The sequence below is a fragment of the Streptomyces bicolor genome (assembly GCF_000719285.1).
In the GTDB taxonomy this organism is placed as follows: domain Bacteria; phylum Actinomycetota; class Actinomycetes; order Streptomycetales; family Streptomycetaceae; genus Streptomyces; species Streptomyces bicolor.
In genome coordinates this window covers 284,297-341,967 of the sequence record NZ_JOFS01000008.1, presented here as the reverse complement: position 1 = coordinate 341,967, position 57,671 = coordinate 284,297, and the positions used below count along the sequence as shown (strand labels likewise).

Annotated in this window: 48 protein-coding genes and 1 pseudogene (2 of these 49 running past the window's edge); 22 read left to right on the top strand and 27 right to left on the bottom strand. The window is 70.5% G+C overall.

The window, feature by feature from the left end:
• Positions 1-3,857: the 3' portion of an FxSxx-COOH system tetratricopeptide repeat protein gene (gene fxsT / locus IF78_RS0112925; protein ID WP_031480782.1), read on the top strand. The gene continues 178 nt to the left of window position 1, outside the view; only the last 3,857 of its 4,035 coding nucleotides appear in the window; the start codon falls outside the window, past its left edge; its stop codon occupies positions 3,855-3,857.
• 122 nt (positions 3,858-3,979) lie between these two features.
• Here fxsT and IF78_RS0112920 read toward each other — a convergent pair whose 3' ends face one another.
• From IF78_RS0112920 to IF78_RS0112880, 9 genes are all read right to left on the bottom strand, one after another.
• Positions 3,980-4,828: a hypothetical protein gene (locus IF78_RS0112920; protein ID WP_031480784.1), complete on the bottom strand. Its 849-nt coding sequence runs from the start codon at positions 4,826-4,828 to the stop codon at positions 3,980-3,982.
• Positions 4,828-6,513: a PHP domain-containing protein gene (locus tag IF78_RS0112915; protein WP_031480786.1), complete on the bottom strand. Its 1,686-nt coding sequence runs from the start codon at positions 6,511-6,513 to the stop codon at positions 4,828-4,830. The genes IF78_RS0112920 and IF78_RS0112915 overlap by 1 nt, the downstream gene beginning before the upstream one ends.
• A 20-nt stretch (positions 6,514-6,533) precedes the next feature.
• Complete coding sequence (locus IF78_RS0112910) at positions 6,534-8,369, bottom strand: LamG-like jellyroll fold domain-containing protein (RefSeq protein WP_031480788.1); 1,836 nt, start codon at positions 8,367-8,369, stop codon at positions 6,534-6,536.
• 63 nt (positions 8,370-8,432) lie between these two features.
• Positions 8,433-11,405, bottom strand: coding sequence for a glycoside hydrolase family 2 TIM barrel-domain containing protein (locus tag IF78_RS0112905; RefSeq protein ID WP_031480790.1), 2,973 nt, complete (start codon positions 11,403-11,405; stop codon positions 8,433-8,435).
• The gene (locus tag IF78_RS0112900; RefSeq protein WP_267882954.1) at positions 11,402-12,298 is read right to left on the bottom strand and encodes an alkaline phosphatase family protein; all 897 of its coding nucleotides are present in this window, start codon (positions 12,296-12,298) and stop codon (positions 11,402-11,404) included. The genes IF78_RS0112905 and IF78_RS0112900 overlap by 4 nt, the downstream gene beginning before the upstream one ends.
• Before the next feature lie 259 nt (positions 12,299-12,557).
• Complete coding sequence (locus IF78_RS0112895) at positions 12,558-13,430, bottom strand: carbohydrate ABC transporter permease (protein WP_031480794.1); 873 nt, start codon at positions 13,428-13,430, stop codon at positions 12,558-12,560.
• Complete coding sequence (locus IF78_RS0112890) at positions 13,427-14,311, bottom strand: carbohydrate ABC transporter permease (RefSeq protein ID WP_031480795.1); 885 nt, start codon at positions 14,309-14,311, stop codon at positions 13,427-13,429. Before IF78_RS0112890 ends, IF78_RS0112895 begins: the two co-directional genes overlap by 4 nt.
• Positions 14,312-14,435: 124 nt before the next feature.
• On the bottom strand, positions 14,436-15,716 hold the full coding sequence (locus IF78_RS0112885) for an ABC transporter substrate-binding protein (protein ID WP_031480797.1): 1,281 nt from the start codon (positions 15,714-15,716) through the stop codon (positions 14,436-14,438).
• 47 nt (positions 15,717-15,763) lie between these two features.
• Positions 15,764-16,816, bottom strand: coding sequence for a carbohydrate kinase family protein (locus IF78_RS0112880; RefSeq protein WP_031480799.1), 1,053 nt, complete (start codon positions 16,814-16,816; stop codon positions 15,764-15,766).
• Between the two features lie 150 nt (positions 16,817-16,966).
• Between IF78_RS0112880 and IF78_RS0112875 the strand changes: the two genes are divergently transcribed.
• From IF78_RS0112875 to IF78_RS0112855, 5 genes and pseudogenes are all read left to right on the top strand, one after another.
• Positions 16,967-17,731: a DeoR/GlpR family DNA-binding transcription regulator gene (locus IF78_RS0112875; protein WP_031480801.1), complete on the top strand. Its 765-nt coding sequence runs from the start codon at positions 16,967-16,969 to the stop codon at positions 17,729-17,731.
• On the top strand, positions 17,728-19,068 hold the full coding sequence (locus IF78_RS0112870; RefSeq protein ID WP_031480803.1) for a 6-phospho-beta-glucosidase: 1,341 nt from the start codon (positions 17,728-17,730) through the stop codon (positions 19,066-19,068). Before IF78_RS0112875 ends, IF78_RS0112870 begins: the two co-directional genes overlap by 4 nt.
• A 52-nt stretch (positions 19,069-19,120) precedes the next feature.
• Positions 19,121-22,177, top strand: a complete 3,057-nt coding sequence (locus IF78_RS0112865; protein ID WP_031480805.1) for an alpha-mannosidase — start codon at positions 19,121-19,123, stop codon at positions 22,175-22,177.
• 3 nt (positions 22,178-22,180) lie between these two features.
• Positions 22,181-23,431 carry an alpha-L-fucosidase gene (locus IF78_RS0112860; protein ID WP_031480806.1) on the top strand — a complete coding sequence of 417 codons (1,251 nt, stop codon included), beginning with the start codon at positions 22,181-22,183 and terminating at the stop codon, positions 23,429-23,431.
• Between the two features lie 250 nt (positions 23,432-23,681).
• Positions 23,682-24,299: pseudogene (locus IF78_RS0112855) on the top strand (RNA-guided endonuclease InsQ/TnpB family protein); the annotation flags it as partial.
• Positions 24,300-24,398: 99 nt separating this feature from the next.
• On the opposite strand, the gene IF78_RS0112850 reads toward IF78_RS0112855, so the two are convergent.
• Positions 24,399-25,532, bottom strand: a complete 1,134-nt coding sequence (locus IF78_RS0112850) for an ATP-grasp domain-containing protein (RefSeq protein WP_031480809.1) — start codon at positions 25,530-25,532, stop codon at positions 24,399-24,401.
• Positions 25,533-25,790: 258 nt separating this feature from the next.
• Between IF78_RS0112850 and IF78_RS0112845 the strand changes: the two genes are divergently transcribed.
• Positions 25,791-26,651 (top strand): metallophosphoesterase family protein, encoded by an 861-nt coding sequence (locus IF78_RS0112845; protein ID WP_031480811.1) that lies wholly within the window; start codon positions 25,791-25,793, stop codon positions 26,649-26,651.
• Entirely contained in the window at positions 26,648-27,328 is a 681-nt protein-coding gene (locus tag IF78_RS0112840; protein WP_031480813.1) for a 4'-phosphopantetheinyl transferase family protein, read from the top strand. Before IF78_RS0112845 ends, IF78_RS0112840 begins: the two co-directional genes overlap by 4 nt.
• A 20-nt stretch (positions 27,329-27,348) precedes the next feature.
• On the opposite strand, the gene IF78_RS0112835 is transcribed toward IF78_RS0112840, so the two are convergent.
• On the bottom strand, positions 27,349-27,579 hold the full coding sequence (locus IF78_RS0112835; RefSeq protein ID WP_031480815.1) for a hypothetical protein: 231 nt from the start codon (positions 27,577-27,579) through the stop codon (positions 27,349-27,351).
• A 231-nt stretch (positions 27,580-27,810) separates the two neighbouring features.
• Here IF78_RS0112835 and IF78_RS0112830 point away from each other — a divergent pair, with 231 nt between their 5' ends.
• Positions 27,811-28,854 carry an alpha/beta fold hydrolase gene (locus IF78_RS0112830; protein WP_031480817.1) on the top strand — a complete coding sequence of 348 codons (1,044 nt, stop codon included), beginning with the start codon at positions 27,811-27,813 and terminating at the stop codon, positions 28,852-28,854.
• 62 nt (positions 28,855-28,916) lie between these two features.
• On the opposite strand, the gene IF78_RS0112825 is transcribed toward IF78_RS0112830, so the two are convergent.
• Together IF78_RS0112825 and IF78_RS0112820 are read right to left on the bottom strand one after the other, a co-directional pair.
• Entirely contained in the window at positions 28,917-29,441 is a 525-nt protein-coding gene (locus tag IF78_RS0112825; RefSeq protein WP_031480819.1) for a hypothetical protein, read from the bottom strand.
• A 38-nt stretch (positions 29,442-29,479) separates the two neighbouring features.
• Positions 29,480-30,130: a helix-turn-helix domain-containing protein gene (locus IF78_RS0112820; protein ID WP_031480821.1), complete on the bottom strand. Its 651-nt coding sequence runs from the start codon at positions 30,128-30,130 to the stop codon at positions 29,480-29,482.
• A 223-nt stretch (positions 30,131-30,353) separates the two neighbouring features.
• Between IF78_RS0112820 and IF78_RS0112815 the strand changes: the two genes are divergently transcribed.
• The 7 genes from IF78_RS0112815 (at position 30,354) to IF78_RS0112785 (ending at position 36,732) form a co-directional block, all read left to right on the top strand.
• Entirely contained in the window at positions 30,354-31,016 is a 663-nt protein-coding gene (locus IF78_RS0112815) for an MmyB family transcriptional regulator (protein WP_031480823.1), read from the top strand.
• A gap of 118 nt (positions 31,017-31,134) precedes the next feature.
• Positions 31,135-32,286, top strand: coding sequence for an NAD(P)/FAD-dependent oxidoreductase (locus IF78_RS0112810; protein ID WP_031480824.1), 1,152 nt, complete (start codon positions 31,135-31,137; stop codon positions 32,284-32,286).
• Complete coding sequence (locus IF78_RS0112805) at positions 32,283-32,585, top strand: (2Fe-2S)-binding protein (protein ID WP_031480826.1); 303 nt, start codon at positions 32,283-32,285, stop codon at positions 32,583-32,585. Before IF78_RS0112810 ends, IF78_RS0112805 begins: the two co-directional genes overlap by 4 nt.
• Complete coding sequence (locus tag IF78_RS0112800; RefSeq protein ID WP_031480828.1) at positions 32,578-33,975, top strand: FAD/NAD(P)-dependent oxidoreductase; 1,398 nt, start codon at positions 32,578-32,580, stop codon at positions 33,973-33,975. Before IF78_RS0112805 ends, IF78_RS0112800 begins: the two co-directional genes overlap by 8 nt.
• A gap of 42 nt (positions 33,976-34,017) precedes the next feature.
• Entirely contained in the window at positions 34,018-34,914 is an 897-nt protein-coding gene (locus tag IF78_RS0112795; protein WP_031480830.1) for a dihydrodipicolinate synthase family protein, read from the top strand.
• Positions 34,915-34,948: 34 nt separating this feature from the next.
• Positions 34,949-35,950, top strand: coding sequence for a proline racemase family protein (locus IF78_RS0112790; protein WP_031480832.1), 1,002 nt, complete (start codon positions 34,949-34,951; stop codon positions 35,948-35,950).
• A gap of 77 nt (positions 35,951-36,027) precedes the next feature.
• Positions 36,028-36,732, top strand: a complete 705-nt coding sequence (locus IF78_RS0112785) for a GntR family transcriptional regulator (RefSeq protein WP_031480834.1) — start codon at positions 36,028-36,030, stop codon at positions 36,730-36,732.
• A gap of 6 nt (positions 36,733-36,738) precedes the next feature.
• Here IF78_RS0112785 and IF78_RS0112780 read toward each other — a convergent pair whose 3' ends face one another.
• Genes IF78_RS0112780 through IF78_RS0112765 form a run of 4 tightly spaced genes read right to left on the bottom strand, consistent with a single transcriptional unit; the run spans position 36,739 to position 40,103 of the window.
• Positions 36,739-37,551, bottom strand: coding sequence for an ABC transporter ATP-binding protein (locus IF78_RS0112780; protein WP_199921393.1), 813 nt, complete (start codon positions 37,549-37,551; stop codon positions 36,739-36,741).
• A gap of 20 nt (positions 37,552-37,571) precedes the next feature.
• Positions 37,572-38,351, bottom strand: coding sequence for an ABC transporter permease (locus IF78_RS0112775; RefSeq protein WP_031480838.1), 780 nt, complete (start codon positions 38,349-38,351; stop codon positions 37,572-37,574).
• A complete protein-coding gene (locus IF78_RS0112770; RefSeq protein WP_031480840.1) occupies positions 38,348-39,121 on the bottom strand; it encodes an ABC transporter permease in 774 nt (257 codons plus the stop codon). The genes IF78_RS0112775 and IF78_RS0112770 overlap by 4 nt, the downstream gene beginning before the upstream one ends.
• A gap of 13 nt (positions 39,122-39,134) precedes the next feature.
• Positions 39,135-40,103 carry an ABC transporter substrate-binding protein gene (locus tag IF78_RS0112765; protein ID WP_031480842.1) on the bottom strand — a complete coding sequence of 323 codons (969 nt, stop codon included), beginning with the start codon at positions 40,101-40,103 and terminating at the stop codon, positions 39,135-39,137.
• Positions 40,104-40,261: 158 nt separating this feature from the next.
• Here IF78_RS0112765 and IF78_RS0112760 point away from each other — a divergent pair, with 158 nt between their 5' ends.
• On the top strand, positions 40,262-41,113 hold the full coding sequence (locus IF78_RS0112760; protein ID WP_031480844.1) for an IclR family transcriptional regulator domain-containing protein: 852 nt from the start codon (positions 40,262-40,264) through the stop codon (positions 41,111-41,113).
• On the opposite strand, the gene IF78_RS0112755 is transcribed toward IF78_RS0112760, so the two are convergent.
• Genes IF78_RS0112755 through IF78_RS0112745 form a run of 3 tightly spaced genes read right to left on the bottom strand, consistent with a single transcriptional unit; the run spans position 41,028 to position 43,206 of the window.
• Entirely contained in the window at positions 41,028-41,969 is a 942-nt protein-coding gene (locus tag IF78_RS0112755; protein ID WP_031480846.1) for a PDR/VanB family oxidoreductase, read from the bottom strand. The two genes, IF78_RS0112760 and IF78_RS0112755, sit on opposite strands and share 86 nt — an antisense overlap.
• Complete coding sequence (locus IF78_RS48865; RefSeq protein ID WP_167348312.1) at positions 41,966-42,139, bottom strand: hypothetical protein; 174 nt, start codon at positions 42,137-42,139, stop codon at positions 41,966-41,968. The genes IF78_RS0112755 and IF78_RS48865 overlap by 4 nt, the downstream gene beginning before the upstream one ends.
• Positions 42,136-43,206, bottom strand: a complete 1,071-nt coding sequence (locus IF78_RS0112745) for an aromatic ring-hydroxylating oxygenase subunit alpha (protein ID WP_031480848.1) — start codon at positions 43,204-43,206, stop codon at positions 42,136-42,138. The genes IF78_RS48865 and IF78_RS0112745 overlap by 4 nt, the downstream gene beginning before the upstream one ends.
• A 1,446-nt stretch (positions 43,207-44,652) precedes the next feature.
• Here IF78_RS0112745 and galU point away from each other — a divergent pair.
• Positions 44,653-45,615, top strand: a complete 963-nt coding sequence (gene galU, locus IF78_RS0112740; protein WP_031498265.1) for a UTP--glucose-1-phosphate uridylyltransferase GalU — start codon at positions 44,653-44,655, stop codon at positions 45,613-45,615.
• A gap of 68 nt (positions 45,616-45,683) precedes the next feature.
• Here galU and IF78_RS0112735 read toward each other — a convergent pair whose 3' ends face one another.
• The 3 genes from IF78_RS0112735 to IF78_RS0112725 all read right to left on the bottom strand — a co-directional run bounded on the left by IF78_RS0112735 (position 45,684) and on the right by IF78_RS0112725 (position 48,543).
• A complete protein-coding gene (locus tag IF78_RS0112735) occupies positions 45,684-47,294 on the bottom strand; it encodes an MDR family MFS transporter (protein ID WP_051827756.1) in 1,611 nt (536 codons plus the stop codon).
• 60 nt (positions 47,295-47,354) lie between these two features.
• Positions 47,355-47,969, bottom strand: coding sequence for an acyl-CoA-like ligand-binding transcription factor (locus tag IF78_RS0112730; RefSeq protein ID WP_031480854.1), 615 nt, complete (start codon positions 47,967-47,969; stop codon positions 47,355-47,357).
• A 148-nt stretch (positions 47,970-48,117) separates the two neighbouring features.
• Positions 48,118-48,543, bottom strand: a complete 426-nt coding sequence (locus tag IF78_RS0112725; protein WP_031480856.1) for an IS5 family transposase — start codon at positions 48,541-48,543, stop codon at positions 48,118-48,120.
• Between the two features lie 289 nt (positions 48,544-48,832).
• Here IF78_RS0112725 and IF78_RS49655 point away from each other — a divergent pair, with 289 nt between their 5' ends.
• On the top strand, positions 48,833-49,285 hold the full coding sequence (locus IF78_RS49655; RefSeq protein WP_425314613.1) for an ATP-binding protein: 453 nt from the start codon (positions 48,833-48,835) through the stop codon (positions 49,283-49,285).
• Positions 49,286-49,462: 177 nt separating this feature from the next.
• Here IF78_RS49655 and IF78_RS0112720 read toward each other — a convergent pair whose 3' ends face one another.
• From IF78_RS0112720 to IF78_RS0112705, 4 genes are all read right to left on the bottom strand, one after another.
• Complete coding sequence (locus IF78_RS0112720; RefSeq protein ID WP_031480858.1) at positions 49,463-50,248, bottom strand: IclR family transcriptional regulator; 786 nt, start codon at positions 50,246-50,248, stop codon at positions 49,463-49,465.
• A gap of 80 nt (positions 50,249-50,328) precedes the next feature.
• Positions 50,329-51,171: a fumarylacetoacetate hydrolase family protein gene (locus IF78_RS0112715; protein ID WP_031480860.1), complete on the bottom strand. Its 843-nt coding sequence runs from the start codon at positions 51,169-51,171 to the stop codon at positions 50,329-50,331.
• The gene (locus IF78_RS0112710; protein ID WP_031480862.1) at positions 51,168-52,844 is read right to left on the bottom strand and encodes a bifunctional 3-(3-hydroxy-phenyl)propionate/3-hydroxycinnamic acid hydroxylase; all 1,677 of its coding nucleotides are present in this window, start codon (positions 52,842-52,844) and stop codon (positions 51,168-51,170) included. The genes IF78_RS0112715 and IF78_RS0112710 overlap by 4 nt, the downstream gene beginning before the upstream one ends.
• A gap of 5 nt (positions 52,845-52,849) precedes the next feature.
• Entirely contained in the window at positions 52,850-53,344 is a 495-nt protein-coding gene (locus IF78_RS0112705) for a VOC family protein (protein ID WP_031480864.1), read from the bottom strand.
• A gap of 220 nt (positions 53,345-53,564) precedes the next feature.
• On the opposite strand from IF78_RS0112705, the gene IF78_RS0112700 reads away from it, so the two are divergent.
• The 3 genes in view from IF78_RS0112700 to IF78_RS0112690 are tightly spaced (at most 53 nt apart) and all read left to right on the top strand, a layout consistent with a single transcriptional unit that may run on beyond the window.
• Positions 53,565-55,208: an MFS transporter gene (locus tag IF78_RS0112700; protein WP_031498260.1), complete on the top strand. Its 1,644-nt coding sequence runs from the start codon at positions 53,565-53,567 to the stop codon at positions 55,206-55,208.
• Between the two features lie 53 nt (positions 55,209-55,261).
• Positions 55,262-56,731, top strand: coding sequence for a benzaldehyde dehydrogenase (locus IF78_RS0112695; RefSeq protein ID WP_031480868.1), 1,470 nt, complete (start codon positions 55,262-55,264; stop codon positions 56,729-56,731).
• Positions 56,732-56,765: 34 nt separating this feature from the next.
• Positions 56,766-57,671 carry the 5' portion of a carotenoid oxygenase family protein gene (locus IF78_RS0112690; RefSeq protein WP_234439799.1) on the top strand. Its footprint extends 630 nt past the window's final position, so 906 of the gene's 1,536 nt are visible here — the first part of the coding sequence; it begins with the start codon at positions 56,766-56,768; its stop codon lies beyond the right edge, outside the window.

Here is a 57,671-nt window from a genome sequence, read left to right as displayed (position 1 = left end):
ACCCCGCCACGGTGGGCGCCACCACCGGCGTCATCGATCTCCTGACCGACTACGCCTGGGCGGCCGGCGGCGCTGACAGCGAGCAGCGCCCGCCGGACTGGCATCGCGACTACGCCCGCATCCAGCGCCGCGCGGTCTCCCTGGAGTGGCCGTTCCCGGAGCCGGGCACACTCGACCTGGTGACCGCGGGCCGGCAGAACCGTGACTACTCGGCGTTCGTCAGCACCTTCGACTGGGACAACTTCTACGAACACCTCGGCGGTGGTGTGTTCTTCGACGCCCTGCGCGAGGACATGCGGCAGAACTACGACTATGTCCTGATCGACAGCCGCACCGGACTGTCCGACATCGCCGACATCTGCACCGCTCACCTGCCCGACATCCTGGTGGACTGCTTCACCTTCAGCAACCAGAGCATCGATGGCGCCTCCGCGGTTGCCCACGACATTCACGAGCGCTTCCGCAGCCGCAGCATCCGCGTCCTGCCCGTCCCCATGCGCATCGACGAGGGCGAGAAGGAGAAGGCCGACGCCGGACGTTCCCTGGCCCGGGCGAGGTTCGCCGGTTTCCCCGCCGGCCTGACCGACGACGAACTGACCTCCTACTGGGGCTCGGTGGAGGTTCCGTACCGTCCCTACTACGCCTACGAGGAGACGCTGGCCACCTTCGGCGACGAGGCCGGGGTCGCCGGATCACTGCTGGCGGCCTTCGAACGGCTCACCGGAGTCCTCACCGACCGGGCCGTCACCGCTCTGCCGCGTGTGGACGAGGAGGTGCGCCTGGGCGTCAAGAGGTCGTTCAACCGCAGCCGTTCGCCGCTCCCGGCCGTCCTGCACCTCAGCTATGTCTCCGAGGACCGGATGTGGGCCGACTGGATCGCCTTGCTGCTCACCCGGGCCGGCTTCCGGGTGCTGCCGAAGTACGTCGGCGGCGAGAACGACGGTGTGGAGAAGCCGGCCGACCGCACGATCGTCGTGCTCTCCCCGGCCTACCAGCGCTCCGCACGGGCCCGCCAGGTGTGGGAGGCCGCGACCGGCGGCAACCGCTCCGGGCGGCGCCAGGTCGTCGCCGTGCGGGTGGGCGACATCCGGCCCGTGCCGTCGTTCAGCGAGTCGGCGCAGGTGGACCTGGTGCGGCTGGACGAGACACAGGCCACCACAGCGATGCTGCGCGCCCTGGGCGAGCCCGCCCTGCCCGCGGAATCGCTGGACGACGGCCGGCCCATGCAGGCACGCTTCCCGGGCACCGCGCCCAGGTTCTGGAACGTCTCGCCCCGCAACGCCTCCTTCACCGGCCGCAGCGCCCTGCTGGAGCGGCTGCGCGACCGGCTCGGCGGCAGTGCCTCGGGCGGCTTGCCTGGGATGCACGCCCTGTACGGGCTGGGAGGTGTCGGCAAGACCCAGATCGCCCTGGAGTACGTGCATCGCTTCGCCGCCGACTACGACCTGGTGTGGTGGATCGCCTCGGAACAGAACGAACTCGTCGTCTCCGCCCTGGCGGACCTGGCCCCGAGGCTGGGGCTGCGCGTCGGCGACGACGCGGGGCAGGCCGCTCAGGAGGTGTGCGACCATCTGCGCCGGTCGAGTGCGACACTGCGCTGGCTGCTGGTCTTCGACAACGCCGACGAGCCGCAGGAGGTCAGCCGGCACTTTCCGGGCGGCAGCGGCCACATCCTGGTGACCTCGCGCAACCAGAACTGGCGGCAGTACGGCGAGGCCCTCGAGATCGACCTGTTCCCGCGGGAGGAGAGCATCGAGCATCTGCTGCGCCGGGTCGCGGATCTCACCACCGAGGACGCAGACCGGGTCGCCACCGCCGTCGGTGACCTGCCGCTGGCCCTCGACCAAGCCGGGGCATGGCTGGCCGAGACCGGCACGTCCGTCGACACCTATCTCGCCGAACTGGAGCAACAGGCCGAACGTGTACTGTCGTTCAGCCGGCCTGTGACCTACCCGCAGCCCGTGGCCGCCACCTGGAACGTCTCCATCGAACGTCTCAAGGAACGCTCCCCGGCCGCCGTACGCCTGCTTCAGCTGTGCGCCTTCTTCGGGGCCGAGCCGATCTCCATGAAGCTGCTCTACGGCGACGAGATGATCCGAGTCCTGGCCAGGGAGGACCCCGCGCTGCAGGAAAAGATGGTCCTCGGCCGGGTGATCCGGGAGACAGGCAGGTTCGCCCTGGCCAAGGTCGACCGGGCCACCGAGTCGATCCAGGTGCACCGGCTGGTGCAGGTGTTGATCCGCTCCCAGCTCACGCCACAGGAGCAGGAAGAGGCCCGGCACATCGTCCACCGCGTCCTGGCGGGCGCCCGCCCATCGGGCGAGGAACCGGTCGACGCCCCGGAGAACCGGCCCCTCTTCGCGGCGATCTGGCCCCATCTGGAGGCCTCCGAAGCCGGCACCTGCGACGAGCCGGAAACCCGGCAGCTGCTCATCGACCGAGTCCGCTACCTGTGGCAGCGCGGCGACCTCGCCGCCGCCCTCGCCCTCGGAGAGGAGCTGCGCCGGCTCTGGGAAGTGCAACTGGCCGAGCGGCACCTCCGGATCGCCGCGCTGGAGGAGAAGGCCGCCGCGGACAGAGAGGGCGCAGGAGGCACCGACGAGGAGCGGGCGGCCACGATCGAGGTCCACCGACGCCATGCCACCGAGCTGCAGATCCAGCTCCTGTATCTGCGCTTCCACATCGCCAACGTGCTGCGTTCGTCGGGCAAGTACACCGACGCGGAGACTCTGGGCTCGCAGACCCTTGCCCGCCAACGCGCGCTGCTGCCCCCGGGCCACCCGCACACTCTCATGACGGCAAGCGGCCTCGCGACCGACCTCGGCAGCGTCGGACGCTTCGCAGACGCCCTCGACATGGCCACCGAGGCCCACCGCGGCTTCCTGGAGACCTTCGGCGAGGACCACCCGCGCACCCTGAGTGCCAACAGCAACCGTGCCGTCTGTCTGCGGCTGCTGGGCTGCTACGGCGAGGCCCGCGACATCGACCAGGAGATCTACGACCGGCGGCGCAACGACCTGGGCAGGGAGCATCCGCACACCCTGGCCAGCGCCGCCAACCTGGGCCGCGACCTGCGGGAGTCAGGTGAGTACCAGACGTCGGTCTCACTGCTGGGCGACCACCTCAGGACCTACGGGGAACTGTTCGGCGAGGTCCATCCCGAGACCCTGCGCATGGCCAAGAGCCTCGCCGTGTCGCTGCGCAGGGCCGGCCTGCTGGAGGAGGCTCGCGCACTGACTCACCGGACCCGCGAGCACTACCGGCAGCGTGAGATCCCCGCGTCCGTTCCGGACGTGCTGGACTGCAGCCTGAGCCATGCGGCCGACCTGTACGCGACCGGTGCCCGGGAGGAGGCACTCGACCTGGCGCAGCACGTGGTGCGGCAGTACCGCGCCGCACCCGGCGAGCGCCACCCGGCGACGCTGGCCGCCGTCAACAACCTCGGCATCTTCCTGCGCGGGACCGGTGAGATCACCAAGGCGGGCAAGGTACTGGAGCAGAACTTCGCCATCCTGCGCGAGGTCCTCGGCGAACACCATCCGTACACCCTCGCCTCCGCCGTCAACCTGGCCAACGTGCTGGCGGAGCAGGGCGGGCTGCACGAAGCCGAAGAACTGGAACGGATGGCCATGGCCGGCTTCCGGTCCGCCCTCGGCCCGAAGCACCCGGACACCGTCGTCTCCTGCGCCAACCTCGCCGTGACCCTGCGTGAGCTGGGCCGGATCCCCGAGGCCGATCAGCTCCGGGAGAGCGCCGAGGCCGATCTGAGGTGGTTGCTCGGCGAGGACCATCCGCACATCGTCAGCGTGCGCGACGGCAAGCGCATCGACCGGGACCTGGAGCCGCTGCCCGTGTGATCGCCTCGCCCCCCAAGCGACGAGGGTCGAGCGGGTCGTCTGGTCGCCGACGCCCGCGCGTGCGAAGACGACGATGACGCCGCCCGAGTTCACACCGACCGCGGCCCCCTACCTCGCGCCGATCAGCCCGTGACCTGCCGGTACGAATACACGGCCGTCGCCACCGCGCACACCCCCGGCGGGATCATCTCCGCCCGCAGCGTGCCGCTGCTCACGTCGTAGTCGACGCCCTCCGTCTCGAAGGTGCCCGTGCACACGCTGCGCTGCGGCAGCCCGAACAGGGTCTTCACCGCGCCGGTGATCGGCTGACCGTCCAGCTTGCGCGGGAGGTCCACCTGGAGCAGCGGGCGGAGTTGGGGGGAGAGCGTTCCCGTGGCGTCGTTCGAGGCGCACAGCAGCCGTGTGTCCGTCACGAAGTCGCAGCCCTGGATGTCGCGCACTGGCTTGTCCAGGCTGATCTGCCAGGCCTCCTTCAGTTCCCCGCCCGTCGGCGGGGTGGCCGGGTTGAGCAGGGGAGCGGGGAAGACCTGGAGTCTCCTCTGCTCGCCCCATTCGCCCGACACCAGCCACTGCCCGTCGGGCGAGACGGTGGCGAAGGAGTTGTTCAGCTTCTCCCCCGGGTTGAGTTGGTGGACGTACTCGTAGCGCTTCCCGGCCGGCGTAGTCACCGCGAACATCTTGGACGTGGCCGTGTCCGGGCCCTGGTAGGCGTCGAAGACGTGGCCGCGTGCGATGTCCGGGTCGCCGACGTGGTTCCAGCCCTTGATGCGCAGGTCCAGGGGGATGGAGGCGAGCCCGCGGTACAGCAGGGAGCCGTCCGCGCGGCTCGCCAGGCCCTGCCCGCTGCCCAGCGTGTCCGTAAAGGTCCTGCCGGCTTCGGCCCAGTGCGGGTCACCGGCCGCGGACGCGGTGCCCGCGCCGAGCGTGAGGGCTCCCAATAAGCAACCGAGGGTGAGGAAATGACGTCTCATCAGGCTCCTGCCACGTCGACGAATACGGGGTTCGAATAGAACCACGTATCCGCCCACGGGTCACCGTTTCCGGGCTCGTGCGGGATCGGCCCGTGCGGGTCGACCGACGCGCCGAGGTAGCCCGCCCCGTGCCGGTTTCCGTCGCTGCCGCGCAGCCGGACGTAGAAGGACTCGTCTGAGGCAGTGAGCGGGATGCGCAGGGTGTACGTCCCCTTGCGGCCGCTGACGTCCAACGCGCGCACGACCTTGGTGTCCGGCGCCTTCCAGGAGTCCCGGTCGGCCACCGCACCGCGCACCGCGCCCCGGATGACGTCCACGTGCGCCAACTCCGGCACGATCCCCTGCGGGTTGGCCCGCGAGGCGGTCGTGACCGTCACGTACAGCGTGAGCTTCTCGCCCTTGCGCACGCGCAGCCGGCCGCCCAGCGTGACGCCCCGGCCGAAGTCGCAGTCCCGCTTGAGACGTACGTCGAGGCCGTCGAGCAGATGCCCGTGGTCCAGCCAGACACGGCCCGCGCGCAGGCCCGCCATCACCGAGCGGTAGCCGTAGCGGGTGACACCGACGTGGGTGCGGCTGAACTGGCCCGGCCAGAAGTCGCTGCCCGGCTGCGGGGCGTCGGTGTTCACCGGGTCGGGGAGCTTGCCCGTGTTGTCGAAGTTCTGGCCCGCCGGCCAGTCGCCGTTCTTCCAGGTGTCGAAGACGATCCGGTGCGCGTCGGAGTTCGTGGTGATCGAGAACAGCTTGCCCTCGGCCAGCATCGAGTCCCACAGACCGCCGACCGTCGCCGTCGCCCAGTCGAAGCCGCCGTACGTCAGATACGCGTCCGCCGGGTAGCCGGCCCAGGACTGCGCCGACGGCTTGTTCTCGTACTCGCCGCGGATCGAGGTGGCACCGCGCCAGCCGGGGATGGCGGCGCCCTGGGCGCCCGGTGCGCCCTCCATGCCGATCATGATCTCGGGGGCCGCGTCCCGCCAGGCCCGCATCTCGTGCGGGGAGTCGATACCGAGCCGCATCGGGTGGTTGGCGAGCACGAGCACGTCGTCGACGTAGCCGGTGCTGCGCTGCTCGGCGAGCCACTGGATGGCCTTGACGGCGTGTGCCTCGTTGCGGGCGGTGTTCGCGGCCCCGGCGGCTCCCTCGGTGAAGCCGAGCAGCTTGCCGTCGTAGGCGCTCTCGAACTTGGTGAGCAGGTCGACCTCGTTGGCACCCGGAGTCGTGAAGACCGTGCAGTGCTCGGCGGCCGGGATGTACCACTCCAGGCCCTGGAAGATCAGCTGGCGGGGGTTCTCGGCGCGGGCCTTGCGGATCTCTTCGTGCTCCAGCGCGGCGCCGTACTTGGCGTGCCCGAAGTTGGAGTGCTCGGTGAACACCATCCAGTCGAGGCCGAACTTGGCCCCCGCGGCGGCAAGTTGGGAGAACGTGTACTTGGCGTCGTGGCTGTAGACGGTGTGGATGTGGTGGTCGCCGACGAGGTAGGCGAGGCGCGGGTCCTCGCCGCCCAGTCGCCGGTCGGCGGGGGCCGATGCCGGGGCCGCCGCTGCCGGCGCGGCCGCGGAGCCGAGCGCGAAGGCGGCGCCGAACAGGCCGGCGCGGTGCAGGAGGCCGCGGCGGGAGACGCCCTGGGCGTCGAGGGCGGCGGCGGAGACGGACGGGTCGGCCCAGTCGGGCAGCTGCTGCTCGGTCACGGTGATCCTCGACAAAGGGGTCAGTGGTTCATGAAGGAGGTGACGGGCAGCGCCCGTTCGACGATACGGACGTCGCCGAGGCGGCCGTAGAGGATCTGGTCGATCTTGTCGCCGTACTCGTAGCCGCCGAGCAGCCAGGGCAGGCCGACGGAGGTGATGCCGATCGACGACGCCTTGGGGTTGCGGACGACCGGGCAGCCCTCGACGTACATCGTCGTGTGCTCGCCGTCGTTGACGACCGCCAGGTGCCACCAGGTCTCCAGCGGCGTCTCCTGGCCCCAGTTGGTGGCGATGCCCTGCTGGTTCAGCGGCCGCATCGCCCACTGCGGCTCCCGGTCGTTGGACAGGGACAGCGTGGCGAGCGGCTCGTCCGGGTCGTCGGCGGTCTTCCCGGCGGCTCCGCCCGTGCCCGTACGGCTGACCAGGCTCGACCAGGCGTTGTGCGAGGGGTCCCAGTCGGCGGGCAGGCGGTAGAACGCCTCGATGGTGTAACCGGACCTGAACGTCGCCGAGTTGAGCGGTGCGCCGTCGACCGTGCGCAGGTAGGCGCCCCTCAGCGGGGACTTGAAGCCCTGGAACTCCAGGCTGCCGTGGCCGGGCTGGTCGCGGTGGTGGTCGGCGGACCAGCCCAGCTTGCCGCCGCCCACTGTGACGAGTTTGAGGTCGTTGCCGCGCCCGGAGAGGTCCCGGACGGTGCCGGAAGCGCTGTCGACGGGTTCCTCGAAGCGCCAGTACGCCACCGTGCCCGGGATCAGCATGCGTGACGCGGGCCGGGCCGGGCGTGCGGGCACCGGGTCGAAGCCGGAGAAGCGGTCGGCGAAGTCGAGGTCGACGGTGAACCGGTCGGCGTCACCGCTGAGTTCGATCTCCTGCCGCTCCAGCTCGTTGAGGCCCTTCGCGGCCCGGCCCAGGATCCACGGGGAGACCGTCTCCACGTCGATGACGTTGCGGTCGAGGTCGAAACGGTAGAGCCGGATCATCGCGGCACCGCCGAAGTAGCGGTTCTGGTAGTTCGTCAGATGCAGGTGCACGTCATTCCCGACCGCGTTCTTGCGGGTTGCCCGAGCGGCGGGCCAGTAGTGCCCGTTGAGGGTGAGGAAGATCTGGTCGTGGTCCTCGATCAGCCTGTCCCAGAGCTGCTGCCCGTACGCCGACAGGGAGTCGTCCTCGACGACCAGCTCGTGGGTGGTGAGGATGACAGGCGTCTTCGGGTGCCGGGCGAGGACGTCCTTGGCCCAGGCGTACCCCTTCTCCGACAGCCGCCAGTCCAGCGCGAGGACCATCCACTCGCGCCCGGCGGCCCTGAAGAGGTGGAAGGTGTTGTAGCCGTCGGGGGAGGCACCCCCGAACGTCCTCCGGCCCGCGAACCGCTGCGGCCCGAACGCGTCCAGATACGGTGTCGCGCCGCGCTGGTCGGTGGTGGACGACTTCACGTCGTGGTTGCCGGCGAGCACGCTGTAGCCCACGCCCCGCCGGTCCAGGAGCCGGAACGCCTCGCTGATCGCGGCGACTTCGGGCTGTGTGCCGTTCTGGGTGAGGTCGCCGAGGTGGGACAGGAAGACGAGGTTCTCCTTGCGGCCGTGCTCCAGCAGATAGCGCAGGGAGGCTTCGACCGGTGCCTTGTCGATACTCGGTCCGTCGAACAGGTACTGCGTGTCCGGCATCACGGCCAGCGTGAAGCGGCGGCTGTCGGCGTCCGGCCGCCAGTCACTGGCGGGTGCGGCCTCGGCGACCGCCGGGACGGCGACCGAGGCCGTCGCGGCGGCACCGAGCAGCGCGGTGGCGCGGAGGAAACTGCGTCGTCCGGCGCCGGCCTGCGCGGCCTCGCCCTGGGCATGGTCATGCGAAGTGCACACGTGTGCTCCGTGAAGGGTGACGGGGGAGGGGAGGCGTGGGGGGAGAGAGGGGGCGTGGGGAGTTCAGAGAACGCGCAGGGTCCAGCTCCAGCGGTGGATGCCCGGTGCGACGCGATAGGAGGGGAAGGTGTCGGGGCCGCACGACGCCGTGCCGAGGCCCCGGTGCGCCGCGTCGATGTGCACCACACAGCCGGTGCGCGGCACCAGTTCGTCATGGTGGGCGGCGGCGGTCAGGTCCTCGGCCCGGTAGCGGGTGACGGAGACCTGGCGCGGCTCGTCCAGCACCACGGAGAGTCCGGTCGCGTCGGGCGCGGACAGCGTGAACCGCCGTACGCCGTGCCGGCCACCGCTCTCCTGCGGGCGCAGATAGGGCGTGAACAACTCGTCGACGGGGACGCAGTGATGGCCCACCGGCGCGCCCGCGCTCCGGTCCGGATAGGACTCCCACGGTCCCTGCCCGAACCACTCCAGCAGGTCCAGCCCCGCCACGGTCTCGAACACGGTGCCGACCCGGGCCACGTCGTGGAACTCCTCGGGCAGCTCGGCCTCTTCGTCGACCCGCATGCCGCCCTCGACCGGCGTGAACACCTGCCGGTGCCGGACGACACCGGTGGTGCCGGCGTACTCCGCGGTCACGGTCACCTTCCCCCAGCCTTCGGCCGGGGGGACCCCCATCTCGCTTCGCTCGGCGCCCCTGCGCACGGAGACGACCTTGCGGACCAGCGAGTCCAGCCCCCAGGACCGCCAGCGCCCCGCGATGCCGCCGAGCTCGTCGTTGTCGGTGGGCGCCCGCCACAGCGACAGCGCCGGGGCGGCCGTCAGCAGCGGGTGGACGAGCAGACCCTCGTCGTCGACCTCCACGGAACCCGCGGCGACCGGCACCGGCCGCGCGTCGGCCGCCCGCAGCAGTACCTGGGGCGTGCAGACCTCCGTGCCGCGCGGCGCCCACGGCAGGTCCTGCGCCGTCGTCACCCGCAGCGTCAGCCACGCCTCGCCGCCGTCCTCCGGCAGCGGGAACGGCAGCGGCACCGCCGCCGTCTCGCCCGGGCACAGCTCGGGCAGCTCGGCCGGCGCGGTCAGCGTGCGACCGTCCTCCAGCGACAGCACCCAGACGGCGGCCAGCCAGTCGAAGCCGCGGAAGTGCTGGTGGTTGGAGAGGACGATCCCCTCGTGCTTGTAGCGCTCGATCCGCACCGGCGCCGCGATCTCGCGGTGCTCGTACATCGCGGGCTTGGGCGTGCGGTCGGGGAACACCACGCCGTCCGCGATGAACGCGCCGTCGTGGATCGCCTCGCCGAAGTCACCGCCGTACGCCCACCGGTACCCGGGCGCGGCGACACCGTTGTCGTAGAGCCCGGCGCCCCCACGCCCGGCCGGTCTTCCGTCGCTCACGCGTTGCAGAATCCCGTGGTCCCAGAACTCCCAGATGAACCCGCCCTGAAGACCTGGGGTGGCCTCGATGGCAGCCCAGTGGTCGGCCAGCGTGCCGTTGCTGTTGCCCATGGCGTGCGAGTACTCGCACTGGATGAGGGGGCGTGTCTGTCTGCCCGACAGGGCGTGGGCGACGCAGTCCTCCAGCGGCGCGTACATCGGGCAGGCGATGTCGGAGGCGTCGTCCGTCGCCGCCCAGTCGAGCTTGGCCGCCCCCTCGTACTGGATCGGCCGGGTCGGATCATGGCGGCGCACCCAGCCGGCTGCCGCATCGTGGTTCGCGCCGTAGTCGGACTCGTTGCCCAGCGACCAGATGATGACCGACGGATGGTTCTTGTCGCGCAGCACCATCCGCGAGACCCGGTCCACGAAGGCGTTCAGATAGCGAGGGTCGTCGGCGATCTCGTGGGCGTGGTCGTGGGACTCGATGTCCGCCTCGTCGACGACGTAGAAACCGAGCTCGTCGGCGAGGTCGTACAGCGCCGGGTCGTTCGGGTAGTGGGCGGTGCGGATCGCGTTGAAGCCGAAGCGCTTGAGCAGCACCAGATCGGCGCGCATGTCGTCGTACGACACCGTCCGCCCGGTCAGTGGGTGGAAGTCGTGCCGGTTGACGCCCCGGATGAACACCCGCTCGCCGTTGACCAGCAGGTCGCGGCCCACGATCTCGACGTCACGGAAGCCGATCCGGTGGCGGGAGGTGTCGGCGACCGTGCCGTCGGCGCGGTGCAGGCGGACGGTCAGGTCGTACAGCTCGGGCGTCTCCGCGTTCCAGGCGCGCACCTCGGGGACGGTGGCCAGCAGCCGGGCCTCGCCGAGGAAGTCGGAGACGCGCTCGTCCTCGACATTCGCACGGTCGAACTCCCGGTCCTGTGCGAGGAGTTGACCATCCAGCTCCCCCGTCAGATACCACCCGGCGGGCAGCGCACCGCCTGTATCCCGCACCAGACAGTCGACCCGCAGTTCACCGCTGTACCGCGCCCGCACGGTGACGTCCGCGAGGTAGAGGGGATCCGTCGCGTACAGCAGCACCGAGCGGGTGATCCCACCGTGCCACCACTGGTCCTGGTCCTCGATGTGCGAGGCGTCGGACCATTTGACGATCGTGAGCCGTACGGTCGCGGCCGAGCCGGGGCGTACCAGACCCGTCAGATCGAACTCGGCCGCCAAGTGGGAGTCCTTGGAGATGCCGACGGGCCGCCCGTCCACGTGCACCAGCAGTACGCTCTCGGCGGCGCCGATCCGGAGCACGATCCGGCGGCCGGCCCAGTCGGCGGGGACCTCCACCTCACGCTCGTACACGCCCGTCGGATTCCTGTGCGCGGGCGACAACGGCGGAAACTCTGGATACGGCATGCGGACGTTCGTGTACTGCGGACGGTCGTCCGTGTCCTGCATGGTCCAGACACCCGGTACGTACGCCGACGACCACGCACCGCCGACCGGCGCGTCCGGAACCGGCAGCAACTGGAAGCGCCAGTCGCCGTCGAGGGGGAGTGCTCCGGAGCGCCGGTCGACGGCGTTCATGGGGAGTCGCCCCCAGGAGGTCACCTCGGGTGCCTCCCAGGGGCGCAGGGCTGTCAGCGGGTCGGGGAGTGCGTCGGTCATGGCCATTCCGAGGTCGGTGCGGTGTGCCGGGGCAGAGCGCGGCCCTGCAGGTCCCAGCCGGGATCGACGGGGATGCCGAGACGGTCCAGGACGGTGGGGGCGATGTCGATGAGTCGGGGCGTGTCGAGCCGGGTGCTGCCGGGCATGCCGGGCTCGGCGAGGATGACGAAGACCTCCCGCTCGGCGCGGGTGTCGCCGCCGTGGCCGCCGGTGTCGAGGTGACCGTGGTCCGTGGTCACCAGCACGGTCCAGCGCTCGTCGGCGCGCCCGGGGGCCGCGCGCCGGGCGTCGATCGCCTCCAGCAGCCGTCCGAGGTGGGTGTCCTGGGCGAGGAGGGCGCGGTCGTAGGCGGGGGAGAGAGGGCCCGTGGCGTGGCCCGCCTCGTCGGTGGCGCCGAAGTACACGAACACGACGTCCGGGTCGCCCCTGGTGAGCCAGCGTAGGGCGGTGCGGGCGACGCGGCGGTCCGCGGTGTCGTAGCCGCGGAACTCGCCGTTGTAGCGCACCCGCCGACCGATGGCGGCGCCCAGGACGCCGCGGCGGACCAGTGGCGGCCAGGACACGGCTGCCGCGGTGCGAAAGCCGGGCCGGGCTCGGACGGCGCGGGTCAGGAAGTCGGGGTAGCGGGCGAAGTCGGCGCCGATGAAGTCGTTGCCGGTCACCCCGTGTCGGTCGGGCCACACCCCGGTCAGCACGCTCGACCAGCCGGGCCCGGAGTCGGTGTAGGCCATGCTGGTCGACGGCCCCCTCTCGGCCTGGCCGTCCGCCTCGCCGTAGGGCAGAAGGCTGGTGCCGTGGGCGCCCGCGGCCATCAGGCCGTGCAGCACGGGCGCGTTGGACGGTGACCGGGTCAGCCTGTCGTAGCGCAGCCCGTCCATGCCGACGACGAGCACCTTGCCCCACGCGGCCCCGTCCCGGCGGGGCCCGCGGGCGGCGGGCCGGGCGAGGCACGAGGCAAGGCGGCGAGCCGACGGCCACCTGGCGAAGGGTCCCGTCCGCTCCGCCGCACGCTCACCCGGTGCCTGACCGCCCCCGGCGTCGACGTCCGTCACCGCGCACCCCTCTCGTCGCCCATGCCTGCCACACAGCCTCTACCGACCCGCCCTGAACCGACCGCTCGAATCCGGCCCGGCCGATCCAGGGCACGACCGGTCAACTCCCCTGCACCGCACCTTCGGTGGCGCCCGCGATGAACCCGCGCGCGAAGATGCTGAAGACGATGACCAGGGGGAGGGCCGCCATCAGCACACCTGCCATGACCATGCTGTAGTCGGTGCTGTGGCCGACGTTGAGCTGGGCGAGCTCCACCTGAAGCGTGACGTGGTCGGGGTTGGTGAGCACGATCAGCGGCCAGACGTAGTCGTTCCAGGCGTTGACGAAGGCGTAGATGGCGAGGAAGGACAACGCGGGCTTGATCATCGGCAGGGCGACGTTCCAGTACTGACGGAAGAACCCGGCACCGTCGATGCGCGCCGCGTCGAGCAGTTCGTCGGGCACACCGTTCTCGATGTACTGGCGCAGCCAGAAGATGCCGAAGGCGTTGGAGAGCGCGGGCCAGACCAGCGCCTTGAGCATGCCGACCCAGCCGATCTCCGACATCAGGATGAACTGCGGCAGGACCGCCAGCTGGAGCGGCAGCATCATGAACACCAGCAGCGTGCCGAAGAGCACCTTGCGTCCGGGGAAGTCGAACTTGGCGAAGGCGAAGGCCGCCAGGGAGTCGACGAACAGCACCAGGACCGTGGTGACGCTCGCGACGACGATCGTGTTGAGCATCGACCCGAAGAAGTCGATGGTGCTGAGGACGTTCCGTATGTTCTCCAGCAGATGCGTGCCGAACGTCAGCTTCGGCGGGCTCTGGTAGATGTCCTTGGTGGTGTTGGTCGCCATCACGATCGTCCACAGGAACGGGAAGACCGAGATCAGGACGGCCAGGCCGAGGAGGATGTGCGCGGTCAGGCCTTTGGGGCGCCGCAGCCGCCGCTTCGCGCCGGCGGCGGGCGATGTGGTGGCGGCTGTCGTCATGACTTCCTCCCTCGTTGCACGATGCGCCAGTTGATGACGACGAGCACGATGATCAGTACGAAGAAGGCCCACACGATGGCCGCGCCGTAGCCGTAGTCGTTGTCGAGGAAGGCCGACTGGTAGAAGTACAGCAGCGTGGTCAGGCCCGCCTGGCCGGGGCCGCCGAGGTTCGCGTTGGCGGCGTTGCTGGCGAAGAGCACCTGGGGTTCGCTGAAGCTCTGCAGGCCGTTGATCGTCGAGATGACGACGGTGAAGAGAATGATCGGCCGCATGATCGGAATGGTGATCTGGAAGAAGGTGCGGACGGGGCCGGCGCCGTCCATCTTGGCCGCCTCGTAGACCGACTGCGGGATGGCCTGGAGGCCGGCCAGATAGATGATCATGTTGTAGCCAGTCCACATCCAGGTCATCAGCGCCGCGATCACCACCTTGATCAGCCAAGGGTTGCTCAGCCACGGGACGGGCTCGATGCCGACCGTGCCCAGGATCGCGTTGACCAGACCGAAGTTGTTGCTGAACACCGCGCCGAAGAAGATCGCCACGGCGACGATCGACGTGACGTTCGGTACGTAGAGCGCGATGCGGTAGAAGCCCTTGAAACGGCGCACCGAGTGCAGCAGCGTCGCCAGCACCAGGGCGCCGAACAGCGTGGGCACGGTCGACAGCACCCAGATCGCCAGGGTGTTGCGGATCGACAGCCAGAAGACCGGGTCGTTCCAGAGGAACTCGTACTGCTGCAGACCCACGAACTGCTTCGTGCCCAGGCCGTCGTAGCGCTGGAAGGACAGATACAGCGAATAGAAGACGGGGACGAAGGAGAAGCCGGCGAAGATCAGGTAGAAGGGCGAGATCGCCAGGTACTGCCGCCAGTACGACAGCACCCCGCGCCGCTTGGGCCGAACGGCGCCCGCGGGCGGTGTGCGCCGCGGGCGGAAACGGGCCGGGCCCGGCCCGCCACGGTGCTCGCGCACCGTGGCGGAACCGGTGACCGGAGGTGATGCCACCTCAGTTCACCCCCTGTCGCCGGGCGATCTGCTTGGCCTGGTCGACCGCGTCGTTCCAGGCGTCGTCGGGCTTCTTGCCCTTGGCCTCGATGCTGCTCAGCTCGGCCATGAAGGGAGCCATGACCGCGGAGTCCGCGGGTGCCTCGTAGCTCACCGGGATGGCCTCGGCGGCCGGGCCGAAGACCTCGATGATCTTCTGTCCGCCGAAGAAGGCGTCGGGACCCGTCATTGCCTCCATCGAGTACGTCGCCGGAGAGGCGGGGAAGATGGTGGCGTCGGTGTAGCTCTTGGCGTTGTTGTCCGGGCTGAGGATCCAGCTGATGATCTTGAACGCCTCTTCGGGGTTCCGGCACTGCGAGGGCAGCGCCAGGTAGGAACCGCCCTGGTTGGCCGGCCCGTTGGGGGTCGCGCAGACCCGCCACTTGCCCTTGGTGCCCGGGGCGGCCGACTCGATGTCCAGCGCGTGCCAGGCGGCGCCGAGTTCGGTGGCCAGGTTCTTGCCGATGGCGGCGTTCCACGTCTGGTCGTTGATCTTGGCGTCGATGCCCAGCGTGTAGGGGCGGATCGCCGTCTCCCACGCGGTGCGGATGTGCTCCTGGTCGCCGATGAAGTGGTTGTCCTCGTCGATGAACCGCTTGGTGCCCTGGCCGACCGCGATGTTGAACACCGAGCTGATGTTGTTGACCAGGAAGATGCCGGGCTGCGACTTCTTCAGCTCGGTGCCGAGCGCGAAGTAGTCCTCCCAGGTCTTGGCCTCGGCTGCGACCTTCGCCGGGTCGGTGGGCAGCCCGGCCTTGTCGAACAGGTCCGCGCGGTAGAAGAGCGCGGTGGGACCGATGTCGATCGGGAACCCGATCTGCTTGCCGTCCTTGGTCTGGGCGAGCTTGGTCTTCCACTCCAGGTACTGGGACGAGATCTTGTTGAAGCCCAGGTCGTTCAGGTCGAGGAAGCGGTCGGCGTTGGGCAGGAAGGAGGCTATGTCCTCGCCCTTGATGCCGGTGATGTCGGGCACGGAGGAGCCGCCCGCTGCCAGGGTGGTGGTGAGCTTCTGCTTGAAGTCGCCGCCGATGGAGGCACTGGTCAGCTTGATCTGGCCGCTGAAGTGCGTCTTGGCCTCGGCGACCACCTTGTCGCTGAGCGCGCCACCCCAGTACCACAGGGTGAGGTCCTTGCCGTTCTTGGTGCCGCCCGATTCCGAGCCGCCGCCGCAGGCGACGGTCAGGCCGGACGCGGCCGCGGTGAACACGGCGGCCTGGAGGAAGCCTCTACGAGAAAGGTCCACGGGTCACTCCTGTAGTTCCTGTTCGACGTGCTGAGGGGATTTGGGGGTCAGTGCCGCTCTTCAGAGGCGCGTGGGCCGACGGGCGTGTGCGGGGCCGGCGGGGTGACGGGGGCATGGCGCACGGGCGGGCCGACATCGGCCGGGATGCGGTCGGCCAGGAAGCCGTACGCCTGCTTGAGGCCGGGGTCGGTCAGCGAGCGCCACCAGCGGTCGACGCCGTACCAGCCGGGGGCGGCGAGGGCCCCGCCGTGGTGCCGGACCGACAGCCCGGCCGCGAGCACCGCGAACCGCAGCCGCTGCTCCAGCGGCCAGCCGCCGAGCGAGGCCGCGACGAAGCTCGCCCCGAACACGTCCCCGGCGCCCGTCGCGTCGAGTACGTCGACGTCCAGGGCCGGGACCTCCGCGTACTCGCCGGTGATCTGGTCGACGGCCACCGCCCCGTCGCCGCCCCGGGTGACCACGGCGACCGGCACCAGCTCACTGAGCGTGCCGAGGGCCGCGACCGCGCTGTCGGTGCCGGTGTAGGCCATCGCCTCGGTCTCGTTGGGGAGGAAGGCGTGGCACAGGCGGAGCTGGTCGAGCAGGTCGGACGACCACTGCTGGGTCGGGTCCCAGCCGACGTCGGCGTAGACCTGGGTGCCGTTCGCGGCGGCCTTGGCGATCCACTCGCGCGGTTCTGCCTCGATGTGCACGAGGGCCGTGCGCGCCTCGGGCGGGTCGCCCATCAGCGCGTCCTGCGAGTACGGGGGTTCCTGGCCGTGGGTGACGAGGGCCCGGTCATGGCCGTAGGCGAGGGAGACGGTGACCGGGGTGGGCCAGCCGTCGGCCGTGCGGGACAGTGAGAGATCGATGTCCTCCTGGTCGCACAGGACGTCCCGGCAGTACTCGCCGTACAGGTCGTCGCCGAACACCGTGGCCAGCGAGGTCCGCAGGCCGAAGCGGGCGGCGGCCACCGCGAGGTTGGCGATGCCGCCCGGGCCGCAGCCCATGCCGCCCGTCCAGATCTCCTCGCCCGGTGTCGGCGGCTTCCCGAGCCCCGTGAGGACGAGGTCGTAGAAGAGCAGCCCGGTCAACAGCACATCGGGCCGGTCGTCGTCCACGGATACGTCCTCTCGCTCGGGATACGGTCGGAGAGCTCGTCAAAACTCTTCATTTCGTGACCGGAATCGTGCGCCGCTCCGAGAGATTGGTCAATACCCGAGCAGAAATGAGCATAGCGATGATTGAAGATGACGAGTAGTGTTCACGCCATGCTGGCGGAACGACGACATCAACTCATCCTGCGGGCCCTGCGCTCCGGCGGCCCCGCGGCTGTGACCGACCTCTCCGAGCAGCTGGGTGTGAGCCCCGCCACGGTCCGGCGTGACCTGCTCAAACTCGAGGAGGACGGGCTGCTGACCCGGGTGCACGGCGGCGCCGTCGTGGAGGAGGGCGACCAGCCTTTCGCCGAGGTCGCCGAGGTGCGCGTGCCCGAGAAGGACGCCATAGCGGTGCACGCGGCCTCGATGATCGAAGATGGTCAGTCGGTGCTGCTCGACATCGGGACCACCGCCTTCCGCCTCGCCCGTCAGCTGCACGGCCGCCGCCTCACCGTGATCACCAGCAACCTGGTGGTCTACGAGGAGCTCGCCGACGACGAGGGCATCGAGCTGGTGCTGCTGGGCGGTATGGTCCGCCGCGAGTACCGGTCCCTGGTCGGCTTCCTCACCGAGGACAACCTGCGCCAGCTGCACGCCGACTGGCTGTTCCTCGGGACCAGCGGGGTGCGGCCGGGCGGGCAGGTCATGGACACCACGGTCGTCGAGGTGCCGGTGAAGCGGGCCATGATCAAGGCCGGCGACAAGGTCGTCCTGCTCGCCGACGCGGCGAAGTTCCCCGGGCACGGGATGGCGAAGGTGTGCGGTCCCGAGGATCTGGACGTGGTGGTGACGAACGCGCCGGTCGACCCGGCGACGCAGGCCTCCCTGCAGGAGGCGGGCGTCGAGGTCGTCGTGGCGGGAAGGGTTCAGACGTGAAGCTGACGATTCTGGGCGGCGGCGGGTTCCGCGTGCCGCTCGTGTACGGGGCGCTCCTGACGGACCGCGCCGAGGGCCGGGTCATCCACGTCGTGCTGCACGACCTGGACTCCGGGCGGCTCTCCGCCGTGTCCCGTGTGCTCGCCGAACAGGCGGCCGGGGTCCCCGACGCGCCCGAGGTGACCGCCACCACCGACCTCGACGAGGCCCTGCGCGGCGCCGACTTCGTCTTCTCGGCGATCCGCGTCGGCGGCCTCGAAGGCCGGGCGAACGACGAGCGGGTCGCCCTCGCCGAGGGCGTCCTCGGCCAGGAGACGGTCGGCGCGGGCGGCATCGCCTACGGCCTGCGGACCGTCCCGGTCGCCGTCGACATCGCCCAGCGGGTGGCCCGCCTCGCGCCGGACGCCTGGGTCATCAACTTCACCAACCCGGCGGGCCTGGTCACCGAGGCCATGTCCCGCCACCTCGGCGACCGCGTCATCGGCATCTGTGACTCGCCGGTCGGCCTCGGCCGCCGTATCGCCCGCGTGCTCGGCGTGAAGAACCCCGGCGAGGCGTGGATCGACTACGTCGGCCTGAACCACCTCGGCTGGGTGCGCGGCCTGCGCGTCGCCGGCCGCGACGAGCTCCCGCGCCTGCTTGCCGACCCCGACCTGCTCGGCTCCTTCGAGGAGGGCAAGCTCTTCGGCGTCGACTGGCTGCGGTCGCTGGGCGCGATCCCGAACGAGTACCTGCACTACTACTACTTCAACCGGGAAGCCGTACACGCCTACCAGCAGGCCGAGAAGACCCGCGGCGCCTTCCTGCGCGACCAGCAGGCCGGCTTCTACGAGCGGGTGCGCGACCCGGACGCCTCCGCCCTGGAGGTCTGGGACCGCACCCGCGCCGAGCGCGAGGCCACCTACATGTCCGAGAACCGGGAGACGGCCGGCGCCGGCGAGCGTGACGCCGACGACCTGTCCGGCGGGTACGAGAAGGTGGCGCTCGCCCTGATGCGGGCCATCGCCCGCGACGAGCGCACGACCCTGATCCTCAACGTCCGCAACCAGGCCACCCTGTCCGTCCTCGACACCGACGCCGTCATCGAGGTCCCCTGCCTGGTCGACGCCAACGGCGCCCACCCGGTCGCGGTCGCCCCGCTGCCCGACCACGCCACCGGGCTGGTCTGCGCGGTCAAGGCGGTCGAGCGGGAGGTGCTCGCCGCCGCCGAGTCCGGCTCCCGTACGACGGCGGTGAAGGCCTTCGCGCTGCACCCGCTCGTCGACTCCGTGAATGTGGCCCGTCGCCTCGTCGACGGCTACACCTCCGTCCACCCCGGTCTCGCGTACCTTAAGTAGGCACCCCGCCGGAAAGCGCTTTCCCGCACCCGCTCTCTCTGGAGAACCCCTCATGCACGACGAACGCCGCCGGATCGAAGAACGCGTAGAGCGCCTCCACAACCAGCGCATCAAGTCCGCGATCTACGCGGCGACCGTCCCCTTCGAGGTCGAGGCCTGGCAGGCGCCGGGCGAGCCCGTCTCCTTCGAGGAGGCCGCGGCCGCCCGGTACGAACCCTTCGCGATGAACACCCCGTGGGGTCCGCCCTGGGGCACGACCTGGTTCCGTATGCGCGGCCGGGTGCCCGCCGAGTGGGCCGGACGCCGCGTCGAGGCGGTCATCGACCTCGGCTTCGTCGGCGACTGGCCCGGCAACCAGGCCGAGGCCCTGGTCCACCTGCCCGACGGCCGCCCCTTGAAGGCGGTCAACCCGCTCAACCAGTACGTGCCGATCGGCAACCCGGTCGCGGGCGGCGAGGAGATCGACTACCTGGTCGAGGCCGCCTCCAACCCCGACATCCTGGCCGACAACTTCTCGAAGACGACCCCGCTCGGCGACATCCTCACGGCGGGCGACAAGCCGCTCTACACCTTCCAGCGTGCCGACATCGCCGTCCTGGACGAGGAGGTCTGGCACCTCGACCTGGACCTCCAGGTGCTGCGCGAGCTCATGGTCCACCTCGCCGAGCACGAGCCGCGCCGCCACGAGATCATGCACGCCCTCGACCGGGCCATGGACGCCCTGGACCTGGACGACATCTCCGGCAGCGCCACCGCCGTCCGCGAGATCCTCGCCCCCGTCCTGGCCCGCCCCGCCCACGCCAGCGCGCACACGATCTCCGGCGTCGGCCACGCCCACATCGACTCGGCGTGGCTGTGGCCCATCCGCGAGACCAAGCGCAAGACGTCCCGCACCTTCTCCAACGTCACCTCGCTCGCCGACGAGTACGACGACTTCATCTTCGCCTGCTCGCAGGCCCAGCAGTACGAGTGGGTGCGCGACAACTACCCGCACGTGTGGGCCCGGATCCAGGAGTCGGTGAAGAAGGGCCAGTGGGCGCCGGTCGGCGGCATGTGGGTCGAGGCCGACGGCAACCTGCCCGGCGGCGAGGCCATCGCCCGCCAGCTCATCCACGGCAAGCGGTTCTTCATCGAGCACTTCGGCGTCGAGACCAAGGGCGTCTGGCTGCCGGACTCCTTCGGCTACACCGCCGCCTACCCGCAGCTCGCCAAGCTCGCCGGCAACGAGTGGTTCCTGACCCAGAAGATCTCGTGGAACCAGACCAACAAGTTCCCCCACCACACCTTCTGGTGGGAGGGCATCGACGGCACCCGGATCTTCACCCACTTCCCGCCGGTCGACACCTACAACGCCCGCTTCAGCGGCGAGGAGATGGACCGCGCGGTCCGCAACTACTCGGAGAAGGGCGGCGGCACGCGCTCCCTCGCACCGTTCGGCTGGGGCGACGGCGGTGGCGGCCCCACCCGGGAGATCATGGAGCGGGCGCGCCGGCTCGCGGACCTGGAGGGCTCGCCCAAGGTCGTCGTCGAGCACCCGGACACCTTCTTCGCCACGGCCCGCGAGGAGTACCCCGACGCTCCCGTGTGGGTCGGCGAGCTCTACCTGGAGCTCCACCGGGCGACGTACACCTCCCAGGCCCGCACCAAGCAGGGCAACCGCCGCAGCGAACACCGGCTCCGCGAGGCGGAGTTGTGGGCGACGACCGCGGCACTGCACGCGCCGGACTACTCCTACCCGTACGAGAAGCTGGAGCGCCTGTGGAAGACGGTCCTGCTGCACCAGTTCCACGACATCCTGCCGGGCTCGTCGATCGCCTGGGTGCACCGCGAGGCGGAGGCCGAGTACGCCCGGGTGGCCGAGGAACTGGAGGCACTGACGGCGGAGGCGGTCGCCGCGCTGGGTGGCGGTGACGCGCGGGTCTTCAACACGAGCCCGTTCGAGCGTGCCGAGGTGGTGCGTACGGCCGAGGGCGCACCGGTGTACGTGACGGTGCCCGCGAGCGGCAGCGCGCCCCTCGCCGCCGCCGAGCCCGCGCACCCGGTCTCGGTCTCCGGCCGGGTCCTCGACAACGGGCTGGTCCGGGTCGAGGTGGCGGAGGATGGCACGCTGGCCTCCGTACGGGACCTCCGGGCCGGCCGTGAAGTCCTGGCGGACAAGGGCAACCTGCTGCGCCTGCACACCGACCTCCCCAACTACTGGGACGCCTGGGACATCGACAAGCACTACAAGAACCGCTTCACCGATCTGCTGGACGCCGAGACCGTCAAGGTCGTCGAGGAGAGCCCGCTCGTCGCGGCGATCCGCGTCGAGCGCGCCTTCGGCAAGGGCTCGAAGATCACCCAGACGATCACGCTCCGCGCCGGCAGCCCGCGCATCGACTTCGAGACCGAGATCGACTGGCACGAGGCCGAGAAGATCCTCAAGGCGGGCTTCCCGGTGGACATCCGCGCCCCGCACTCCTCCGCCGAGATCCAGTTCGGCCACATCCAGCGCCCCACTCACACCAACACCAGCTGGGAGGCGGCCCGCTTCGAGGTCTCCGGCCACCGCTGGGTGCACATCGCCGAGCCCGGCTACGGCGTCGCCGTCATCAACGACTCGACGTACGGCCACGACGTCTCCCGCACGGTCCGCGAGGACGGCGGTACGACGACCAGGGTCAGCCTCAGCCTGGTGCGTGCCCCGCGCATCCCGGACCCCGAGGCCGACCAGGGGAGGCACCGCTTCACCTACTCCCTGCTCCCCGGCGCGAGCATCGCGGACGCCGTCGCCGAGGGCTACGCACTCAACCTCCCGCTGCGGGTGGCGGACGCGGCGGGCCCGCCCGAGCCGGTCGTCTCCGTGGACGGCGACGGTGTGACCGTCGAGGCGGTCAAACTGGCCGACGACCAGTCCGGCGATGTCGTCGTACGCCTTTACGAGTCCCGCGGCGGCCGGGCCACCGGCGTCGTCCGCACCGGCTTCCCGCTGGCGGGCGCCCAGGTGACCGACCTGCTGGAGCGCCCGCTGGAGGAGGACGCGGACCTCACCGGCGACGGCGGGGTGGCCGTGACCCTGCGCCCCTTCCAGGTCCTCACGCTCCGCCTGAAGCGCACCGAGGGGAGCTGACCGGTGGCGATGCAACCCTGGTTCACGGACGCCAAGCTGGGGATCTTCGTCCACTGGGGCATCTACGCCGTCGACGGCGTGCAGGAGTCCTGGTCGTTCTACGACGACATCGTCCCGTACGACCAGTACATGTCCCAGTTCGACCGCTTCACGGCCTCCCGTTACGACCCGCGCGCCTGGGCGAAGCTCTTCGCGCGGGCCGGCGCCCGGTACGCCGTTCTGACCAGCCGCCACCACGACGGTGTGGCCCTCTGGGACACCGCCCACGGCGACCTGAACGTGGGCCGCGACCTGATCGCCGGCTACGCCGACGCCCTGCGCGAGCAGGGCCTCAAGGTCGGCCTGTACTACTCGCACTCCGACTGGAGCCACCCCGACTACGCCTCCACGCGCAAGCCGGGCCGTCCGCCGGAGCTGGAGGACAACCGTTACTCCGAGGTCGCGGCCGAGGACGAGGACCTGGACGCCTGGGAACGCTTCATCGCCTACCGGGACGGCCAGATCCGCGAACTGACGTCCCGCTACAAGCCGGACCTGCTGTGGTTCGACGGCGAGTGGGACCGCAGCGAGGAGCAGTGGCGCATTCCCGAGCTCGCCGCGCTCATCCGCTCCGAGGTGCCGGACGTCGTCTTCAACGCCCGGATGCTCAGCGAGGGCGACTACGCGACGCCCGAGCAAGGCGCCCCGGTGGTCCCGCCGGAGGGGCCCTGGGAGCTGTGCCTGACGCTCAACGACTCCTGGGGTCACCAGCACCACGACGACAACCACAAGTCGGTCGACCAGCTGATCCGCTACTTCACGGAGACGATCGGCGGAGGCGGCAATCTGCTGCTCAGCGTCGGTCCGAGGGAGGACGGGACGATCCCGCGGGAGCACGTCGAGCGCCTGGAGAGGCTCGGCGACTGGATCGCCAAGCACGCGGAGGCGGTGTACGGCACCGAGCGCGGCCTCCCCGCCGGTCACCACTACGGCCCGAGCACCCTCTCCAAGGACCACCGCACCCTGTACCTGATCCTCTTCGACGCCCCGCGCGCCGAGATCAACGTACGCGGACTGCTCGGGTCGGTGCGCCGGGTCACGGTCCTGGGCAGCGGCACCGAACTCGCCCACCGCATCACCGGCGGCCTGCACGAGACGCCGGGCGTCCTCTGGATCGAACCGCCTGCCGCGGCGGACCTCGACCCGCACGCCACGGTGCTCGCCGTCGAACTGGACGGGGAGCTGGAGCTGTACCGGGGCTCGGGCCGCTTCTGACCCGGGACGCACTTCGGGCCGGTCGGCTGCCGCCCCCGTGACAGCTGCCGACCGACCCGTCCCCCGTGCTCCCCCTGTGGTGCCTTTCCCCGTGCTGTGGTGCTGTGGTGCGATCCCCCGTGGTTCCCCTTGCTTCCCCCGTTGCCTTTCACTGTGATGAGCGCGGGGGCGGCCGCCTGATACACCCTCGGGCGAAAGAAATTCTCAGCCCGTGAACCCGGCCGTGATCGACGTGAACTGCCAGTTGCTCGGGCGGCTGCACCTCGCGGGCGGCATCATGCTGACCGTGGTGTGGTCGCGGAATCTGCCCGCCGAGCCGTCCAGCGTGCGTGTCTACCAGGACAGCGTCGGACATTGGTATGCGAGTTTCGTTGTTCTCGCCGAGGTCCAGCCGCTCGCTGAGACCGGACGCGCGATCGGTATCGACTGGGGCGTGAAGGAGACCGCCACCACTACCAGCGACACCCACGACCTTCCCCATGCCCAGCACGGGAGGAAGGCCATGGCGAAGCTGTCTCGATACGACCGGATGATGGCCCGCAGGAAGCCGAAGAAGGGGCAGGCCGCCTCGAAGGGGTACCGCGAGGCCAAACTCCTGCGCGTTGCCCTGATCGAGATGGGCCGCAAGCACGGGCGAGACGTTCGCCTGGTACACCCCAAGCACACCACGATGGACTGCGGAAACTGCGGAGCGAGAGCCAAGCACGCACTGCCGCTGTCGGAACGCATCTATACCTGCACGGCTTGCGGAGCCGTCTCCCCGAGGGACAAGAACTCCGCGCGCGTGATGCTCGTCCGGGCTGGTCTCAACCCAGCTGGTGTCGAGGGCGTAAGACCTGACGGGGCGCTGCTCCGTCAGGCGGCTTGAGCCAGGAATCCCCTCCCCTCGGGGAGGGGAGGATTCAAGATCATGCCGTCCGACGTCGATCTGCACAGCGCCGAGATTGATCCATACCGGCCAATAACTCTAGAGCGGCAGCACCTGAGCCGCCCCACTGTCGACCGAGTCAACGGCCGCAGGTGCCGGTACCGCCGGCAGCAAGGGCTCCTCGATCTCCGTCCGCTGCTGCGGAATGGAGACGGGCCTCAGTGGCCGCGGCCCGGAGACGACCGTGTAGTCCTGCCCCAGGAACGGCGGCGCCACGTCCCCCGGATCCTCCCCGAGCGCCAACTGCACCGCCAGCCAAGGCACATTGACCCCGCACAGCGACAGCTGATGCAACCCACCGGCCGGACGCGTGTTCACATCCATCAGCACCGGCCTCTCACCGAACATCCGGAACTGGATGTTGGACAGGTAGTGCAGCCCGAACCCCTCCGCGATCAGCCGCGCCGGCTCCAGCCACTGCTCCTGCAGTGTGAACCCGCGACGGCGGCCGTTCTTGACCCGGCCGATCGCCAGGCGCACCCGGTTGTCCGGACCGGTGAGGCAGTCCACCGACACCTCCGGCTGCTCAAGACGCGGCATGACCAGCCAGTCCACCGACTCGTCGGCCCGTCGCAACGCGTCCACCACGAGGTCCAGCTGCACATACGGGGTTGGGAACCCGTTGAGGTGCAGCAGCGAGAAGGGGGAGCGCGTGATGACCCGGAAGCCCACCCCGCCCGCACCGGACGCCGGCTTGAAGCAGGCCTTGTACCCGTCCGCCTCCAACTCCTCGACGGCCGCCACGAGTTCGTCGGCGGTACGCACCCGCCACCACGGCGGCACCGGCACCCCGATCGCCTGCACGGCCTCGTACGCGATCACCTTGTCCTGGAAGACCGCCACGGCCTCCGGCGGCGGCGCCAGCAGCGCCGTACCCGCCGCCTCGAAATCCGCGCGGTGCGCGACGATCGCCGACTGGTGCATCCGGGGCACGAAGACGTCGATACCGCGGCGCCGGCACTGGTCGAGCGCGTACTCGACATACCCGGCCGGGGACAGGCCCTCCGGCTCCAGGTCGGCCGTGTCGGCGGCGGCCAGCACGGGCGAGTCGGCGTCCCCGTGCGTCGCATGGATCTCGACGGCCCGATCGCTGGGATTTCTCCGCAGCTGATCCATGAAGAACACGTTCTCCGCGTACGTGCGGTTGAGCCAGACGCGTACGCGAGAGACCATGCAGGGCCGTCCTTTCGGGTTCGCGGGCAGGGCGAAGCAGGCCCGTGCCCGGGCAGGGTGAATGGAGGGACACCAAATCGCCCCGTGCGAAGGGACGTTCAAGGCGGTGGTGTTGGGGCGATCATACGGCTTTCAAAGGGTGCCGCGTGCAACGTACGTGTTACGGATTTCCCGATCATGCCGACGTGATCCCGCCTTGTACCTGCGCACCGCGATGTGGTCTGGTGGAGTCCTTCGGGTGATCGGAAGGGGCGAGGGGTGACGTCGACGGCCGGCGGTGCCGGACAGCTGCTGGCCATCAGTGACCTGCACATCGGTTACGAGGAGAACCGCGCCCTCGTCGAGAAGATGCGTCCCGGCTCGGACGACGACTGGCTGCTCGTCGCCGGTGACGTCGCCGAGACCGTGGCCGACATCCGCTGGGCCCTCGAGACACTCGCCGGCCGTTTCCGCAAGGTCGTCTGGGCGCCGGGCAACCACGAACTGTGGACCCACCCGAAGGACTCCGTCACCCTGCGCGGCGTCGCCCGCTACGAGCACCTCGTCGACCTGTGCCGGGAACTGGGCGTGACCACCCCCGAGGACCCCTACCCCGTCTGGGACGGCCCCGGCGGCCCGGTGGCCGTCGCACCGCTGTTCCTGCTCTACGACTACTCCTTCCTGCCCTCCGGCTGCACCACCAAGGAGGAGGGACTGAGGTACGCGCACGGCACCGGGATCGTGTGCAACGACGAGTTCCTGCTGCACCCGGACCCGTACCCGTCCCGGGAGGCCTGGTGCGAGGCCCGGGTCGCCGAGACCGAGCGCCGGCTCGCCGCACTGCCCGAGGACCTTCCCACGGTCCTCGTCAACCACTACCCGCTGGACCGCCACCCCACGGACGTCCTGTGGTACCCCGAGTTCGCCATGTGGTGCGGCACCCGGCTGACCGCCCAATGGCACCGCAGGTTCCGCGTGGAGACCATGGTGTACGGCCACCTCCACATCCCGCGCACCACCTGGCACGAGGGCGTCCGCTTCGAGGAGGTGTCGGTGGGGTACCCCCGGGAGTGGCGAAAGCGACCGGACCCGCCGGGACGCCTGCGCCGGATTCTGCCCAGGGAGGACGGGCCCCGTTGATCGAGGAACTGCTGCCGGACGTGGTCGTCACCGTGGAGGCGTACGGCGACGAAGAGCCCCCGAACACGGCCCTGTACCCCGAGGAGGAGGCCGTCGTGGCCCGGGCGGTCGGCAAGCGCCGCCGGGAGTTCGCCGTCGTGCGCTCCTGCGCCCGACGTGCCATGGAGAAGCTCGGCGTGCCGGCGCAGCCGATCCTGCCCGGTGAACGCGGCGCCCCCGGCTGGCCGGCCGGCCTGGTCGGCAGCATGACCCACTGCGACGGCTACCACGCCGCCGCCCTGGTCCGCGCCACCGACCTCGCCTCCCTCGGCATCGACGCCGAGCCCCACCAGACGCTCCCGCAGGGCGTCCTGCCGGCCGTCGCCCTGCCCGCCGAGGCGGAGCGGCTGCGCCGCCTGGCCGACGACCACCCCGTCGTCCACTGGGACCGGCTCCTGTTCAGCGCGAAGGAGTCCGTCTACAAGGCGTGGTTCCCCCTCACCGGGAAGTGGCTGGACTTCACCGAGGCCGACATCGAATTCTTCGCCGACCCCGGTGAGCGGTTCCTCGGCGGCTTCCGGGCGCGGCTGCTCGTGCCCGGCCCGTGGGTGGGTGACCGCCGGGTGGACCTCTTCGAGGGTCGGTGGACGGTCCGCCGAGGACTGGTGGCGACAGCGGTGAGCGTGCCGCACACCTGAGCCCTCGTCCGGCACGGCACCTACGGCTCCGCGGGACACCAGGTCTGCAGCAGCCGGAAGAACTCCTCCTCGTTGCCGCTCAGTCCCGCGTCGGCCAGGGCCTGTTCCGCCTCGGCGAGGACGGAGGGCGGGACGAACGGTGGTCGCCGGGAGCCGGGGGGACCGTCGAACGCGGCTCGTACGGTGTGCAACAGCCGCAGATAGGCCTGGACGGCGGTGCGCTCGCGGTCGGTCAGTACGGCGGTGGGCATCGGTCGGCTCTCCCCAAGTCGGCGTCATCGCGTCACGCCCCGCATATGAGGGCGCACCTCCAGCTTGCCGCCCACCACTGACAATCGGGCCCGCCCACACCTCCGTTCGCCCGCTTAGCGGAGGTGAAACCTCCCCGAAATCCGTTGTGGGAAAGCCGTCCTACGCTGGAGGGAAGGGCTTTCGGCCGCACTCGCGGCAAGGGAACGGGGACAGGAACGGGGGCGAGTTTCGTGGTCGACTTCCACGGACCGCGCCCGGCGCGCGCCGTACGGCTGCGCCCGGTGGGCGACGGAGAACTCGAGTTGCAGTACCGCATGGTGCACGGCTATCGGCGGGCGTTCCGGATGGCCGGCGAAGGGCCGGCGCTGGTGTTGATCCACGGCATCGGCGACTCCTCCGACACCTGGGCCGAGCTGATCCCCGACCTCGCCCGCACGCACACCGTCATCGCCCCCGACCTGCTCGGCCACGGCGCCTCGGACAAGCCGCGCGCCGACTACTCGGTGGCCGCGTACGCGAACGGCGTACGCGATCTGCTCACCACGCTCGGCATCGAGTCGGCGACGCTGCTCGGGCACTCGCTGGGCGGCGGAGTGGCGATGCAGTTCGCCTACCAGTTCCCCGAGCGCACCGAACGGCTCGTCCTGGTCAGCGCGGGCGGGGTGGGCCGCGAGGTCAACCCGGTGCTGCGGCTGGTCTCCCTGCCGGGCGCCCATCTCATGCTGTCGACGCTTCGGCTGCCGGGCATGCGCCTTCAAGTCGGGCTGGCGGTACGGTTGATGAGGCTCCTCGACACCGATCTCGGCCAGGACGCGCCGGAACTGCTCACCCTCGTCGACGCGCTGCCCGACGAGACCTCGCGCAACGCCTTCATCCGAACCCTGCGGGCGGTCGTCGACTGGCGCGGGCAGGTGGTCACCATGCTGGACCGCTGCTATCTGACCGAGGGCATGCCGACCATGCTGCTGTGGGGCGACCGGGACAGCGTGGTGCCGGTGCGGCACGCGTACGGGGCGCACGAGGCCATGCCGGGGAGCCGGCTGGAGATCTTCGAGGGGGCGGGCCACTTCCCGTTCCACACCGACCCCGCCCGTTTCGTCGCCCTGGTCGAGGAGTTCACGACCACCACCGCGCCAGCCGACTGGAGCCGCGAGCACTGGCGCCAACTGCTGCGCGCGGGCCGGCCCGGCACGGCGGCGGGGCAGCCGGACACCGCCCGTACGCGCGCGGTGGAACGGGATCTGCGGGAGGCGAGCGAACGCAGCGCGACCTGACCCGACGCGGCGCTGACGACAGCACGGGCGCCCCCCGCCCGCGTGAAGCCGTCATGCCCGAGTCAGCTCTGTGGCCCCAGGTAACCCAGTGACGCCTCGATCCGTCCCGCTAAGTGGTCCCGCTGTCCCCGCGCCGAAGAAACCGCAAGCCACGGGCGGCACTTGCTGGCCAACAGCAGGCCGAAGGTCTCGGCCTCCTTCTCCTCGGCCTGGTCGAAGTGGCTGCGGGCGGCGACCCTCAGGACCGTCGAGCGCAGGTCGGCCTTGTCGTCGAGGAGACGGGCCGCCACGGAGGCCCCTTCGATGCTGTGGCTGGAGTGGCCGGCCTGCATGTGCCACAGCTCGTGGCCGAGGATCACCAACTGATGCTCGGGCGCGGTGCGTTCCTCGATCACGACGAGGTCCTGCTCGGCCATGTCGAGCCACAGTCCGCTGGCGGTGCCGGCCGGGAAGGCGGACGTACGGAAGTGGACGGGACGGCCGCGGCGTCTGCTCATCGCGTCGCACAGGGCGCCGTACAGCTTCTCGGGCGCCGTGGGCGCGGGAAGCTTCAGTTCCGCGACCAACTCGCCGCACAGGCGGCGCATTTCCCTACCGATGCCCACAGGTCTCCCGTTCTCCCGCTTCACGACTCGGGCCGCTTGACGCTCTCCAGGAGCATGTCCAGCCACTCGGCGACCTTGTCGCGGTGCTGGTCCGTGGGCAGTTGAGCGGCCCGCCAGGCGATTCCGCGCACGCCGTGGTCCTGCAGGAGCTTCTCCAGCGGATCCTCGACGGCCTGCGCCGCCTCGCGCTCGGCGAGCTTCTGCAGCAGATCCTGCTCGGTGCGCTGGAGGGCGCCCGCGAGCGCCTCGGGGTCCTCGGCCGTGAGGAATCCGGCGTGCACCCGGAAGAAGCGCTGGATGGCGTCGCAGTGCTCCATGGTGGGACGCCGGTCGCCGTTGATGAGCGCGCCCGCCTGCTGGCGCGACATGCCCGCACCGTCGGCGATCTCCTGCTGGGTGTACTTGCGGCCGTTCGGCTTGAGGCGAGTGCGGCGCAGCAGGTCCAGGCGCTGCAGGAACCGGGCCTGGACGTCCGGCTCGCCCGCCGGGCGGCCGCTCAGCAGGGCCTTGACCACGGGCTCCGGGACGCCGGAGGCGACAGACAGGCGGCCGGTGTCGAAGACCTCCGGGTGCGGCACGCCGAGCCGGTCGGCGAGCGCGGCGACACGAGCGACGACGGCCGGCAGCACAGCCGTCGGTGTGACGCCCGGACCCTCGAAGCCATCCGTCACCGACAGATCTCCTACGTCTCTCACAGGCTTCTCACAAGCGGTTGCCGTGAACTTGGTGGAGATTACCCGCTGGTTCGAACTCACATCCAGGTCTCGCCACAACTGTGGCCAATTTCAGCCGTCAACAGCCAAGGAATGCCACGATAGTTGACACGGCTGAGAACCGGGCAGCAGGATCAAGGCGCCGCGTGAAGGCCGCATAGGCAAGAGGGGTGACCTCCCGATGGCATATCAGGCAGGTGGGCAGCGGTTCGAGCCGCGGCCCGTCCCCGAGAGCCGCGAGGCCCAGGCGTATCTGCGGGACTACGGCGCTCTCGTGGAGGCCGTGCCCTTCCCGTCCGTCATCCTCGACCACCGCTGGGACGTCCTTCTGGCGAACACCGCTTTCGCGTCACTTTTCCGCGGTGTGGGGCCGCATCCGACGGCCATGCCCGACGACAACTTCCTCAGGTTCGTGCTCTTCCACCCGGACGCGAGCACGGTCCTGGGTGAGCACGAGTCCAGCTGGTGCCTGCCGATGCTCGCCCACTTCGCGGCCGCCGTGGAGCGGCACGGCCACGACCACGGCCTGCAGGCCATCCGCCGGGAGATCGCCCAGGACCCGATCATGGAGGCCGCCTACCGGCAGGGTCTGCCGCACTGGATCCGCGCCGTCGGCGAGCGAGCCGTCGTGCAGGACGGTGCCGTACGGCCGTTGCTGCACCCCGACCCGCGCTGGGGCGCGACCGAGTGCCGGGTCGTCGACGAGACGCCCAGGACGCTTCAGGGGATGGGCTACACCCGGCTGACCCTGGTACTGCGCGAGGCGCGCCGCGACCGGCCCAGGGGCCGCGGGGTACGTCGCACCGCGAGCCACCTGAGAGTCGTGCCCACCCCCGAGGACTGAACGGGGCACCGTCGGCGTTCAGGTCGCCGACGGCGCCCCGTCAGCGCGGCCGGATCTCTGCCCGCATCGCTGATGCTCCCTCATTCCCAGCATTAGCGACATGTGACATAGTACTGATGTGAGCAAGCGACTGACCTGCGATGTCGTGGTCGTCGGAGCCGGAATGGTGGGCGCGGCCTGCGCGTGGTACGCGGGCCGGGCGGGCCTCGACGTGATCCTCGTGGACCGTGGCCCGGTGGCCGGCGGCACCACCGGGGCCGGCGAGGGCAACCTCCTCGTCTCCGACAAGGAGCCGGGCCCGGAGCTGGACCTGGCGCTGCTGTCCGGTCGGCTGTGGGGCGAGCTGGCGCGGGAGTTCGGGGACGCCGTCGAGTACGAGCCCAAGGGGGGAGTGGTCGTGGCCTCGTCGCCCGACGGGCTCGTGGCGCTGGAGCGGTTCGCCGAAGGACAGCGCGCCGCCGGGGTCGCCGCCGAACCGGTGGCCGGTGACAGGCTCCACGACCTCGAACCCCACCTGGCCCCGGGCCTGCCCGGCGCCGTCCACTACCCCCAGGACGCCCAGGTCATGCCCGCCCTGGCCGCCGCCCACCTGCTCCGCGCCTCCGCCGCCCGCCTGCTCACCGGCCACACCGTGACCGACGTGCTGCGCGCACCGGACGGCACCGTGCGCGGGGTCCGCACGGACAGGGGCGACATCCACGCGCCGGCCGTCATCAACGCGGCCGGCACCTGGGGCGGCGAGCTCGCCGCACTGGCGGGCGTCCGGCTGCCCGTCCTCCCCCGGCGCGGCTTCGTCCTCGTCACCGAACCCCTGCCGCGCCGGGTGCGCCACAAGGTGTACGCCGCGGACTACGTGGCCGACGTGGCCAGCGACTCGGCCGCGCTGCAGACCTCACCCGTCGTGGAGGGAACGGCCGCGGGGCCGATCCTCATCGGGGCGAGCCGGGAACGGGTCGGCTTCGACCGGACGTTCTCGCTGCCGGCCGTACGGGCGCTGGCCGCGGGGGCGACCCGGCTGTTCCCGTTCCTGGAACGGGTGCGCGCGATGCGCTCCTACCTCGGCTTCCGCCCGTACCTGCCCGACCACCTGCCCGCCGTCGGACCCGACCCCCGCGTCCCCGGCCTGTACCACGCCTGCGGTCACGAGGGCGCGGGCATCGGACTCGCCACCGGAACCGGCCACTTGATCGCACAGGCGCTGACCGCGAAGACCCCCGATCTGGACCTGGCCCCGTTCCGCCCAGACCGTTTCGCCGAGGAGGCCGCGTGAGATCGCCCCTGGAACTGGTCGGCGCCCAGCCGGGCCCCGCGTTCACCGTGACCCTGGACGGCCGCGAGATCGAGGCACTGCCCGGCCAGACCGTCGCCGCCGCACTCTGGGCCGCCGGTGTCACGTCATGGCGCGGCACCCGGGGCCAGGGCCGGCCGCGCGGGGTCTTCTGCGGTATCGGCGTCTGCTTCGACTGCCTCGTGACCGTCAACGACCGCCCCAACCAGCGGGCCTGCCTTGTGCCATTGCACCCGGGGGACGCCATCCGAACGCAGGAGGGGACGGGCCACGATGACTGAGCGAGCGCATCTGGCTGTGATCGGCGCGGGGCCTGCCGGTCTCGCCGCAAGTGTCGCGGCGGCAGCCGGTGGGGTACGGGTCACGCTCCTCGATGCGGCCCCGGAAGCCGGCGGGCAGTTCTACCGACAGCCCGCCGCCGAGCTGCGTGCCCGCCGTCCGCAGGCCCTGCATCACCAGTGGCGCACCTGGGAGCGGCTCCGCGAAGGGCTGCGCACCCACGTCCAGTCAGGCTCTGTACGGCACTTGACGGAACATCACGTCTGGTGCGTGGAGCGGAACGACGACGGCTTCACCGTCCACGCACTCCTCGGCCCCGAGCAGGAGGAGCCGGCCGAAGTGCGCGCCGACGCCGTGCTCCTGGCCACCGGCGGTTACGAGAAGGTGCTGCCCTTCCCCGGCTGGACCCTCCCCGGCGTCGTCACCGCGGGCGGCGCCCAGGCCATGCTCAAGGGCGCCCTCGCGGTCTCGGGACGCACCGCCGTGGTCGCCGGGACCGGCCCGCTGCTGCTCCCCGTGGCTACCGGACTCGCCGCGGCCGGGGTCGACGTCTCCGCGCTCGTCGAGTCCGCGAGCCCGAAGTCCTTCGTACGGCGATCCCGCGCGCTGGCGGCGCAGCCCGGCAAGGTCGCCGAGGGCGCCGGGTACGCGGCCCGGCTGCTGCGCCACCGGGTGCGGCTCCTCGCCGGGCACACGATCGTCGAGGCGCACGGCACCGAGCGGCTGGAGGCCGTGACCGCAGCCGCGCTCGACGGAGCCGGGCGGGTCCGGCCGGGCAGCGAACGCCGTATCCCCTGCGACACCCTGGCCGTCGGCCACGGCATGCTCCCGCACACGGACCTCGCCGAGACGCTGGGCTGCGGGCTCGACGGCCTCGCGGTGCACGTCGACGACGAGCAGCGCACCGACGTGCCCGGCGTCTGGGCCGCCGGAGAGACCACGGGCATCGGCGGCGCCGCCCTCTCGCTCGCCGAGGGCCATATCGCCGGACGCTCGGCCGCGGCACGCCTGACCGGCACCGAACCCGGCCCCGGCACCTGGGCGGCGGCCGACAGGGTCCGTACCCGGCTGCGCACGTTCTTCGCCGCGCTCGACTCCGTGTACGCCCCACCCGCCCACTGGACCGAGCAGATCACCGACGACACCGTGGTGTGCCGCTGCGAGGAGGTCACCGGCGGGGCCGTCCGGGAGGCCGTGGCGGAGCTCGGTGCCGGTGATCCGCGGACCGTGAAGCTACTGACGCGGGCCGGGATGGGCTGGTGCCAGGGGCGGATGTGCGGGCCCGCGGTCGCGGGGCTCGCGGGGTGCGGACTCACGCCGTCCCGGCGGCCTTTCGCCCGTCCGGTGCCGCTCGGAGTGCTGGCCCGGGCCGGCGAGCTCGACCACCAGTGAAATGTCACACCCTATTGCCCACCCATTGAGAGGGGATCTCACATGACCGCCACCGAGCACCGCCCCTGGCGCGGCGTCCTCGTCGCCACCGCGCTTCCGCTCAACGACGACCTCTCCGTCGACCACGGCAGGTTCGCCGAGCACTGCGCCTGGCTGGTCGAGAACGGCTGCGACGGTGTCGTACCGAACGGCTCGCTCGGCGAGTACCAGGTCCTCACCCCCGAGGAGCGGGCCGAGGTCGTCGAGACGGCCGTCGCCGCCATCGGCGGTGCGCGCGTGATGCCCGGTGTCGCCGCCTACGGGTCCGCCGAGTCCCGCCGCTGGGCCGAGCAGGCGCGAGACGCCGGCTGCCGGGCCGTGATGCTGCTGCCGCCCAACGCCTACCGCGCCGACGAGCGTTCCGTCCTCGCCCACTACGCCGAGGTCGCAGAGGCGGGCGTGCCCATCGTGGCGTACAACAACCCCATCGACACCAAGGTCGACCTGGTGCCCGAACTGCTCGCCAAGCTGCACGGCGAGGGCTACATCCAGGCGGTGAAGGAGTTCTCCGGTGACGTCCGCCGGGCCTATCAACTCGCCGAGCTCGCCCCCGAGCTCGACCTGCTGATCGGTGCCGACGACGTGCTGCTGGAGCTCGCGATCGCCGGTGCGAAGGGCTGGGTGGCCGGCTACCCGAACGCGCTGCCGAAGTCCTCCGTCGAGCTGTACCGCGCGGCCGTCAGCGGTGACCTCGGCACGGCCAGGAAGCTGTACGAGCAGCTGCACCCGCTGCTGCGCTGGGACTCCAAGGTCGAGTTCGTGCAGGCGATCAAGCTCTCGATGGGCGTCGTCGGCCGCCACGGGGGACGCTGCCGTCCACCGCGGGTGCCGCTGCTGCCCGAGCAGGAGGCGGCGGTCCGCGCCGCGACCGAGAAGGCCGTCGCCGCAGGGCTCGCGTAACCACACCCGCGCCGATCGCAAAGGAGGCTGGACCGTGCGCAGCAAACTCGTCCTGCACGCCGTCGACTCGCACACCGAGGGCATGCCCACCCGCGTCATCACCGGCGGCATCGGCACGATCCCCGGCGCGACCATGAACGAGCGGCGCCTGTACTTCCGCGAACACCGCGACGACATCAAGCAGCTCCTGATGAACGAGCCGCGCGGTCACTCGGCGATGAGCGGCGCCATCCTCCAGCCGCCCACCCGCCCCGACTGCGACTGGGGCGTCATCTACATCGAGGTCTCCGGCTATCTGCCGATGTGCGGGCACGGCACGATCGGCGTCGCGACGGTGCTCGTCGAGACCGGCATGGTCGAGGTCGTCGAGCCGGTCACCACGATCCGCCTCGACACCCCGGCCGGCCTCGTCGTCGCCGAGGTGGCGGTGGAGGACGGCGCCGCGAAGGCGGTCACCCTCCAGAACGTGCCGTCCTTCTCCGTCACCCTCGACCGCAAGATCACACTGCCCGACGGGCGCACGGTGACATACGACATGGCGTACGGCGGCAACTTCTACGCCATCCTGCCGCTGGCGGAGTTCGGGCTGCCCTTCGACCGCTCCCGCAAGGACGACATCCTCGAAGCGGGCCTCTCCCTCATGGCGGCGATCAACGCCGAGGAGGAGCCGGTGCACCCCGAGGACCCGTCGATCCGTGGCTGCCATCACGTCCACCTGATCGCCCCCGGCGCCACCGCACGGCACTCCCGGCACGCCATGGCGATCCACCCCGGCTGGTTCGACCGCTCGCCCTGCGGCACGGGGACCAGCGCGCGCATGGCACAGTTGCACGCCCGCGGCGAACTCCCGCTGCACACCGAGTTCGTGAACGAGTCCTTCATCGGCACCCGGTTCACCGGACGCCTCCTCGGCACCACCGAGGTCGCCGGCATCCCGGCCGTCCTGCCGAGCTTCACCGGCCGCGCCTGGGTCACCGGCACCGCGCAGTACCTGCTCGACCCGTCCGACCCGTTCCCGGCCGGGTTCGTGCTGTAGGGAGAGGGCCGCGCGGCCGAGGGAGCCGAGGATAATGACCGGTACCGCGTGACATTGCACCAGCTAGGAGACTCCGCATGGCCGCCCAGCGCACCAGCGCCCCGTCCACCGCAGCCGCCCCCGCGCTGCCTACCCTGGGCGGCAAGAAGAGCAGCTACCGGGAGCGGGTCGCCGACGCCCTGCGGGCGGCGCTGATCGCCGGGGAACTGCTCCCCGGCGAGGTGTACTCCGCGCCGACGCTCGCCGCCCGCTTCGGCGTCTCGGCGACACCGGTGCGCGAGGCCATGCTGGACCTGGTGAAGGAGGGCCTGGTCGACACCGTGCCCAACAAGGGCTTCAGGGTCACGGCCGTCTCCGAGAAGCAACTCGACGAGTACAAGCACATCCGCGCGCTCATCGAGATCCCCACCGTGGTGGAGCTGGCCCGGACCGCCGACAAGGTCTCCCTGGAGGCACTGCGCCCCGCCGCCCGGGAGATCGTCCAGGCCGCCGTCTCCGGCGATCTCATCGCCTATGTCGAGGCCGACACCCGCTTCCATCTCGGCCTGCTCGCCCTCGCCGGCAACGCCCACCTCGTCGAGGTCGTCGGCGACCTCCGCAAACGCTCCCGCCTCTACGGCCTGACAGCACTGGTCGAGGCCGGCCGGCTGCTGGCCTCCGCCGAGGAGCACCTCGAACTCCTCGACGCGCTGATCGCCCGGGACGAGGAGGCCGTACACGAGGTCATGACCCGCCACCTCGGGCACGTACGCGGACTGTGGGCCGCCCGCCGAGACCGTTGAGGCCGTTCAGCGAGGCGGAGGCGTATCAGACTTCGTGACCGAGTCGGTTACCTCCCCGCGCTTCGCGGCCTGGATCTGCGCATACACATGGGTGCGCAGTTCGGCGAAGCGCGGGTCCACGCGGGTGTGCAACTGGTCGCGTTCGGCGGGCAGTTCGACCTTCAGCTGCTCCTGGACGACGGTGGGGGAGGCGGACAGCACGATGACCCGCTCGCCCAGGTACACGGCCTCGTCGATGTCATGGGTGACGAACAGGATCGTGATCCCGCGCTCCCGCCACAGCCCCCGGACCAGGTCCTCCAGATCGGCCCGTGTCTGCGCGTCCACCGCCGCGAACGGCTCGTCCATCAGCAGCACTTGGGGCTCGTACGCCAGCGCCCGCGCGATGGCGACGCGCTGCTGCATACCGCCGGACAGCTGCCACGGATACGCTCCCACGGCGTCCGCGAGCCCCACCGACTCCAGCGCGTCCCGCACCAGTTCCCGGCGTCGCGCCTTGCTCAGGTTCTTCTGCTTCAGCGGGAGTTCGACGTTCTCGCCGACCCGCATCCAGGGGAAGAGGCTGCGACCGTACTCCTGGAACACGAAGGCCATCCCGGGCGGCGGGCCGCTCACCCTCCGCCCCTCCAGGAGCACCTCCCCACTCGTCGGCGTGAGCAGCCCGCCCATGCACTTCAGCAGGGTCGTCTTGCCGCAGCCCGACGGGCCGACGAGACAGACCAGTTCGCCGGCGTCGACCGTGAAGGTGAGGTCGCGCACCGCCTCCACCCGCCGCCCGGAACCCTCGTAGACCTTCTTCAGGCCCCGTACGTCGAGCATGGACCGCCCCTTCTCGAGTGTCACGGCGACCGCCGGGTCGAAGCGCGCAGACCGTGGTACCAGCCGAGCACCCGCCGCTCGACCAACTGGAAGACGACCGACAGCAGGAATCCGAGCAGACCGAGCACGAGGATGCCGGTCCACATGTCCGGGATCGCGAAACCCCGCTGGAACTGGACGATGGTGAAGCCGAGCCCGTTGCTGGCGGCGAACATCTCGCTGATGACCATCAGGATGATGCCGATGGACAGGGCCTGGCGCAGACCCGCGAAGATCTGCGGGCTCGCCGAGCGCAGCACCAGGTGCCTCAGCCGGGCCGTGCCCTTGACGCCGTACGACCGTGCCGTCTCCGCCATCACCGGGTCCACCGCCCGCACGCCCTCGACGGTGTTGAGCAGGACCGGCCACATACAGCCGCTCGCGATGACCGTGACCTTCATCGTGTCACCGATGCCCGCGAACAGCATGATGACCGGCACCAGCACCGGCGGCGGCACCGCCCGCAGGAACTCCAGGACCGGTTCGCACACGGCCCGCACCCGCCGGTAGGAGCCGATGACGGTACCGGCCGTCACGCCGACGACGGCCGCCAGCGCGTAACCACCGGTCAGCCGCAGCACGCTGGGAAGGACGTCCTCCCGCAGCCGCTCCGCAGTCCATACGTCGGGGAAGGCCTCCAGGATCGTCCGCAGCGGAGGCCAGTACACATCCGTGCTGCCCGCCGAAGCCACCCACCAGACGGCGACCAGCACGGCCGGCAGCGCGAACACGAACACCAGCCGCAACAGCACGCGGGTCATACCGCCACCTCCCCGCGCACCGACTGATGCCAGGCCAGCGCCCGCCGCTCCACGGTCCTCGCGCCCACGTTGATCAGCAGCCCCAGCAGCCCGGTCACCACGATCAGCGCGTACATCTCCGGCACGGCCTGCGAAGCCTGAGCCACACCGATGCGCTTGCCCAACCCCGGCGCACCGATGACGAGTTCGGCCGTGATGGCGAGGATCAGCGCGACGGCCGCCGCGAGGCGCACGCCGGTCATGACGTACGGCAGCGCGGTCGGCCACAGCACATGCCGGATCCGGGCCCAGGTGCCGAGTCCGTACGAGCGTGCCGTCTCGTCGGCGACGGGGTCGACGTCCTGGACGCCGTACAGGACCTGGATCAGCACCTGCCAGAAGGAGGCGTAGACGACGAGGAGGAGCACCGAGCGCAGTTCGGTGCCGTACAGCAGCACGGCGAGCGGGATGAGCGCGACCGACGGGATCGGGCGCAGGAACTCGATCGTGGAGGCCGTCGCCGCGCGCAGATACGGCACCACCGAGACGACGACGCCGAGCACGATGCCCGCACACGACGCGATCGCCAGGCCCAGCGCCCAGCCGGTGAGCGTGTCGCCGAGCGCGGTCCAGAAGGCGGCGTCGGCGACCTCGTCCGCGAGCGCGTCGGCGATACGGCTGGTCGGCGGGAAGTAGGCCTCCTTGACCAGGCCGAGCCGCGGCACCGCCTCGCCCAGGGCGAGGAAGGCCGCGAGCCCGGCCGCACCGAGTGCGACGTTCGCGCCCCTCACAGGTCCATGTCCCTCACGGCAGCAGTGCGTCCAGGTCGGGCGTCTTCTTGAAGAGGCCGTCCTCCTCGCCGAGCTTCATCAGGGCCTCGATGGACGAACGGTTCGCCTCGGCCGGCCACTTGGGGAGGGTCACCTGTTCCAGCACGTTCTCGGGGATCTTGGTGTACGTCGTGACGATCTGCCGGGCCTCGTCCGGGTGGGCCTCGGCGTACGCGAGGGACTCGGCGGTGGCGGTCTGGAACTTCTTGACCACGTCCGGGTTCTGCTGCGCGTACTGCGTCGAGGTGAAGTACATCGCGACGGTGAGCTCGGGCGCGATGTCGATCAACGGCGAGGCGATCTCCCGGCCGCCCTGGCTGCGGATGGTGGCGGTCGCCGGCTCGACCACGCACGCGGCGTCGATCTGGCCCTGGTCGAGAGCAGCGGGCATCTGGTCGAAAGCCATCTCGACGAGGTGCACCTTGTCCGGGTCGCCGCCGTCCTTGCGCACCGCCTGGCGGACCGCGGTCTCGTTGATGTTCTTCAGGGTGTTGATGGCGACCTTCTTGCCCTCCAGCTGCTTCGGCGACTTGACGGGGCTGTCCTTCTTCACCATGAGGCCGTTGAAGTCCTTGCCCCGCACGCCGGTCGAGGCGATGCCGTTGGCGACGGCCTTCACGGGAACGCCGTTGGTCTGTGCCACCATCAGGGACGTCACATTGCTGAACCCGAACTGGAACTGGCCGCTCGCCACACCCGGCACGATCGCCGCGCCGCCCTGTGCGGTGGTGAACTCCAGCTTCAGGCCCTGCTTCTCGAAGAAGCCCTTCTTCTGGCCGAGATACAGCGGCGCGACATCGACGATCGGGATGAGCCCGAGCTTCACGGTGGTGATCCCGCCGGACGACGCGCCCGCGTCCGGTGAACCGCCGTCGGACGAGCCACAGGCCGTCGCGACGAACAGCAGGGCGCCGGCGGTGAGACCGGCGGACAGACGACGCATGGCTCCTCCTGTACAGACAACGGTGCAACGGTGTTCCGACAGGTTGTGCGCAAGGCGCACAGTAGTGCGCGTACTTGCTCAGCGGGAAGGTAGAAGCCTCAAACGGATCAGGTCAATTGGGTTCGCCGACAACATTGTTGACACTTCTGGAGGTGGCGATGTCCGCCGAAGCCCGCACACCGCACTTCGTGAAGTCCTTCGAGCGCGGCCTCGCGGTCATTCGCTCCTTCGACGCGGACCATCCCGCGCGCACGCTCAGCGAGGTCGCGCACACCTGCGACCTGACCCGCGCCGCCGCCCGCCGGCTGCTGCTGACCCTCGCGGACCTCGGCTACGTCCACCAGGACGGCCGCCTCTTCCGCCTTACCCCGCGGGTGCTGGAACTCGGTTACTCCTACCTCTCCAGCGTCACCCTGCCGCAGATCGCCGAGCCGCATCTGGAGCAACTCGTCGACCGTGTAAGGGAGTCGTCGTCGTTGTGCGTGCTGGACGGCGAGGACATCGTGTACGTGGCGCGGGTGCCGACCCGGCGCATCATGGCGGCGTCGATCACCGTGGGCACCCGCTTCCCGGCGTACGTCACCTCGGTGGGCCGGGTCATCCTCGCGCACCTCACGGACGAGGAGATCGAGGCGCGGCTCACCCGCGCGGACCTGCGCCCGCTGACCGCCCGCACGATCGTCTCGCCGGACGCCCTGCGCGCCGAACTGCACCGGGTGCGCCGGCAGGGATACGCCGTCGTCGACCAGGAACTGGAGGAAGGGCTCCGGTCGGTGGCCGCCCCGGTACGGGAGCGGGACGGCGAGGTGGTGGCCGGCGTGAACATCGCGGTGCACGCCGGCCGCACCTCGGTGGACTCGATCCGCGCGGACCTGCTGCCGCATCTCCTCGCGGCGGTGGCCCGGATCGAGGCCGACCTCAGCATCACAGGTCCAGCACGAGCCGCTTCCCACGGCACCGGGACACACAGATCATCATCGTCTCGCCGCTCTCCTGCTCCTCGGCCGTGAGCACGGAGTCCCGATGGTCCGGGGTGCCGTCGAGGACATCGGTCTCGCAGGTCCCGCAGGTGCCCTCGGTGCAGGAGAACAGCACCTCGACACCTGCGGCGCGTACGGCGTCGAGCACGGAGACGTCCGCGGGCACGGTGAGCGTATGGCCACTCCGCGCGAGCTCGACCTCGAACTCCGTGTTCTCGCCCGCCTGTTGCTCCTTGGCCTGGAACCGCTCCATGTGCAGGACCCCGCCGGGGCACCGCTCCTCGACCGCGTCCAGCAGCGGCCCGGGACCGCAGCAATAGACGAGGGTGCCCGCGGGGACGTCGTCGAGCACCGCACCCAGGTCCAGCAGCCCGCACTCGTCCTGCGGCGCGACGGTCACCCGGTCGCCGTAGGAGGCCAACTCCCCGGTGAACGCCATGGACTGACGGGTACGGCCGCCGTACAGCAGCGTCCACTCGGCGCCCGCCGCCTCGGCCGCGGCCAGCATCGGCAGGATCGGTGTGATGCCGATGCCGCCCGCGATGAAGCGGTACCGGGCTGCGGACTCCAGCCGGAAGTGATTGCGAGGCCCGCGCACCCGCACCTTGTCGCCGCGGCCCAACTGCTCGTGCACATGGGCGGATCCACCCCGACCGTCCGGCTCCCGCAGCACCGCGATCCGCCAGACGTCCCGATCCGCCGGATCGCCGCACAGCGAGTACTGCCGCTCCAGCTCCGGACCGAGGACGACATCGATGTGCGCGCCCGGCTCCCACGCCGGGAGCTCCTCGCCCAGAGGATGGCGCAGGGTGAGGGCGAGCACGCCGTCGGCCGCGAACTCCCGGCGGTCGACCACGAGTTCGACTTCGTACACGGTTACGGTCATGAGGTGTTTCCCTGCGGCTGGTGTCCCTGGGGGTGGGCGAGCATCCACTCCCACATCTCCACCGGGTCCTTGGCGGTGTGCTCGCGGCCGCAGTGACAGGTGCCGTGCAGGATGTCGGTGCCCGGCAGCCAGTCGATGCGGTAGATCTCGCCGGTGGGGCTCGCGCTCACAGGACCTTCTCCACGGGCTTGTCGCCCTCCTCGACCAGCCGGGCGAGGATCCGGCGGGCGGCCAGGCCGCCGGTGTCGATGTTGATGCTCAGCTCCTGGTAGCCGGTGCGCTCGGTGCCGAGGGTCTTCTGCAGCAGGTTGAGGGCGGTGACGTCCTGCATCACGACCGTGTGGTTGTTGCCCCGCAGGAACTCGGTGACCTCGGCGTCGTCCGTCGCCCAGTCCCGGGAGACCGCCCAGAAGTCGTAGACCTTGCCGTCGCCGGACGGGGTGATGGCGTACGTGATCTCGGTGTGGAAGCCGTTCGGGTCGCTGCCGTCCGCCTCGGGCAGCACACCGACGGGGGCGATCCGGCTGTGCAGCAGGTAGAGGCAGGGCGCGTGGTACTCGATGTCCTGCCAGCGGGTGATCCGGCCCTCGATGCCGGTCGACCTGGCGTAGAACGGCGGGCACTCCGCGTCGTCCATGTGCCGGCTCACCCGGACGATGCCGGCCCCCTCGTCGACCTCCGTGGTGATCGGCGTCTCGGCGACCTCGGGGGTGCCGATGTAGCCGCCGTGCAGGTAGGTCTCGTGGGACAGGTCCAGGAGGTTGTCGACGAGGAGGCCGTAGTCGCAGTCGATGGGCTCCATGCCGCGCACGGTGACCCAGCCGGGGGAGTCCAGGTGCCTGGCCCGCGGGATGCCCTGCGGGTCGGCGAGCGCCGGGTCGCCGATCCACACCCAGATCAGGGAGTCCTGCTCGACGACGGGGTACGAGGCGACGCGCGCCGTCCGCGGGACGCGTTTCTGCCCCGGCACGTACACGCACGCGCCGGTCGTGTCGTACGTGAACCCGTGGTACCCGCACACGATCCGGTCCCCGTCGAGGCGGGTCGGCGCCTCCGACAGCGGGTAGCGGCGGTGCACACACCGGTCGTGCAGGACGACCGGCGTCCCCTCCTCCTCCGTGCGGTACAGGACGAGGGTCTCACCGAGGATCGTCCGTCCGAGCAATTCCCGCCCGACCTCATGGCTGTAGGCGGCGACGTACCACTGGTTCCTGGCGAAGGCGGTGGTGTGAGGCATGGGCTTCCCGTCCCTGTCGGCGGGGCGTCGTCGCCCCGCGTGCCGTGGTTGGGTTCAGGGTCCTGACGGCTGGGGTGGCCGCGCAAGGCGGCTTCTGCCAGGCGGAAGTGTCTCTGTAAACGAGCTGGTCAGGGCCTTGTCGGGTGCCTTGCTCATCACTGGCAGGGGCTGCGGAGCACCGCCGCTGGGTGGTTCGCTCCTGAGGCGGCCGCGCATGGATTTGGCGACCACGTCTGATCGTAGTGATGCCGAGATTGTCCGGAAGTGGGACTTACGTTGGTGAACGCACCTTTTTCTTGCCCGTTCTTGAGTGGTACACCGGCAGAATTTGCATTCTTGCAGTTCAAGACTGGTCAACGCTGCCGCAAGGGCGTGCCGGGTCGAATCCGGGTCGAATCGGCCCGCCTTGGCGCACCTGGCTGGGTTATCGCAGGTCAGGAAGGTGGCAGACGGAATCAATCCGCGTGGGGAGAGGTGGACGGCTGCCTGGCACAGCTGTTGGTGTCTCGCCCCTGTTGGCGGCGGAAATGCGAAGTTCCCTGCAGGAGGTCTGATCGTCTCCCCGCTCGCGGACACGAGATCTCCCCACTGACGGACGCGTGATCGTTCAGGTGTCTTGATCACCCGGCTTGTGCTCTTGGCCGGGTGAGGACCGAGGAGGAGATCATTGGAGTCGATCACCGCACAGGGAAGCGGTGTTCAGGTTGATCAGGTAATACAGAGGGCTATCAGGGGTGCCTGTGGGTGGCGGGCGGTGGGAGGCAGGTGGCGGCGATGTTGGTCCGGCCGTCTGGGTGGAACACGCTGATCGCGAGTCGCGCAGGGTGGCCATGGCGCGGGGCAGGCCGCCGCTGCGGATCCTTGAGGCGTCCTCGGTGAATGTGGTGTCGCGGACATGCTGGTTCTCGATCTTCCAGTGGCCGCGGATCCATCTTGCAAACCAGACGCGATCAGTCTGCGCGCCGCCGGTGTATGCCGAAGGCCCTGCTGCCTCGGGCAGGGCGGGGGCGTGGGGGTGTGAGTCTGGCGGTCCATACCTTCTGGGGCTGGTGGCTGAGCCCGGCTGGTTATGCAGGTGTGTCCATCCTCGGCGGCGGACGGCTCCAGCCCATGACGGCTCGTGGGCAAGAAGACTTGGCCGTGCCGCGATGAGCGCGTGCGGCTGGCGTAGGACGCTGTGGGTTCGGTCGGGAGGCAGCCTTTCGACGTGGCGCGCAGGGAGTGGCGGTGGACCTACCTTCGTGCGCGTGATCCCCCGGTTTTGCTAACCGGGGATCGCGTGCTACATGCGAGGTGGCAACGACGCTCAACTGCGATGCGGGCGCACGTGTGGCGCGTTGAGGACCGCCGTGCGAACAGCCGCCGGGCACAGCGTGCGCGCGACGCACAGCCCGCTCACTTGTTGCTCTCCGGTTGCTCTCATGCTCGTGCCACAGCATGAACGGCATGATCGCCCCCCATACTTCGAGCACCCCCACCCCCGCTTCCGCCCGCCGCGCGGTCCGCAAGGCCGTCGTGCCGGCCGCCGGGCTCGGGACCCGGTTCCTGCCCGCCACGAAGGCGACACCGAAGGAGATGCTGCCGGTCGTGGACAAGCCGGCCATCCAGTACGTCGTCGAGGAGGCCGCCTCGGCCGGGCTGGACGACGTGCTGATGATCACCGGCCGGCACAAGCGGGCCATCGAGGACCACTTCGACCACGCCTTCGAGCTGGAGCAGGCACTCGCGGCCAAGGGTGACACCGTGCGGCTGGACGCCGTACGCGACCCGGCCCGCCTCGCCAACATCCACCACATCCGCCAGGGCGAGCCGCTCGGCCTCGGGCACGCCGTGCTGTGCGCCCGCCGCCACATCGGCGACCAGCCGTTCGCCGTCCTCCTCGGCGACGACCTGATCGACCCGCGCGAGACCCTGCTCAGCCGGATGCTGGACGTCCGCGAGCGGCACGGCGGCAGCGTGGTCGCCCTGATGGAAGTACCGCCGGAGCAGGTGCATCTCTACGGCTGCGCGGCCGTGGAGCCGACCGGGGACGAGGACGTCGTCCGGGTCACGGGCCTGGTGGAGAAGCCGTCGCGGCGGGACGCGCCGAGCACGTACGCGGTGATCGGCCGCTATGTCCTCGACCCTGCCGTGTTCGACACCCTGGAGCGCACCCCGCCCGGCCGGGGCGGCGAGATCCAGCTCACCGACGCCCTCCAGGACCTGGCCGCGGGCGGCACGGTGCACGGTGTCGTCTTCGACGGGCTGCGCTTCGACACCGGTGACAAGGCCGACTATCTGCGCACGGTGGTCCGGCTGGCCTGCGACCGGGACGACCTCGGGCCCGAATTCATCAGCTGGCTCAAGGAGTTCGTGGCGGGCCTCGAAGGCCGTGGCGAGCAGGGCACCCGGCGGCGGTCCGTCGCCTGAGCCGACGACAACGGCACCTCATCGGTCCCCTGCCGGGGCGCCCGACGGTTTCGTCGGGCGCCCCGGATTCATTTGCGCGTCAACTCCGGTGCCACGTCGGTCTCCACCGCGGTGTCGTCGGCGCTCGAAGCCGCCGCCGCGTCGTGGTCGTCGCCGCCCGCCAGCTTCTTCTCCGGGAGGAGGAAGGCGAGTACGAGGCCGAGGGCGAACAGCGGGACCAAGTAGCGGAACACCGGGGTCAGGGCCTGTTGGTAGGCGAGGGCGACGGTGTCCTGGACCCGGTCCGGTAGGGCCTGGACGAGGGCCGGGGTCAGCGAGTCGGTGGAGCCCAGCACCTTGGCGTCGGCGGCCGAGAGCCGGACGCTGAGCTGGTCGGTGAGGCGGTGGGTGAACACGGCGCCGACCGCGGCCGTGCCCAGGGTGGCGCCGATCTCGCGGAAGAAGTTGTTGGCCGAGGTGGCCGTGCCGACGTCGCTCGCCGGGAAGGCGTTCTGCACGGCCAGGACGAGGTTCTGCATGATCAGGCCGACGCCCGCGCCCAGCAGGAACAGGTATCCGCAGATCACCACGATCGAGGTGCCGGTGTCCAGGGTGGACATCAGAAGCACGGCGACACCGACGACGGCGGTGCCGAGGATCGGGTAGATCTTGTAGCGGCCGGTCCGGCTGATCAGCTGGCCAGACGGGAGGGCGGTGCCCATGATGCCGACGACCATGGGGATGAGCAGCAGTCCGGACTCGGTCGCGCTCGTGCCGTACACCATCTGCAGATAGGTCGGCATGTAGCCGATGACGGCGAACATCCCGATGCCGATCACGACCATGCCGAGCAGGGTGGCGACGTTGAAGATCCGGCTGCGGAACAGCCGCAGCGGGATGATCGGCTCGGCGGCGCGGCTCTGGGAGAGGAAGAACAGGGCCCAGGCGACGACGGCGCCGGCGGCGAGGCCGAGGACGAGCGGGTCGGTCCAGGCGTAGTCGGTGCCGCCCCAGTCGGCGACGAGCACGGTGCAGGTGACGGCGGCGGCCATGAGGGCGATGCCGAGGTAGTCGACGGCGACCTTGACACTGCGGCGGGGCAGACGCAGCGCGAACGCGGCGACGCCGAGGGCGAGCGCGCCCAGCGGGAGGTTGATCCAGAAGGCCCAGCGCCAGCCGATGCCGTCGGTGAACCAGCCGCCGAGCAGCGGTCCGGCGACGGAGGACAGGCCGAACACGGCGCCCATCGGCGCCATGTACTTGGCGCGCTGCCGTGGCGGTACGAGGTCGGCGATGATGGCCTGCGAGGTGATCATCAGGCCTCCGCCGCCGAGGCCCTGTACGGCGCGGCCGATGATCAGCCATGTCATGTCCTGCGCCAGGCCGGCGGTCACGGACCCGGCGACGAAGACGGCGATGGCGCCGAGGAAGAGCGCCTTGCGGCCCATCAGGTCGCCGAGGCGGCCGTAGACGGGCATGGCGATGGTGGCCGCGAGGACGTACGCGGTGGTCACCCAGGCCATGTGGTTCACGCCGTGCAGTTCGCCGACGATGGTCGGCAGGGCGGTGCTGACGATGGTCTGGTCGAGGGACGCGAGCAGCATCGCGGTCATGAGGCCGGCGAATATGAGGCCGAAGTGGCGCGGTGTGCCGGCGGCGCTCTGCTCCTCCGGCTCCGCCGCTGTGGGCTGGTCACTCACGAAGACTCCTGAAATAGGGGGAGTTGGCGGGCCGCCCCGGACGCGGCCGGGGTCGGGATGTCAGGCGGCCAGCAGGCCGCGCAGGAGTTCCACGGAGCGCTCGACGTACGGAACCGGTGAGTCGTCCTCGTCGGTCGGCGGCTCGTCGCGAGTCCAGCGCTCCAGGCCGTTGCGTATGGCGGCCAGCGCGAGCGCGGCGATCAGGCTCGGCACCTCGTCGTCGGGCCGCTCCCCCAGCCGCTCGGCCACCGCATCGGCGATGGACCGCTGGAAGCCGTCGAAGCGGGCCAGCATGGCGGCCAGGACAGCGGGATAGCTGTGGGCGAGCTCGAAGATGCCGCGCATCTCCTCGCGCTCGGGCGGGTTCTCCGTCAGGTCCCTCACGAGCAGCCGGGTCAGGTCCGCGAGCACGTCCTGGGGCGGCGCGGCGCCGGCCGCGACGAACTCCTCGGCCAGGGCCGGGGGCAACTGTGCGGGTCCGAGCAGGACGGCGTCCTCCTTGCTCGGGAAGTAGTTGAAGAACGTGCGCGGCGAGACGCCGACCTCCGCGCTGATCATGTCGACGGTGATCTTGTCGAAGCCGTGCTCACGCGCCAGTCGTAGCGCTGCGGCGTGGATGTCGCGCCGCGTCTCCCTGCGCCTGCGGTCGCGCAGGCCTTCGCCGGTGGAACTCATGGAGCAATTCTTGCATGATCTGCAAAGTTTTCAGGCCATGCAATGAACGAGAGTACTTCGAACTGCGGGGAATCGCCCCGCTGCCCGGCCGTGACCACGACGGACAAGGGCTTTTGCCCTTGCTCGACCGCGAGGTGGATCTTGCTGGTCAGTCCGCCGCGGGATCGTCCGAGCGCGTGGTCGGCCGGCTCGACGAAGACGCCGCCGGGCGGTTCCTTCTGGAGGTCCCCCTTTTCGCCGCTCCGGCGGCGTGCTGATGGGCCCGGCAGACGGTGGAGTCGACGTTCACCTCCCAGGTGATCAGGCCCTTGGCGTCCGCTTCGGCCTGCAGCTGGGTGAGGATCCTCGCCCAGGTCCCGTCCCGCTGCCAGCGCCGGAACAGGTCGTAGACCCGGTCCCACGGCCCATAGCGTTCCGGCACGTCGCGCCAGGGAGCGCCGGTCCGGGTCCGCCACCGTATGCCGTCCATGAGCTGCCGCCGCGTCCACACCTGCGGACGGCCCGGCTTGATGCCCAGCGGCAACAACGGCTCCAGGCGGGCCCACTGGCCGTTTGTCAGATAACCACGTCCCACAGGGCGTGATCATCAACGAACAAGATCCACTTTCGCAACAGGCCCTAGCGGGCTGTGCCCCAGACTCCTGCGGATCGTCGATGCCGAGAGAGTGGGTGTCGGCGAGGCTGGGGACGGGGTGCTCGTTGGCCAGGCAGCGTTCCAGTTCGCGGCAGGCAGGACGCGGTCGCTGCCCAAACCAGACGGTGGAATCACCGCACCCCACTTCCGGTGACGGCCGGGCAGGCACCAGGCGCCGCGCACGCTCGATGACCTGGGCTGTTATCCCTGTGGTTTCCGTGTTGACGCTATGGCTCGGAGTCGTTGCCTTCCGCCGTGGTCAGTCGCTGACAGAACTCGCTGGGGGCAGGCGAGTTTGGTCAGCACGGGGCCGACTCGGGTGAGTTCCCGCAGAAAGAAAGGTGGTGGCTTTGCCTCCATCGGCAGATCCGAGCGGCACCGAGGAACTCGACGTGGCCGAGATATTCGGCGACCCGCGCCGACTGGGCCAGATCCTGGAGAACCTGCTGCGCAACGCCCGCATCCACACCCAGCTGGGCACCCGTGTCCACGCGCGGGTGGGCACGACAGAGCCCGGACCCAGAACCGGCGGCACCGACCGGCCGGGACGTACCTCGGCCTCGCCATCGCCGCGGCCATCGCCCAGAGCCACGGCGGCCGCCTCGAACTCGACGCAGTCCCGGGCGAGGGCTGCACCTTCCGCCTGGTCCTTCCCGCAGCCGACTTCGGGCAGGGCCGTTGATGAGTCGGTGTCTTCGGGTGCCAGAGGTGATGCGCGGTGCTCGCGCTGGTACGGGCGCCCGACGGTCCGACAGACTGTCGACTGTGCCGTGATACTGAAAAACTGTGTGCCAGGCGCACGCTCGAGCCCTGGCACGGCTTGCCGCGCCCCCCCGCCCGGACGGAGCAGGACCAGGGGTCAGCCCGCGACGACGGCCATCCGCTCGCTGATCTCCTGCGCGGTGGCCAGGACCTTCTGAGCGATCTCCGTCTCCGCCTCCGGGTAGACCCGGGAGGCGAGGGCGGCCACGCTGACCGCCGCGACCACCCGCTTGTTCTCGTCTCGGATCGGGGCGGCGATGCCGACCACGTCGGGATCCAGTTCGCCCCGGGTGACGGAGTAGCCGATGCGGCGGATCCGGCCGAGTCGTTCCATCAGGGCGTCGACGTCGGTGAGGGTGGCCGAGGTGAAGCGGCGCAGTTCGGCGCTCTGCAGCAGCCCGCGGGCTTCGTCGTCCGGGCTCCAGGCCAGCAGGACGAGGGCGGAGGCGCCGGCGTTGATCGGCAGGGCGCTGCCGCGCTCGTACGAGATCCGCACCGCGCGGGTGCTTTCCGCGCGGTCCACGCAGACCACCAGGTCACCGGTGCGCCGGGTCAGCAGCACGGTTTCGTGCACCTCCTCGGCGAGCGATTCCATCGACGGCACCGCGACCTCGGAGAGACCGTAGCTGCGGCGGGCCAGTCGGGCGATCTCCAACACTCGTAGGCCGAGCCGGAAGCCGCCGCCCGGGGCTTCTTCGAGGAAACGCCCGGCAACCAGACTCTGGAGGTAGCGGTACGCGGTGGAGCGCGCCACGCCGAGCCGCTCGGCCACGGCGGCTCCGGAGACGACGAGATGGACGTCGTCGAACATGGTCAGGATGTCCAGTGCCCGGTCGGCCGTGGAGTTGCGCTCGCGGTAGCTGGGAGACATGTTTCCTGACATACGAGAACTCTAGTGGGTGGGCGTGGGCCGGTGGAGACCCTGCGGTGCCGCATGGTCGCCGGTTGTCCTGTGGTCATGGTTCACAGCTGTTCCTTGATGACGGTGTTGCGGAGTTCCCCGATGCCTTCCACCGTGGTGATCAGTTCCTGTCCGGGGCGAAGGAACACCTTCGGATCGCGACCGGCGCCCACGCCGCCCGGGGTGCCGGTGAGGATCAGGTCGCCGGGCAGGAGCGTGATGATGGTGCTGATGTACGCGACGGTCTCGGCCACGTCGAAGAGCAGGTCCGCGGTGTTGGACTTCTGCATGGTGTGCCCGTCGACGCTGCAGGAGATGTCCAACCCCGAGGCACCGGGCGGGAGTTCGTCGGGGGTGACGAGCGCGGGCCCGACCGGGGTGGTGGCCTCGAAGGTCTTGCCGGAGAGGAACTCACGGGTACGGTGCTGCCAGTCCCGCACGGTGACGTCGTTGGCGACCGTGTAGCCGGCGACATACTCCAGGGCCTTCTCACGCGGTACGTGGCGGCCAGGGCGTCCGACGACGACTGCCAACTCGGCTTCCCAGTCGAGATCGTCGCTGACCGGCGGCGTGTGGATGTCGTCGTGGGCGCCGATCAGGGAGCCGTCGTATTTCGCAAAGAGGGTGGGATGGGCGGGGGTGGGGCGGCCCATCTCCTTGATGTGCGTGGCGTAGTTGAGACCCAGGCAGACGATCTTGTTCGGGTGGGGGACCAGTGGGGCGAGTGACGACTCGGCCAGGGGCAGGCGCTCGCCGTCGGCGGAGGCCGCACGCTCGTGCCAGTCGTCGCCGGTTGCGAGCAGCGCGCCCACGTCGGCGTAGGGGAGCAGGACGAGTTCGTCGCCTTCCTGCCGGGCGGCGGAGGTCATGCGGTCGTCGGCGATACGGACGGTGCTCAGTCTCATCGGGGTACTCCTGGGGAGTCGTACGGGATCTCGGGGGCGAGATCGGAGGTGGCGGTGGCGGTGCCCGTGGTGGGGCGGGGGCGTGCGAAGCGCCGCAGCGTCACGCCGACGTACTGGGCCCGATCGGGGGCGAATACGGCGGCCACGAACCGGTCAGGACGTACGAGGACGAAGGATCCGGTCAGCCCGGCGAGGAGGGCGTCGAGCCGGCCGTCGGCGTCGGCGATCCCCGTTCGGCCGGCCCGGTCACGCGGTGTGCGGTCGTCCAGGAAGACATGCACGGCGGTGGCCTCGGGGAGGCCGGCCCGGACGACGGTTGCCCAGTCGGTGTCGCTTACACCGATCCCCAGCAGGCTCCAGCCCTGTCCGAGGATGTCGTCGAGCCGTGCGGGGCGGTGGTGTGGTCCGTGCAGCACCCGTGGCTGCGGCAGCATCGTGCCGACGAGTTCACCGCCCGCGCGATCCGTCGGGAGGACGGCCCCCACCCGTATCCGGGTGTCGGGGCGGTAGCGCATCTCGGTGAGGTAGCGACGGGCCGGCGGGATGTGCGTCGCCGTGCGCACCAGCGCGTCGCGCAGCAGGGCACGCGGGCGGCTGGTGGTCATGACGATCCGGCCGAGGCGCACGGAGAGGTCGATCACGGCGCGGGCGTGCGGGCGCCGCTCGCTGTCGTAGGTGTCGAGCAGCGCGTCACCGGCCCGGCCCGCCAACACCTCGGAGATCTTCCAGCACAGGTTGGCCGCGTCCCGCACCCCTGAGTTGAGGCCCTGGCCGGCGAACGGCGGCATCATGTGCGCGGCGTCGCCGAGCAGGAAGCAGCGGCCCTCGCGCAGCCGGTCGGCCAGCAACGCGTGGAAGCTGTAGGCGACCGCGCGCTCGATCTGGTCGGGCGTGATCTCCCGGTGGGGCCGCAGGAGTTCGCGCACGAGGGCGAACGGGGGAGAGGTACCGGCCTCGCACTCGCCCGGCTTGAGGCGGAACTCGTAGCGGCAACGCCCGTCCTGGCCCGGGACGATGACGACGGGTCGGTCGGGGTCGCCGTGGTGCATGCCGTAACGCTGGTCGTGCGTGTCCTCAAGGGTGTCGGCCACCAGCCACACGTCAGGGAAGCTGCGTCCCCGCATGGGCACGGACAGCAGGTCGCGCACGGTGCTGCGGCCGCCGTCGCAGCCGAGGACGTAAGGAACGTCCAACTCCTCGACCGGCCCGTCCTCGCCACCTGTTCGCAGGGACACGCGCACCCGGTCGGGGTGCTGGGCGAGGGCGGTCAGCCGGGTGCCGAAACGGACGTCGACACCGGGCAGGCGGCGCAGCTGCGTACACAGCACCCGCTCCAGGTCGGGCTGGGCGAAGGGGTTCTTGAACGGATGCCCGTAGCGCTGGTCGCCGGTGCCGCGAGCGTGGAAGAGCGTTCGTCCGCCGATGCCGAAGTACTTCGTTCCGGTGCCCGGCACCAGGATCGGGTAGACGGCCTCGTCGAGGCCGCCGGCCGACTGCAGAGTGCGCAGGGACTCGTCGTCGAGGCTGATCGCCTTGGCGGCGTCGCTGGTCGTGGCGTTGCGTTCCACCAGCAGCACCCGTACGCCCCGGGAGCCCAGCAGGTGGGCGGCCGTCAGCCCGGTCGGGCCTGCGCCGACGACCAGGACCGACGGCGGCGCGGATGTCGTAGGCACGGCAGTTACTGGACCGGCTGGTAGGCCGGTCCGCCCTCGGTCAGCAGCCGCTCGACCTCGGCCATGATCTCCTCGGGGGGCAGGTCCAGATCGAGGCTCTTGCGGAACGGCTGGCGCACGTCACGCTCCAGGCGGAGGTAGACCTCGTTGCGGTTGCCCTCGGGATCGAAGAAGTAGATCCCGATCGCGTTGCCGTGGGTGACCTCCTGCTGGACCTCGATGCCCTCGGCGCGGAACCGGTGGTGGAAGTCGATGATCGACTCCAGTGAGTCCACCCGCCAAGACACCTGGTGCGTGAGCTTGCTTCCGGCCGGGGCGGTCCGGCCCTCCTGGAGCACGAACTCGTGGTGCTCCTCGTCCGGGCGGGACGAGAAGAACACGATGCGCCGCTCCTCGTCCTCATCGGTCACCGTCAGCCCCAGGACCCGGCTGTAGAAGTCGCGCATCTTTTCGAGGTCGTCGACCCAGAAGCCGGTGTGCCCGAGCCCAGTGATGCTCATACTGTCTCCAATATCAGGACTGAGTAACTGATTTATAGGACGCTAGCGGTCGGATCTCCGGTCGTCAATCGCAAAATTCCGCCTTCATGCCCCTTGACTGGCGACAAGTCCATAGTGCACGGTCCTGCTAAATGAAACCCAAGTCCGGGTTTTCGAGACATGGTGTCCGGTGCGTCGCTCAGTCAACGGCGTCCACGGAGCACCGCCGGAGGCATCCCTCATGACCGATCCCGCTGCCGAGAGCCCCGCTCCCTCTCCGAACACGCCCGCTCCGCTGGGCCGCGCCACGCTGGTGGCGGCCTGCTTCGCCATCTGCGTGGCTCAGATCGGCATTCCCCTGGCCTCGCCGCTCATCGGTGAGATACAGCAGGACCTCGGGGTGTCGGCCGCCGCCCTGGCCTGGATCCCGGCTGCGTTCATCCTCCCGACGGCCATCCTGGAGCTGAACTTCGGCGTCCTCGGCGACCTGTTCGGACGAAAGCGCCTGCTGGTCCTCGGCGGGCTGCTGATCACGGCCGGCTGCCTGGTCGTCGCCACCGCGGGCTCGATGACCCAGCTGATCGCCGGCCAGGCGGTGGCCGGCCTGGGTGCCGCGGCGATCTTCCCCTCCTCGCTGGCCGTGATCGTCGCGGGTACCCGGGAGCCCGTCGCCCGCGCCAGGGCCCTGTCGTACTGGGCACTCAGCCTCGCCTTCGGTGCCATGATCGCCCCGCTGATCAGCGGCTTCATCGCCGAACACGCCCACTGGGGCTGGGCCTTCGTTCCGCTCGCGGTGCTCGGCCTGGTCACCTCCGCCGTCAGCGGTCGCTGGGTCGTCGACTCCCGCCAGGCCACCGCCGACCGCGGCCTCGACCGGCCCGGCCAGCTCACCATCGCCGTGTCCCTGCTGGCGCTGCTCTACGCCGTCATCGAGGGCGCGAGCGACGGCTACTCCGAGCCCCACATCGTGCTCGCCTTCGTCCTCGCCGCCGCCTCCTTCACGGCGTTCTTCGCCGTGGAGCGCAGATCACGGGCGCCGATGCTGCGCCTGGACCTGTTCCGCACCCCCGCCTTCGCCGCGGCCGCCGCCATCGGACTGCTCGCCCTGTTCGGCTTCATCGGCACGGCCTATGCGCTCAGCATCAAGTTGGAGGCAGTCCACCACGTCTCCCCGTTCCAGGCCGCTCTGCCCTTCGCGCTCGTTCAGGCGGTCCCGCTGCTGCTCACCCCGTTCCTGCCGAAACTGCTGCAGCACGTGCACCCCCGCACCCTGCTGGTCGGCGGGCTGCTGTCGCTCGCCGCCGGAGAGTTCTGGATGGCACTGCTGCCGGGCGACGCGACGGGCCTCGCGTCCATGACCGGACCGATCCTGCTGATGGGAGTCGGCTTCATCACGATGTTCTCGTCGCTGACGGCCGTCGCGGTCGGCACGGTCGACATCCGGTACGCCGGCATGGCCAGCGCGGTCACCAGCCTCGTCCGAGAGACCGGGCAGGCCCTCGGCCCCGCGGTCGTCGGCGCCGTCGCACTCGGCACGGCGAGCAGCGGCCTGGCCGACAAGCTCGCCTCCTCCGGCCTTCCGCCACAGGCCCTGGGCGTGGCCGAGGCCGTCAACACCGAAGGAGGCGCACTCGCAGTCGCCAACGCCGACCTCGGCAGCCTGTCGGGCACCGTGGCCCCGCTCGCCCGCGAGGCCCTCGAATCGGGCCTTGACCTCAGCATGTACGTCTGCGCCGGCGCCGCCCTGGCAGGCGCGGTGATCGCCGCTCTCGCCCTGCGGCACAGCGGAGCCGCTGATGCCATGGCCGTCGGCACGTCCGCCCAGGAGGCGGCCACCGCACCGGCCGGCGCCCCGAACTCCGTCAAGCCGCTCCCCAGCGCCTGACCATCAGCCCCGAGGGCACAGCCGTGACAACCCCTGACATGGAACGGGACACCATGACTCTTCTGGACAGCAGCACCTGGGAAGGCCGCATCTTCTCCGGCTCGGGTGAGTGGGTCAGCGGCACCGGCGAGGAGTACGACGCCGTCGAGCCCGCCACCGGCAAGACGTTGGGCCGCGTCGGCTCCGCCACGCCCGCCGACGTGGACAGGGCGGTGGAGCGGGCGGTGCGGGCCCAGCGGGAGTGGGCCGCGCGGCCGTATTCCGACCGTGCCGCTGTCTTGCGCCGCGCCGCGCGTCTCTTCGAGGAGCATCAGCAGGAGATCGAGACCTGGCTGGTACGGGAGTCTGGTGCGACTCGGCCGTTCGCCGCTCTGCAGGTCAGCAGCGGTGGTGCGGAGGAGTGCTTCGAGGCCGCCGCCCTGGCCGGGGCGCCCTACGGTGAGCTGCTGCGTTCCGGGCAGCAGCGGCTGTCCTTCTCCCGCCGCACCCCCGTCGGGGTCGTCGGCGTCATCGCCCCGTTCAACGTGCCGATCATCCTGGCCATGCGGGCCGTGGCCCCGGCGCTCGCCCTCGGCAACGCGGTCGTCCTCAAGCCGGACCCCCGCACCGCGATCAGCGGCGGTGCCGTCTTCGCCCGTGTCTTCGAAGAGGCGGGCCTGCCTGCCGGTCTGCTGCATGTCCTGCCCGGCGGGGCGGACGTCGGGGCAGCCGTCGTGGAGCATCCGCAGGTTCCTGTCATCGCGTTCACGGGTTCCACTCGGGCCGGGCGCGCCATCGGTATCGCCGCGGCCCGGCACCTCAAGCGGGTCCACCTGGAACTGGGCGGGAACTCCGCGCTCGTCGTGATGGACGACGTCGACCTGGAGCAGGCTGCCTCGGTGGGCGCCTGGGGGTCCTTCGTCCACGCCGGCCAGATCTGCATGGCCAGCAGCCGTCACCTCGTCCACGCCTCGGTCGCCGACGACTACACCGCCCTGCTCGCCCAGCACGCCGACGCGCTCAGGGTGGGCGACCCGGCCACCGAGGACGTCGCCGTCGGACCGCTCATCGACAGCGGTCAGCGCGACAACGTCCACCGCATCGTCACGGACACGGTCGAGGCCGGCGCCCGGCTCGCCGCGGGTGGCACCTACGAGGGCCTGTTCTACCGGCCCACCGTGCTCTCCGGCGTACCGCTCACCGCGCCCGCGTACGCCGAGGAGATCTTCGGCCCCGTCGCGCCCGTCGTCCCCTTCCGGGACCTGGACGAGGCGGCGGGGCTCGCCGCCGGCACCGAGTACGGACTGTCCCTCGGCATCCTCACCCGGGACGTCGCGAAGGGCCTCGCCCTGGCGGACCGCGTGCCCACCGGACTGGTGCACATCAACGACCAGACGGTCAACGACGAACCGAACATCCCCTTCGGCGGCGTCGGCGACTCCGGCACCGGCGCCCGTCACGGCGGCGCCATCGCCAACCTCGAGGCCTTCACTGAACAGCAGTGGGTCACCGTACGCGGCGAACTCCCGCGCTACCCGTTCTGACCGCCCCGACACACCAACCCGCACGGAGAGCCCCATGCCCGCGAACCCGATGCCCGCGAACCCCATGACCGTCGTTCCCCGTGGGACCGGAGAGCGCCCCGCCCCCGCCGGCGCCGGAGCCGACTGGCACACCGGCAACAGGTTCCTCAACGGCCCCTTCGCGCCCTGGACGGAGGAGAACGAGGCGTACGACCTGGAGGTGGACGGCGAGATACCGTCCGACCTCGCGGGTGCGCTGTTCCGCGTCTCCTCCAATCCCCGTTTCCAGCCCCGCAACACCGACCGCTACCACTGGTGGGAGGGCGACGGCATGGTGTGCGGTGTCTACCTGCGCGAGGGCAAAGCCGCCTACCGCACCCGCTGGGTCCAGACCGACTCGATGAGGGTCGAGGTGGAGGCCGGGGAGGCGATCTACAGCGGCTTTGTCAACGGCGGCACCCCGGGCCGGCTGCCCGAGGGCGCCCCGCGCGCGAAGAACGTGGCCAACATCAACGCCGGCCTCTTCGACGACCATCTGCTCGTCTACTTCGACGGCGGACTGCCGCACGCGCTGGACCCCGAGACGCTGCGCACCCTCGGCACGTACGACTTCCACGGCGGCGTCGATGTCCTGTGCACCGGCCACTACAAGACCGACCCGGACACCGGCGACATGCTGTTCTTCGCCGCGGTCGGACCCACCATCACCTGGTACCGCGCCGACGTGAAGACGGCCGAGATCAAGGACTCGCACTCCTTCGACATCGGCGTGCCGGTCCTCATGCACGACTTCGCGGTGAGCGACACCTACGCGATCTTCTTTGTCACGCCCGCCCAGTTCCGCCTCGACCTGGTGGCCCAGAGCAGGCCCGGCGTCGTCTGGGACGAGAACTCCCTTGAACACGGCGTCCAGATCGTCCTGATGAACCGCCACACCCATGAGATCACCTGGCACGAGCTC

Coding starts and splice junctions, on each gene's coding strand:
- IF78_RS0112850 (WP_031480809.1), bottom strand. CDS start 25,532: ATGGTCTCTCGCGTACGCGTCTGGCTCAACCGCACGTACGCGGAGAAC.
- IF78_RS0112760 (WP_031480844.1), top strand. CDS start 40,262: ATGTCCGCCGAAGCCCGCACACCGCACTTCGTGAAGTCCTTCGAGCGC.
- IF78_RS0112825 (WP_031480819.1), bottom strand. CDS start 29,441: ATGCGCCGCCTGTGCGGCGAGTTGGTCGCGGAACTGAAGCTTCCCGCG.
- IF78_RS0112715 (WP_031480860.1), bottom strand. CDS start 51,171: ATGAGACTGAGCACCGTCCGTATCGCCGACGACCGCATGACCTCCGCC.
- IF78_RS0112905 (WP_031480790.1), bottom strand. CDS start 11,405: ATGACCGACGCACTCCCCGACCCGCTGACAGCCCTGCGCCCCTGGGAG.
- IF78_RS0112835 (WP_031480815.1), bottom strand. CDS start 27,579: ATGCCCACCGCCGTACTGACCGACCGCGAGCGCACCGCCGTCCAGGCC.
- IF78_RS0112780 (WP_199921393.1), bottom strand. CDS start 37,551: ATGCTCGACGTACGGGGCCTGAAGAAGGTCTACGAGGGTTCCGGGCGG.
- IF78_RS0112800 (WP_031480828.1), top strand. CDS start 32,578: ATGACTGAGCGAGCGCATCTGGCTGTGATCGGCGCGGGGCCTGCCGGT.
- IF78_RS0112775 (WP_031480838.1), bottom strand. CDS start 38,351: ATGACCCGCGTGCTGTTGCGGCTGGTGTTCGTGTTCGCGCTGCCGGCC.
- IF78_RS0112875 (WP_031480801.1), top strand. CDS start 16,967: ATGCTGGCGGAACGACGACATCAACTCATCCTGCGGGCCCTGCGCTCC.
- galU (WP_031498265.1), top strand. CDS start 44,653: ATGATCGCCCCCCATACTTCGAGCACCCCCACCCCCGCTTCCGCCCGC.
- IF78_RS0112755 (WP_031480846.1), bottom strand. CDS start 41,969: ATGACCGTAACCGTGTACGAAGTCGAACTCGTGGTCGACCGCCGGGAG.
- IF78_RS0112765 (WP_031480842.1), bottom strand. CDS start 40,103: ATGCGTCGTCTGTCCGCCGGTCTCACCGCCGGCGCCCTGCTGTTCGTC.
- IF78_RS0112695 (WP_031480868.1), top strand. CDS start 55,262: ATGACTCTTCTGGACAGCAGCACCTGGGAAGGCCGCATCTTCTCCGGC.
- IF78_RS0112865 (WP_031480805.1), top strand. CDS start 19,121: ATGCACGACGAACGCCGCCGGATCGAAGAACGCGTAGAGCGCCTCCAC.
- IF78_RS49655 (WP_425314613.1), top strand. CDS start 48,833: ATGGCTCGGAGTCGTTGCCTTCCGCCGTGGTCAGTCGCTGACAGAACT.
- IF78_RS0112720 (WP_031480858.1), bottom strand. CDS start 50,248: ATGTCAGGAAACATGTCTCCCAGCTACCGCGAGCGCAACTCCACGGCC.
- IF78_RS0112920 (WP_031480784.1), bottom strand. CDS start 4,828: ATGAGACGTCATTTCCTCACCCTCGGTTGCTTATTGGGAGCCCTCACG.
- IF78_RS0112815 (WP_031480823.1), top strand. CDS start 30,354: ATGGCATATCAGGCAGGTGGGCAGCGGTTCGAGCCGCGGCCCGTCCCC.
- IF78_RS0112745 (WP_031480848.1), bottom strand. CDS start 43,206: ATGCCTCACACCACCGCCTTCGCCAGGAACCAGTGGTACGTCGCCGCC.
- IF78_RS0112895 (WP_031480794.1), bottom strand. CDS start 13,430: ATGACGACAGCCGCCACCACATCGCCCGCCGCCGGCGCGAAGCGGCGG.
- IF78_RS0112700 (WP_031498260.1), top strand. CDS start 53,565: ATGACCGATCCCGCTGCCGAGAGCCCCGCTCCCTCTCCGAACACGCCC.
- IF78_RS0112705 (WP_031480864.1), bottom strand. CDS start 53,344: ATGAGCATCACTGGGCTCGGGCACACCGGCTTCTGGGTCGACGACCTC.
- IF78_RS0112730 (WP_031480854.1), bottom strand. CDS start 47,969: ATGAGTTCCACCGGCGAAGGCCTGCGCGACCGCAGGCGCAGGGAGACG.
- IF78_RS0112785 (WP_031480834.1), top strand. CDS start 36,028: ATGGCCGCCCAGCGCACCAGCGCCCCGTCCACCGCAGCCGCCCCCGCG.
- IF78_RS0112795 (WP_031480830.1), top strand. CDS start 34,018: ATGACCGCCACCGAGCACCGCCCCTGGCGCGGCGTCCTCGTCGCCACC.